Source organism: Streptomyces sp. Ru73, assembly GCF_002920575.1.
GTDB lineage: Bacteria > Actinomycetota > Actinomycetes > Streptomycetales > Streptomycetaceae > Streptomyces.
Window position 1 is genome coordinate 1 of sequence record NZ_PQSQ01000018.1, and the last position, 57,165, is coordinate 57,165.

Below are 57,165 nucleotides of genomic sequence, written 5' to 3' on the forward strand. Positions count from 1 at the left end.
GGTGAGCGCGAGGTGCGGCACCTCGTCGTCGCCCGTCCGCAGCCGTTGCGAGAGCCAGAACTTCTTGCGGGTCAGCCACAGGCCGGCGACGCCCAGCGCGAAGGACGACATGCCGAAGCCGATCATCCAGCGGAAGCCCCAGTAGGTGACCGGGATGTTGGGCCGGTAGTCGCCGGGCCCGAACTTCTGCTGCTCGGCCTTGTTCACGTCGTTGATGCCGGGTACGTACGAGGAGAAGTCGTCGTTGGAGAGGAACGAGAGCAGGCCGGGTATCTCCACCGCGACGGTGTTGTGCCCCTTCTCCACGTCCCCGTAGGCGAAGACGGAGAAGGGCGCGGGCGCCTCGCCGTCCCACAGCGCCTCGGCCGAGGCCATCTTCATGGGCTGCTGCCGGAACATGACCTTGCCCAGCAGGTCGCCGCTGACGGCGGTGAGCAGACCGGCCACGACCAGCGTCACCAGGCCCAGCCGGAGCGAGGTCCGCATGACCTTGACGTGCTTCTTGCGGAGCAGGTGGTACGCGGCGATGCCGACCATGAAGGCGGCGCCGGTGAGGAAGGCGGCCGTGAGGGTGTGGAAGACGACGACCAGGGTGGTGTCCTGGGTCAGCACCTTCCAGAAGTCGGTCAGCTCGGCGCGCCCGGTGGCCTTGTTCATCCGGTAGCCGACCGGGTGCTGCATCCAGGAGTTGGCCGCGAGGATGAAGTACGCGGACAGGATCGTGCCGATCGAGACCATCCACATGCAGAAGCAGTGGAGCTTCTTCGGCAGCTTGTCCCAGCCGAAGATCCACAGGCCGATGAAGGTGGACTCGAAGAAGAACGCGATGAGGGCTTCGAACGCGAGCGGGGCGCCGAAGACGTCACCGACGAAGCGCGAGTAGTCCGACCAGTTCATGCCGAACTGGAACTCCTGGACGATGCCGGTGACGACACCCATCGCGATGTTGATCAGGAAGAGCTTGCCCCAGAACTTGGTCGCCTTGAGGTAGCGCTCCTTGCCCGTGCGGACCCATGCCGTCTCCAGTCCTGCCACCAGGGCGGCGAGGGAGATCGTCAAGGGCACGAAGAGGAAGTGATAGACGGTCGTGATGCCGAATTGCCATCGCGCCAGGGTCTCTGGCGCCAACGCCAGTTCCACGTCGATGTCTCCTTACGGTCGCCGTTCTCGCCACGCTCTGCCCGTTTTGCCCCACTGAAAGCGGGGCATAAAGGGAGGCGCTTGTGAACGCGTTCACATTCACAAGCAATTATCTCCCATGACTTTCAGCCGATCGGCCCGGGGGGTGCGTGACCGTGGTCACGCGGTATTCCGTCGTCCGGAAAACCTCGGCAGCGCTTGCGGGAGGCGTTGCGGAGGCCCCGTTAGTGAACGTGTACACGCCGAAATCCGTCGGAACCTCTTCCCCTCTTCTTCAACATATTGTTGAATTCAGCGCCATGCAGATACGCATCTCATGGCCGGCGGGACACCTGACCGCCACCCTGGCGGACACGCCGACCACCGCCGCCCTGGAAGGCGCCCTCCCCCTCGCCTCCACCGCCCGCACCTGGGGCGAGGAGGTCTACTTCACCACCCCCGTCTCCCCCGCCAGGGAGGACGGCGCGCAGCAGGTCGTCGAGCCCGGCACGGTGGCGTTCTGGACCGACGGCGACGCGCTCGCGCTGCCGTACGGGCCGACCCCCATCTCCCGCGGGGACGAGTGCCGGCTGGCCTCCCCCTGCAACGTGCTCGGCACCGTCGACGGTGATCCGCGCCGGCTCGCCACGGTCCGCGACGGTGACCCGATCCGGGTCGAGCGCGTCTGACCCGCACCATCGCGTACGCGCCGGCATCCCGTCCCGGCGTACGCAAAAGCGGGTGGCCGCGGCCCCGAAGGACCGCGGCCACCCGCCGCACGCGCCGGCTACCGGCCGTTCACAGCTCCTTGCGGAACGCCTCCGCGGCCTTCAGGAAGATGTCGTTGGCCTCGGTCTCGCCGATCGAGACCCGTACGCCCTCGCCCGGGAACGGCCGGATCACGGCGCCCGCCTGCTCGCACGCGCGGGCGAAGTCCACCGTGCGCTCCCCCAGCCGCAGCCAGACGAAGTTCGCCTGCGACTCGGACACGGTCCAGCCCTGCTCGGCCAGCGCCGTGGCCACCCGGGTCCGCTCGGCCACCAGCGCGTCCACCCGCTCCATCAGCGCCTCTTCACTCCGCAGCGAGGCCACCGCCGCCTCCTGCGCGAGCTGGCTCACGCCGAACGGCACCGCGGTCTTGCGCAGCGCGGCCGCGACCGGCTCGTGCGCGATCGCGAAGCCGACGCGCAGCCCCGCGAGGCCGTACGCCTTGGAGAAGGTCCGCAGCACGCAGACGTTCGGGCGGTCGCGGTAGAGGTCGATGCCGTCCGGCACCTCGGCGTCACGGATGAACTCGCGGTACGCCTCGTCCAGCACGACCAGCACGTCGGAGGGGACGGCGTCGAGGAAACGCTCCAGCTCCGCGCGGCGCACCACGGTGCCGGTGGGGTTGTTCGGGTTGCACACGAAGATCAGCCGGGTCCGCTCGGTGACGGCGGCGAGCATCGCGTCCAGGTCGTGCACCTCGCCGTCGTCCAGCGGGACCTGCACGGACGTGGCGCCGGAGATCTGGGTGATGATCGGGTACGCCTCGAAGGAGCGCCAGGCGTAGATCACCTCGTCGCCCGGGCCTGCCGTCGACTGGATCAGCTGCTGGGCCACGCCCACCGAGCCGGTGCCGGTGGCCAGGTGCTCCGTGGGCACCCCGAAGCGCTCCGAGAGCTCCGCCATCAGTCCGGTGCAGGCCATGTCCGGGTACCGGTTGAAGGCGCCGGCCGCGGCCACCGCGCGCTCCAGGACGCCGGGCAGCGGCGGGTAGGGGTTCTCGTTGGAGGACAGCTTGTACGCCGCCGGGCCGCCCTCGGCGGCCGGCTTCCCGGGCTTGTAGGTGGGAACGCCGTCCAGCGCCGCACGCAGCTTCGGGGTCTTCTCGCTCACCGCAGGTCCTCCTCGACCGTCCCGCTCGTCACCAATACTGCACACCTTATGAGGATTGGGCCGTGCGGCGTAGGGCCTTCGGTCCTACGGGCCCGATGGGCATGCGCACGTCATATACCGATGCCATGACCCAGCTCAGGGCGCAGGGGCTTTACGGAGCGCCCTCCGCTCTGTCACGCGCCGGTGGCTCACGCCGTGGCGCGCATCACCCGTGAAGGTGACTTGAGACCTCTTCGATACCTGGCTCAATCTGCAGGTCAATGGCGTCGATCAGCGAGCACAATGATGCTCTGACCTCCAACGCCCTTAAAATCACAGGGCTTTGACGGCCTTTCGGCATGCAGAAACGTGCCTTTCAACAGCGCATAAGGGAGCCCCGCGATGGCCCCCTCCGAGCCCTACTATCGGCTCGCCATGACAGCAGCAGGGAAGCACCAGGTGAGCCGGTCGACCGGACGCCGGTTGGGGCGGGCAGGCATCCGGGACGTGGCCGCCGCAGCCGGTGTCTCCATCACGACTGTCTCCGACGCGCTCAACGGCAAGGGCCGGCTTCCGGACGCCACCCGTCGCCACGTCCGCGAGGTGGCCGACCGGTTGGGCTACCGCCCCTCCGCAGCCGCCCGCACGCTCCGTACCGGCAAGTCGGGCCTGATCGGCCTGACCGTCACCACGTACGGGGATGAACCTTTCACCTTCACCGAGTTCGCGTACTTCGCCGAGATGGCGCGCGCCGCCACCTCCGCCGCGCTGGCCCGCGGCTACGCCCTGGTCATCCTGCCCGCGACCTCCCGCCACGACGTGTGGTCCAACGTCGCCCTGGACGGCACGGTCGTCATCGACCCGGCCGACGGCGACCCGGTCGTCACCGAGCTCGTCCGGCACGGCATCCCCGTCGTGTCCGACGGCCGGCCCGGCGGCTCCCTCCCCGTCACCGGCTGGGTCGACAACGACCACGAGGCGGCCGTCCTCGGCCTCCTGGACCACCTCGCCGACGCCGGCGCCCGCCGCATCGGCCTCCTCACGGGCACCACCACCGACACCTACACACGCCTGTCCACCACCGCCTACCTGCAGTGGTGCGAGCGGGTCGGCCAGGACCCGGTGTACGAGTCCTATCCCGCCCACGACCCCTGTGCGGGCGCCGTCGCCGCCGACCGGCTGCTGGCCCGCCCCGACCGGCCGGACGCCGTCTACGGCCTCTTCGACCCGAACGGCACCGATCTGCTCGCCGCGGCCCGCCGCTACGGCCTCCGGGTCCCCGACGACCTCCTGCTGGTGTGCTGCAGCGAATCCACCGTGTACGCCACGACCGAGCCGCCCATCACGACCCTGTCGCTCAAACCCCGGCGCATCGGCACCGCCGTCGTCCAACTGCTCATCGACGCCATCGAAGGGCTCGACAGCGGGCGCCCCGTCGAGCAGGTGATACCGACCGACCTGATCGTGCGCACCTCGTCCCAACGGAGGTCCCCGCGTACGACGGTCAGCCCACCGCGTGGCCCGTCCGGCGACTGAGCGTTCTGCCGGACGGCCACGGCCGCGCGGGGAAAAACAGGGCGAAGCCGGGAGAAAACAGCAGTGAACGCCGGGCTCTGAATGATTGACCACCCCCTGGTGCGTCACAACCCGCGAGCGGCGTTCCTATGATGGGCGCACGACACCACGGACCGCCGTCGACCAGGCAAGGTCCGCGAGGTGCACGGCGGCGCGACGGTGGAGGGGTCGATGACTCAGGGGGCCGGTCTGGGACCCATGGTGCGAACCATGGCGGCACAACCTCCTGCACCCGTTCCTCCCGGCACGCCCGGGGCCCCTCCGAACGGCCAACAGCAGGACGGCTACGCCCCCCACGACGCGTACGCCCCGCAGGACGGCCATCTCCCGCAGGGCGGTTACGCCCCTCAGGAGGGCTACGCCGTTCCGCAGGGCGGGCACGTCCCGCACCCCCGCCAGGCCCCCGTCGAGGGGTACGTCCCCCAGCAGGCCCCGCAGGCACCCCAGGACGCGCAGGCGGCGCCCCAGGAGCGCCTGGACCCGGACGTCCGCGTCCGTACCAGGGCCCGGCCGTACGCCCGTCTCACCTACGGCACCGGCGCGCAGGCCGGGGCCCCGCCGGAGCAGCCGCCCGCCGACTACACCCCGACCGAGCGGGACCTGCCCGTGGTCGGCCCGGACGGCACCCCCGTCACGTACACCGACACCCTGGTCGACCACCCCGCCGTCGACCTCCAGCAGGTCGGCGAGGGCGAGGGCGGCGGCCCGCTGTACGTCGTCGGCGACGTGCACGGCTACTACGACGAGCTGCGCGCCGCGCTGTTCGCCGAGGGACTGATCGACGCCGAGGGCCACTGGGCGGCCGGCAACACCCGGCTGTGGTTCCTCGGCGACTTCACCGACCGCGGTCCGGACGGCATCGGCGTCATCGACCTCGTCATGCAGCTGTCCGCCGAGGCCGCAGCGGCCGGCGGCTACTGCAAGGCCCTGATGGGCAACCACGAGCTGCTGCTGCTCGGCGCCAAGCGGTTCGGCGACACCCCCGTGCAGTCCGGCGCCGGCACCGCGTCCTTCCAGGCCGCCTGGCTGCTCAACGGCGGCCAGAAGACCGACATGGACCGCCTCCAGGACCACCACCTGCAGTGGATGGCGCGGCTGGACGCGATCACGCACGAGGACGGCCACCTCCTGCTGCACTCGGACACCACCGCCTACCTCGACTACGGCGACTCGATCGAGGCGGTCAACGACGCCGTGCACGACGTCCTCACCCGCAGCGACGCCAACGAGGTCTGGGACCTCTTCCGCAAGCTCACCAAGCGGTTCGCGTTCCGCGACGAGTCCGGGCCGCAGGCCGTGCGCGAGCTGCTGGGCACGTACGGCGGCGAGCGCATCGTCCACGGTCACAGCCCCATCCCGTACCTCCTCGGCGAGGTCGGCACCGAGGACGGCGAGGGCGAGGGCATCGCCGTCGAGGGGCCGCACGTGTACGCCGACGGGCTCGCCGTCGCCATGGACGGCGGCGTCACGATGGCCGGAAAGCTGCTCGTCGTCCAACTCCCCCTGACTGCCTGACCCGTATCGGGGCATGGGTACCGCAGGCCGGGAACCGGCCGGGCGGGGCCGGAGCATGCCGTGAGCGGCGGTCGGGGGGTGGCCGGGGGACGGCTTGTCACGCGCGGAGCAATTTGCGAAATCCTCTGTCACGCCGTGCGGGACGCGCTCTACCATCGGTCTATCCGTAGCAGGCTCTCCTCCGTTTCCCGCCAACTGCCCGGTTCGCACCGGCCCGTACGGCCCTACGGAGCATCGGGGGATGCACATGAACAGCGCTCCGCACCTGCTGAACGAGGACCGCGAGGAATTCCGGCGGGCCCTCGACGAGGCTCTGCGCACCGCGGCCGACCGCCCGGATCTGGCCGCGACGGGCATGCGCCTCAACACCGAGCAGCTGCGCACCATGGCGCTCAGCGCCACGACAGCCATCGCCGCATGCGCGACGGCCGAATACCAGCACTACGTCGCGCTGCGCGCGGAGTTGCGCTCGCCCGCGCGTCCAGCCACCGACGGTACGGACACGGCGGAGGGCGGCGGTGACGGCACGGGCAGCGCCGGCGTCGGCATCGCCACGGTCGGCGAGGTCGCCGAGGCGACCGGCGCCGGCCTGGCCGCGATGGTCACGGTCCTCGCGCCCGTCCTGGCCGGCATCGCCGCCGTCCTCTTCCTCCTCATCGGTTACGTGCTGCACACCGTCAGCCCCGACGAGTCCCTGGCCCAGCCGCTGATCAGCGTCGGCTGGGCGTTCGCGGGTCTGACCGCGGCGACGATCCTGGTCGCGATGGGCGGACTGCTGATCACCGCCCTCCGGAACGGCTCCACGTCCCTGCGCGCCTCCCGCCCGAGCGAGCTCGCCCAGGAGGTCGAACGTGCCAAGGCCGCCTGGCTGCAGGCCCTTCAGGAACGCGGCCTCGGCCCCTTCCTCCTGGAGGCCCTGACGGCCCCCGGCGCGCCACCGGACCCGGCGGCGCCCGCCACCGGATCCGGCGCGGAGCCGCAGGGCCCGCCCGCCCCCGGCCCCTCGTCCGGTGCGCAGCGGGCGGCCGGGCCGGACGAGCCGCCCGGTCCCGGCACGGCGGCCGGCGGCAGTGCCCCCGACGCCGGTGACGAGAGCAGAAAGCCGCCGACGCCCTCGTCGCCCGCCGCACCGTCGCCGCCGCCGGCTCCCGAGGCCGCCGGCCGCTTCATGCTCCGGCGCACCGCCGAGGGCGGCCGGATGCCGGCCCTCGGCTACACCCATCCCCGTTTCTCCGGCCCGGAGGACGATCACCGCGCGGCGACCCGCCCCCGCTTCACCAGCCCGGACTTCACCAGCCCGGACTACGGCGGTCCCGACCACCAGCCGGAGTGAGCCCGCACGCCACCGTGCGACGTCCCGTGACGCCGTACGCCGAAGGGACCCCGGCACGCAGCCGGGGCCCCTTCCGCCGCCGCTGACCGCAGGCCGCGGCCGGGAGGCTCACTCCGCGATCGGCAGATACACCCTGTTGCCGGCGGCCGCGAACTCCTTGGGTGTGTCACTCCCCGGGCCGGATGCTGCGTCCCACCGCCCACGCCAACAGAAGACCCCCACCGCCCAGCGCGGCGGCGATGGCCAGGGGCGCGGTGTAACCGGCGCCCGCGGACAGGGCGGCGCCGGCGAGCAGGGGACCACCTGCGTTGCCGATATTGAAGGCCGAGATGTTGGCAGCCGAGGCCAGGTTGTCGGCGCCGCGTGCAGTGGCCATCACCCGCGCCTGGAGCGGTGGGATGACGGCGGCGCCCACGAGTCCGAACAACAGGAACCCCACGGCCGCTGCGGGCTTACTGTGCACGGCGGCCAACAACAGCGTGGAGGTGCCCGTCACTGCAGCGAGCGCCCCGTACAACGTGGGCGTCAGCGCCCGGTCCGCCAGTCGGCCGGCCAGTGGGGTTCCGATCACCATGCCGACGCCGACCAGTACCAGCACCAGCGGCACCGTACGCGCGCCGAAGCCGGTCACCTCGGTCAGCAGAGGCGCGATGTAGGTGAGAACGGTCAGGAAAGGGGCCCAGCCAAAGGCCGTTGCGGCCAGTGCGCACCAGACGCGGCCCTTCCGGAAGGCGGCCAGCTCACTGCGGAAACCGGCCTCCTGGACCGCACGCTCGTACGGTACGAACCTGGCGAGTGCGACCAGCAGGACGACACCGGTGGCGCTCACCCCCCAGAAGGCGGCCCGCCAGCCCAGCGCCTGGCCGAGCGCGGTGCCGCCGGGTACGCCGAGGACGTTGGCGAGACTGAGCCCCATGAAGACCGTCGCGATGGCTCGGGCCTTCCGCTCGGGCGGCACGAGGCCCGCTGCCACGACGGCTGCGATCCCCACATACGCGCCACCGGCCAGAGCGGACAGCACCCGTCCGGCCAGCAGTACGGCGAAGCCCTGCGCGAGGGCGCTGACCAGGCCGGCCACGATGAACAATCCGACCAGGCCGAGAAGCATCCGCTTGCGCGCCAGCCGGCCGCTGAGAACGGTCAGCAGCGGCGCACCGACGACCATGCCCAGCGCGTAACCCGACACCAGCAGACCGGCGGTCGGCAGCGGCACACCGATGTCGTCAGCGACTTCGGGCAGCAGACCGGCGATGACGACCTCGGTGGTGCCAACGGCGAACGCACCGAGTGCCAGCGCCAGGAGCGCAGCGGTGGCCGGACGCTCAGGAGACCGTGGACGGTCCGGTCGGACCGGCTCTCCACAACGACGGACGGGTGGCGCGCATTCGGGACCGGCATGGGAAGAAAGATCACTGGGCATGGCACCAGGCTGGCGCTCGGGAGCGCGGGGATCAGCCCAGGTCTACGCAACGATCGGTAAGCCGGGCTTACCGATTCCGACTGGTAGGCGCCATCTCCGACGGTTCTCGCACGCCTACCCCGCCCATTCCCGTGCTCGTTCCGCCGCAACGGCCGCAAAGGCCCGCAGCCGCGCGGTCTCCCCGGCCGCGCGCCACACCATCCCGTACTCCAGCGGACCGGCGTCCCGGAACGGCACGTAGGCAACGTTCCGTGGCATGACGTACGCAGCGACATCGGCACCTACGGGGGAGATGCCCTGACCGGCGCCGACCATGGCAAGGGTCTCCTGCAGCGTCGCTGCCGACCGACCACGCAGTACCGGACGGCCTTCGGGCGTGCGCGAGGGCGCGAGGTGCTCCTGCCAGTAGTCGGGGACATGGCCGGTGCAAGCGAACACACGGTCCCGGGCCATGTCCTCCACGGACACCGTCTCCTGCTTTGCAAGCACATGGTTGGCCGGCACCGCCAGCATGCGCGGCACCCGCAGCACCACTGGCCCCCGCACGAGATCCGGCTCATCCACCGGAAACTGGGTGACCAGCAAGTCCGCCTCGTCCTGCCGGAGCGGATCAAACATGGACTTGATCTGCGTCTCATGGATCCGCACAGCCACGCCCGCGTACCTGCGAGTGAAGTCGTCGATCACTTCCAGCACAAACTCCCCCGCCGCGGGGCCGAGGTAGCCCACCGTGAGGCTGCCCTCGATCCCCTTGGCAGCGGCCTGCACCGTGGCCAGACCGCGCAGGATGCGGCGGTAGCCGGGCTCGACCTCGTCGAGGAACTGCTGACCGAGCGGGGTAAGCCGCACCCGCCGGCTGGTGCGCTCGAAGAGCGGTGCGCCGACGCGGCGTTCCAGGCTCTGGATCGTCTGACTCACACGGGCCCTGGTGACTCGAAGCCGCTCGGCCGTACGGCCGAAGTGCAACTCCTCGGCCAGGATCACAAAGCTTTCGATCTCCAGTCTCTCCAGCACTCCGTCACGCTAGCCGCGCGACGTCCTGGCCGTCGAGACAGGCCCCGAACCGTCGCCGGTCCGGGGCCATGCGGCTGGATGAGCGTCACTCCGCGATCGGCAGATACACCCTGTTGCCGGCGGCTGCGAACTCCTTGGACTTCTCCGCCATGCCGGCCTCGGCGTCCGCTTCGGTCAGGCCGCCCAGATCGCCGCCGTGTTCGCGGCGGATGTCCTGGGAGATCTTCATGGAGCAGAACTTCGGGCCGCACATGGAGCAGAAGTGTGCGGTCTTGGCCGGTTCGGCGGGCAGCGTCTCGTCGTGGAAGGAGCGGGCCGTGTCCGGGTCGAGGGCCAGGTTGAACTGGTCCTCCCAGCGGAACTCGAAGCGCGCGTCGGAGAGGGCGTCGTCCCACTCCTGCGCGCCCGGGTGGCCCTTGGCCAGGTCGGCCGCGTGCGCCGCGATCTTGTACGTGATGACACCGGTCTTCACATCGTCGCGGTCGGGCAGGCCCAGGTGCTCCTTGGGCGTGACGTAGCAGAGCATCGCCGTGCCCCACCAGGCGATCATCGCGGCGCCGATGCCGGAGGTGATGTGGTCGTAGGCGGGCGCGATGTCGGTGGTCAGCGGGCCGAGCGTGTAGAACGGCGCCTCCTCGCAGATCTCCTGCTGGAGGTCGATGTTCTCCTTGATCTTGTGCATCGGGACGTGGCCCGGGCCCTCGATCATGGTCTGCACGCCGCGCGACTTGGCGATCGTGTTCAGCTCACCGAGCGTGCGCAGCTCGGCGAACTGCGCCTCGTCGTTGGCGTCCGCGATGGAGCCGGGGCGGAGACCGTCGCCGAGCGAGAACGTCACGTCGTACGAGGCGAGGATGTCGCAGAGCTCTTCGAAGTTCTCGTAGAGGAACGACTCCTTGTGGTGTGCCAGGCACCAGGCCGCCATGATCGAACCGCCGCGGGAGACGATGCCGGTCTTGCGGCGGGCGGTGAGCGGGACGTACCGCAGCAGCACGCCGGCGTGGACCGTCATGTAGTCGACGCCCTGCTCGGCCTGCTCGATGACGGTGTCCTTGTAGATCTCCCAGGTCAGCTCCTCGGCCTTGCCGTCGACCTTCTCCAGTGCCTGGTAGAGGGGGACGGTGCCGATCGGGACGGGGGAGTTGCGCAGCACCCACTCGCGCGTGGTGTGGATGTTGCGGCCCGTGGAGAGGTCCATGACCGTGTCGGCGCCCCAGCGGGTCGCCCAGGTCATCTTCTCCACCTCCTCCTCGATGGAGGAGGTCACCGCGGAGTTGCCGATGTTGGCGTTGACCTTCACCAGGAAGTTCTTGCCGATGATCATCGGCTCGATCTCCGGGTGGTTGACGTTGGCCGGCAACACGGCGCGGCCCGCGGCGATTTCGTCGCGTACGAACTCGGGCGTGCAGTTCTCGCGGAGCGCGACGTACTCCATCTCCGCGGTGATCTCACCCCGCTGTGCATACGCGAGCTGCGTAACGGCGCCGTCCCGGCCACGGCGCGGCTGCCGGGGCCGGCCCGGGAAGACCGCGTCGAGGTTCTTCAGGCCGCCACGCGGCGAGGTGTGCTTGAGGCCGTCGTCCTCCGGACGCATCGGCCGGCCCGCGTACTCCTCGGTGTCGCCGCGGGCGATGATCCAGTTCTCCCGCAGCGGCGCGAGGCCACGGCGGACGTCGGTTTCGATGTTGGGGTCGGTATATGGCCCTGACGTGTCATAGAGCGTCACGTGCGTGCCGTTGGTGAGGTGCACTCGCCGGACCGGGACGTTGATGTCGGGCCGCGATCCGGTGATGTAGCCCTTGTGCCAGCCGATCTGCTGCGGCTCGGCAGCGTCCTGGCCGCCCGCGGACTCCGTCCGCTCATTGGGCACAGAAGGCGTGCGTGCATCCTGCAGAGTCATGAAGACCCACTCCCTACGCCGGCATTACCCGGTAACAGGTTCGGCGGTCGACGCAGCGGTTTCCGTCTGCCGAAGTTTCACGTGAAACTTCGCTGGGACGGAGATCAGCGCCCTCTCAGCCCGGTGCTCCGAGCTCCCGCGATTGCAAAGGTGCCACCACGGTAGCGGCCGATGCCGCGTGGTGAACAGGGGGCCCGGTGAGTTGTTGGATGATCGGGCGGTGACCCGCAACGAGCCCGACCCCCAGTCGCACGACCATGTCCCGGCGTCCGGACCCGCGCACGGACACGGCCACAGCCATGGCCATGGCCACGGTCCGGCGGCCCCCGTGTCCCGGCACCTGCGCAAGGTCATCGCCGCGGTGCTGATCCCGTTCGCCCTCGCCGTGGGGGTGGGGCTGATCGCCCTGTGGCCCGGCGGCGCCCCCGCGCACAAGCCGTCGGGGGTGGGCTTCGACCAGGAGACCCAGACCGCGCGTGTCGTCCGGCTGGTGAAGGTGGACTGCGCCGACGTCAACGCGCAGCAGCAGCAACAGATGCAGCAGCAACAGCAGCCGACCGGACCCAGCGGCGCGCAGCAGGCGCAGAGCTGCGAGCAGGCGACCATCGAGGTCACCAGCGGCAAGGACACCGGACACCGGTTCAAGACCGTGGTGACGCCGGACGCCTCGCGCCGCTACACCGAGGGCCAGGACGTCGTCGTGGCGTACGCGCCCAAGGCGCCCCGGGACCTGCAGTACTCGGTCACGGACGTGGACCGCTCCTTCCCGATGTGGGTGCTGGCCGCGGTGTTCGCGCTGGCCGTGGTGGTCGTCGGCCGGCTGCGCGGGGTGCTGGCGCTGGTCGCGCTGGCGGCGAGCTTCGCGGTGCTCACGCTGTTCATCCTGCCGGCCATCCTGCAGGGGTCGAATCCGCTGCTGGTGGCGGTGGTCGGCGGCAGCGCGATCATGCTCATCGCGCTGTACCTGTGCCACGGCCTGACGGCACGTACGTCGGTGGCGGTGCTGGGCACGCTGGCGTCGCTGCTGCTGATCGGGGTGCTGGGCTCGCTCTTCATCGGCTGGGGACAGCTGACGGGCAACACGGACGACCAGACGGGGCTGGTGCACAGCCTCTACCCGAACATCGAGATCCGCGGACTGCTGCTGGCGGGGATCATCATCGGCTCGCTGGGTGTGCTGGACGACGTGACGGTCACCCAGACCGCGGCCGTGTGGGAACTGCGGGACGCCGATCCCACCGCGACCCGGCGGCGGATCTACGGCGCGGCGATGCGGATCGGGCGGGACCACATCGCGTCGGTGGTGAACACGCTGGTGCTGGCGTACGCGGGCGCCGCGCTGCCGTTGATGCTGCTCTTCTCCATCGCGCGCAGCAGTGTCGGTACGGTCGCCACCAGCGAGGTGGTGGCCGAGGAGATCGTCAGGACGCTGGTGGGCAGCATCGGCCTCGTCGCGTCCGTACCGCTGACGACGCTGCTCGCGGTGCTGGTGGTCTCGGCGGACCGCACCAGGACGGGCGGGCGCACCGCGGAGTCCGGCCGGGCGACCGGTCCGGGGCCCGGACAGCCGGGCAGCAGGCGCGGCGGCCGGGGCCGTCGCCGCAAGCGCTGACCGGGCCGGACCGGACGCTCAGCCCGCCCGTTGGGCGTTGGCGAAGATGCGGTCCAGCTCCGCGTCGAGCGTGCCGCAGATCTGTTCCTGGCCGAGCGGGACCAGCCGGTCCGTACGGTCCAGGAACGCGACCAGCGGTGCCGCGCCGACGCGGAAGAGCGCCTGCTCCGCGCCCACCTGGAGGCTGACGAAGACATCACTGAGGTGCGCCCCCGAGACGGGCGCCACGTGGATGTCCCCCTCGCCGGCCGGCCGGCTCAGGCCGTCCAGCAGAAGCTCCCGGCTGAACGCCCAGGTGACCGGCGCATCGCCGGGGAGATCGAAGGTGAAGCGCACGGCATAGGGATCGGCGCTGTCGAAATCCAGCTCCACCGGGATCCGGAAGGCGAGCTCCTCGGAGACGATGAAGCTCATCATCACTTCTGCCTGAACTGTCTGGCTCATCAACCACTGCCCCGCACTACTTGATCGAAGTGGCCGGTAATGACCCGCCGACCGCTATTGACGCCATCGTCGGCCAGTTGCCGACAGATCACAAGGAGTAATTTTTCAGATACTGATAGAGAAGGCCAGCGTCATAAGGGTCGACTCTGCCATCCTCTGTACCTTTTCGGTTACGGACGGCAGTCGATCCGCCTCACCTGCGGGGAGAGAAATCGCCACCGTGGCCGCAGCCGAACCGACGTGAATGGGAATTGCCGCGCACACCGTGCCGACGGCATATTCCTCCCGTTCGACAGCGAGTTGGTACTTACGCACCGTATCCAAACGGTGCAGGAGATCATCTTCACTCCGCACGGAATGCGGCGTGAGCGACTGGACTTGGTGCCGGGCCAGATGATCTTTCCGCGCCTCCTCGTCGAGTTGGGCCAGCAGGCACTGGCCTATCGCGTGGGCGTGAGCGGTCGTACGGAAGTCCGCCCACTCCTCCACCGGCGGCCGGGCGGGATCGTCGCTCACCGCCACCACCTCCACCTCGCCCTCGCGGTACACCGCGAAGTAGACCGCGGCGCCCACTTCCCGGCCCATCTCCGAGAGCGCCTCGGCGATCCGTGCGTGCCGGCGGCGGTGCGCCCCGGCCCTGGTGATCAGGTCGACGGCCGCGCCGAGCACGAACACCCCGTTCTCACGCTGGAGATAGCCCTCGTGGGTGAGCGTGCGCAGCAGGTGGTACGTGGTCGGAAGGGGGTAACCGGCCTCCCTGGCCAGCTGCTTGGCGGGCGCGCCGTGCGGATGCCCGGCCACCGCCTCCAGGAGGCGGAGCGCCCGCTGCACGGAGCCGATCAGCGTCGGGGGAGCGGTGGCTGTGTCGTTCGGCGTGGCCAAGACATACCCCCAGGACAGTTCGCCGGGGCCGGGACCCCGGGCCCGGGCCCCGCGCCCGTGCCGCGAGCGCTTCCCGGAAGCCCGTCCGTACCGTCCGGCCCGGCCGGCCATTCCGTACCGCCGGCATCCGGGAGGTGCCCCGCGTCCGCACTCTAACGTGAGCCTCCGGGCGGCAGGTCGATTAGCTTGCGAATTACCTCAGGCGGCGCATTTCCTGGCTGACCCGGAAGCCCGTTGGGCGCGAGCGCCCCAAACACCAGTTCGCAAATGGCAGCGAAAAGGCGTCCCGTTTCCCCGGAGGGAGAACGGGACGCCCGGTGATGCGGATACGGTGCCGGCGCTCAGCGTCCGCCGCGCGCGGAACTCACCACTCGCCACGTGACGACGAGGACGATCCGGTGAACTTGCGCACCAGGTAGACGACTCCGGCGATCAGCGCCGCGGCCAGCAGGATCTTGAAGAGCAGGCCGATGAGGAAGCCCACCACACTGCCGATCAGCCCGCCGAAGACGACGATCAGGATGACGGGCACCGCGACCCACTTCACCCACCACGGAAGTCCCGCGAATATCTCCTTCACGGCCATTGCTCTGCCCCGCTTTCTGCGTGTCCGCCCGGTCCGCCCGGTATCTGGCCGGTCCCGCCCTGCACCATCGATGCTAGGGCGGCGCCCGGTCCCGCGGGGGCCCCGCAGCCCCGGCCGTCCCCTGAACCGTCCCCTACGGGACACGGAACGTCCGCCTCGGCTTCCAGGGGGAGGACGCCCGCAGCGGGCTCAGCCCTCCGGCGGCGAGAAGATCACCATGACCCGCAGGTCCTCGGTGATGTGGTGGAACTTGTGCGGCACGCCGGCCGGTACGTACACCACGCTCCCCCGGGCGACCTGCGTCGTCTCCACCCCCACGGTGATCGACGCGCGCCCGCTCACCACGAGGTATATCTCGTCCTGGTGATGCGGCGCCTGCGGATCACTGCTGCCGGCGTCCAGCGCGTAGAGCCCGGCCGACATGTTGCGCTCCCGCAGGAACTGCAGGTACGCGCCGTCGTTCGCGGCCCGTTCCGCCTCCAGCTCCTCCAGTCTGAACGCCTTCATCACCCGCGTACCCCTCGTTCGATCCGTCGTGTCTGCGACGATCCCACCATGAAGAATTTCCTCGTCAAGACGATCGCCAACGCCGCGGCCCTCGCGGTGGCCATCTGGCTGCTCAGCGACATCACGCTGACCGGGTCCAGCACCGGCAACAAGGTGTGGACGCTGATCCTGGTCGCGCTGATCTTCGGCGTGGTCAACGTCGTGGTGAAGCCCGTGGTGAAGCTGCTGTCGTTCCCGCTCTTCATCCTCACGCTGGGACTGATCACCTTGGTGATCAACGCCCTGATGCTGCTGCTGACCTCCTGGCTCGCCGGCAAGCTCGACCTGGCCTTCCACGTCGACGGCTTCTGGACCGCGGTACTGGGCGGCCTGATCGTCTCGGTCGTCTCCTGGGCGCTGCACGTGATCCTGCCGGACGAGGACTGAGCCCGGCGCCCCCGCCCCGACCGACCCGTACCTCCGTCTCCCGGGACCGCCCTTGACCTCCGTCACGCCCTTCCGCGTCTGCTTCGTCTGTACCGGCAACATCTGCCGCTCCCCGATGGCCGAGGCCGTCTTCAGAGCGCGCGTCGAAGAGGCCGGCCTCGCCGAACGGGTCGTCGTCGACAGCGCCGGCACCGGCGGCTGGCACGAGGGCGACGACGCCGACCCGCGCACCCTGGCCGTCCTGCGGGAGGCGGGGTACGCGCTCACGCACACCGCACGGCAGTTCGATCCCGAGTGGTTCGCGCGGCTGGACCTGATCATCGCGCTGGACTCCGGGCACCTGCGTGACCTGCGTGCGATGGCGCCGACGGAGGCAGCGGCGGCCAAGGTCCGGCTGCTGCGCGCCTGCACCCTCCCGGAGCCGGTGACGCACGCCAGGCCCATCCCGGACCTGGACGTTCCCGACCCGTACTACGGCGGCATGGCAGGCTTCGAGGACTGCCTGGCCATGGTGGAAGCCGCGAGCGAGGACCTGCTCACGGTCGTGCGCGGCGAACTGGCCGGGCGGGACCCGGACCACGAGAAGGCGGAGAGCGCATGACAGGAGACAGCACCCGGGCCGTACGCGCCGGCCTCCCCGACCCGGCGGCGTACCGGCCGGCCCTCCCCGGACCGGTCTTCGCGGCCCACTACCACCTGCCGGGCGACGCGACCGGGCCCTACACCTACGGCCGCGACTCCAACCCGACGTGGACCCTCCTCGAAGAGGCGATCAGTGAGCTGGAGTCGCCCGGCGAGCCGGCCCACACCGCGGTCTTCGCCTCCGGCATGGCCGCGATCTCCGCCGTCCTCCTCGCCCGGGTACGCACCGGCGACGTCGTCGTGCTGCCGGACGACTGCTACCAGCTCATGCCCGCCGTACGGGAGCGGCTGGAGGGGTACGGCGTCGAGGTCCGCACCGCGCCCACCGCCGGTGACGCGCAGCTCGACGTGCTGGACGGCGCCACGCTGCTGTGGCTCGAGACGCCGTCCAACCCGGGGCTGGACGTCTGCGACATCCGCCGGCTCGCCGCGGCCGCGCACGCCCAGGGCACCCTCGTCGCCGTCGACAACACCCTCGCCACGCCGCTCGGCCAGCGCCCGCTCGACCTCGGCGCCGACTTCTCCGTCGCCAGCGGGACGAAGGCGCTGACCGGCCACGGCGACGTGCTGCTGGGCTACGTGACCACCCGCGACCCGGCGCTCGCCGACTCCGTGCGGCACTGGCGCAAGACCGTCGGCGCGATCCCCGGCCCGATGGAGAGCTGGCTCGCACACCGGTCGCTGGCCACGCTCGCGCTGCGCGTCGAGCGGCAGGCGGCGGGCGCGCTCGCGCTGGCCGAGGCGCTGCGCGACCGCCCCGAGATCACCGGGCTGCGCCACCCGGGACTGCCCACCGACCCCTCGTACAAGGGCGCGGTGGCCCAGATGCGGCCCGGCCGCTTCGGCTGCGTCGTCTCCTTCGTCCTGCCGGACAAGGCGCACGCGGAGCGGTTTCTGGCCGGGCTGACGCTGGTGGACGACGCGACGAGCTTCGGCGGCGTACGGTCCACGGCCGAGCGCCGCGGACGGTGGGGCGGCGACGCCGTGCCGGAGGGCTTCATCCGCTTCTCCGTCGGCGTCGAGGACCCCGACGACCTGGTCGCCGACGTGCTGCGGGCGCTGGACCGGGCCGCCGGGAACTGACCCTGGCGGCACAGGACTGAGCTGCGCAGCACTCGGGTACTCGGGCCGGGCCCCGGCAGCGCGCCGGGTCCCGGCGCCGAGCGGATCCGGCCGTACGCACAGCAGACGGTCCGAGCCTCCCCCCTCTTGGCTCGGACCGCCGTCGGTTCAATGCGCAACGAACCGCACAATCAAGGCTAGTTGACTCAGCGTCAGTGTCCAATCACGCTAGCGACACAGTCCTATCGACAAATTTATAGTTGGCACGCGAGCAGGCTTCCCAGGCGAAGGGAGTATGGATGGATCTGGCGCTCTTGCGCACCTTCGTCACCGTGCACCGGGCCGGCTCCTTCACGCGTGCCGCCGCTCTCCTCGGTCTCTCCCAGCCCGCGGTGACCAGTCAGATACGGACACTGGAGCGCCAACTCGGCCGCCCCCTGTTCCTCCGCCGGCCACGCGGGGTCACCCCCACCACCGTCGGCGACGAGCTCGCGCACAAGATCGCCCCGCACCTCGACGCGCTCACGGAGATCACCGAGGCCGGGCTGGACGAGGAATCCCTCACCCGCACCCTCCATCTGGCCGGGCCGCCGGAATTCACCGCCGAACGCGCGTTACCGGCCCTCGCCCCGCTCATCGACCGCGGCCTCGCCGTCCGCACCTCCTTCGGCTCCGCCGAGGAACTGCTCGCCGGGCTCGCCGCCGGCCACCACGATCTCGCCGTCACCACCGCCCGGCCGCGCGGCGGACTGCTCACCGCGACCCCCCTGTGCGACGAGGAACACGTCCTGGTCGCCTCGCCCCGATGGGCCTCCCGGCTCGGGGGCCCCGCCGTCATCCAGGACCGCGGCTTCAAGGCGCTCGACACCGCCCCCGTGGTCGAGGTCCACGAGAGCCTGCCCCTGGTCACCCGTTACTGGTCCGCCGTCTTCGACACCCGGCCGCCCTCGCCCGCCGCCGTGATAGCCGCCGACCTCCGTGCGGTGCTGGCCTGTGCGGCGGCCGGCGCCGGACTCGCCGTCGTACCGCGCTACCTCGCGGCGCCCGCGCTGGACCGCGGCGAGGTCGTCCCGCTGCTGGACCCGCCGGTGCCACCGCTGCGCACATACTTCCTGGTCGTCCGCACCGGGACGCTGGCACTGCCGCACATCGCGCGTGCGCACGAGTGGCTGCTGCAGGCGGCGACGTCGTGGTGAACGGCGCGGAGGGGCTCGTTCCGACGCTCACCGGCGCGGATTCCGCGCTGCTCCGGCCCGCTCGGGCCAGAAGTCATGCGTCCCTCAAGACTCGGGTTTCACCAGCCGTCGAAAGCGGCATCTGTCCCCTATGACCGTACGGCCAGTCGTCAAACGCACCGCCCGCGCGATCCTGCTCGACGGTGACGACCTCATCCTGATCAAGCGCACCAAGCCGGGACGGGCCCCGTACTGGATCACGCCGGGCGGCGGTGTGGAGCCGGAGGACGCCACCGTCATCGACGCCCTCCACCGGGAGGTGGACGAGGAGCTGGGCGCCAAGGTCAAGGACGTCGTGCCGGCCTTCGTCGACACGGTCGAGCACCTCACGGACGGCGGCGTGGACGGCGTGAAGGTGCAGCACTTCTTCGTCTGCCGGCTGGACTCCATGGACCTGAGCCGGCGGCACGGCCCCGAGGTGGAGGATCCGTGCGGCGAGTACGAGATCGTGCGGGTGCCGTTCACCCGCGTCGGCATCGCCTCCGTCGAGGTCGTCCCGCTCTCGCTGCGCCATTACCTGGACGGCAACATCGAGGGCATCCGGGCGCTGCACGCGCCGGACCTGGGCTGACCGGCCGGCCGACCGGTCGGCCGTTTCACGTGAAACATGTCCCGTTTCTCGCGTTTCCCGATGTTTCACGTGAAACAACGGGGTGCTGACTACTCGACTCAGCCGAACCAGCCGCGGAAGTCTCCCGAGTCGGCCGCCGCCCGCTGCTGTACGAGCGCCAGGACCCGCTCGGCCTCCTCCTGGAAGGACGAGGGCTGAGCGGCGCGGGTGTGCACGGGTTCCTCGGCGGGCTCGTCCGCTGGTACCGGCGCGGGCGGGGCCGGACGCCGCGGAACGGGCTGGTCCTCGCGCCGCCGGTACGGCGCCCGGTCGGCAGCCTCGGCCGCAGCGCCGAAGAAGTCGCCGCCCTTGCGCTTGGCGTCGTCCGTCCCCCAGGCACGCTCGCCGGGCTCCTGGCGCGGCACCTTCTGCAGGTGGGGGATGTGCTTGGCGCAGTGGATGTACGCCTCCTCGACCTCGACCGCCACCCACAGCTGGGCGCGCCGGCCGGGTATCGGGTCGACCGGCAGGTCGGGGTGGCGGACCCGCATCTCCTCGTCCGGGACGACCCACGCCCGCCCGTTGACGTGCAGGCCGATCCGGTCGCGGAGGAAGTCGATGAAGAGGATGCCCAGCCGCGGGTTCTCGGAGAGGTTGCCGAGGGAGGCCATGACGCCGTTGCCGCGGTACTCGGGGTAGGCCAGGGTGCGCTCGTCCAGCACCCGCACGAACCCGGGCGGGCCGGCGCGGAAGGACGAGTCGCACTCGCCGTGCCGGTCGGCGGTGGCCAGGAAGAACATCTCCTGACGGCCGACGAACTCCCGCATGCGGGAGTTGAGGTGGTCCAGCACCTGGTCGCGGTAGAAGCGGTCGGCCCGGTCGGTCGTGCCCAGCTGCCGCTGCACGCCGTGCTCGCCGTCGCTGCCGGGCCGCTCGGCCGGCTCCTCCTCGGCCCAGCTGGGCACCCGCGCGACGGGCTGCTCGTAGCCGTACTGCCCCGGGCCCGGCTGCGCGTTCCCGTACCGGTCGCGGCCGGGCTGCTCGTACCCGTACCGGTCCGGGCCCGGCTGCTCGAACGCGTACGCGTCCTGAGCGGGCCGCCCGTCGTAGGAGTACTCGTCCTGGGTCCGGCCGCGGACGGTGATCTGGTCCGGGTAACCGTCCCGGTACTCGCCTCCGTGGCCGTCCACGTACGGACCTGCGGGGTCCTCCCCGTACCGGTCCGCGTGGCCGCCCCGGAACTCGTCCGGCCTGCGGGCCGGCCGCCCGGCGGGGCTGCCGCCCGCGTACTCGCCCCGGTCCGTCCAGCGGCCGCTGTCGTCGTTGCTCAAGAACTACTCCCCCGCCGCGGCGAGCTCTTCAACGGCGTCGTGCCGGATGCGGTCGGAGGGGACGCCGACGCCGACCAGCGCGTCCACACCGCTGCGGATCATGCCGGGCGGGCCCGACACGTACGCGTCGTACTCGCCCCACGGCCCGTACTCCCGAACCGCGTCCGGCAGCCGCCCGCTGATGCTGTTGGGCACGCCGCCCGCCGGCCCGCCGGAGACCACCGGGCGCACGGACAGCCACGGATGGGCGTGCTCCAGCCGCAGCATGGTGTCGATGTCGTACAGATCATGATCACTGCGAGCACCGTAGAACACCTCCACCGGGCGCCGCCGCCCGTGCTCGGCGACGTCCTCGATCAGCGCCTTGATGGGCGCTATGCCGGTGCCGCCGCCCAGACACAAAAGGCCGTTGTCGGTGGTGTGGTCGACGGTCATCGAGCCTGCCGGGGGACCGAGCCGGATCACGTCGCCGGGCCGCGCCCGGTGCACCAGCGCGCCGGAGACCCAGCCCGCCGGCACCGCCTTGACGTGGAAGGAGAGCAGCCCGTCCGAGCGGGGCGCCGCCGCGAAGGAGTAGTGCCGCCAGACCCGCGGCCACCAGGGCGTCTCCACCCCGGTGTACTGCCCCGCGAGGAACGGGTACGGCTGGTCGGGCCGCACGGTCACGATCGCGACGTCGGAGGTGCGCATCTCGTGCGCGACCACCTCGGCGTCCCACCAGGCGGGCGAGGTGGCCTCGGCCTCGGCGGCGGCGTCGATCATGATCTGCGAGATCCGGGTGTACGCGCGGATCCAGGCGCCTTCGGCCTGGTCGTCCCAGCTGACCGTGGCGTACCGGACGAGCGCGCCGAGCAGGCACTCGCCGACCGCCGGATAGTGCTCGGGCCGCGTGCCGTACTTGCGGTGGCCGCGGCCCAGGTGCGCCAGGAAGTCGGTGAGCGACCCCTCGTCGTCGACCCGCTGGACCGCGGTCAGCAGCGCCCTGAACAGCCGGTCGCGCTGCTCGCCCATCGAGACCGGGAAGAGCTGCCGCAGCTCGGGGTAGCGCACGAAGAGCAGGGCGTAGAAGTACGAGGTGACTTCGTCCGCGACCGGTTCGATCTCCGCCATCGTGCGCCGGATCAGCAGCGCGTCGGCGGACGCCTCGGGGGCCACGGGACGTGGCGCGCGCAGCGACGCCTCCAGCGCGGATTCCGGGGCGGGCACGGCCTCCGCCGGGACCGCCCGGCGGGGCGGCAGCGTGGTGGTGCCGTGGGCGCCGGGCGCCTGGGCGGGCGCGGGGCCGTCGGCAGCGGCGGCTGCCGGTGTCTCCGTGCCCGGAGGCTGCTCCTCCGGGGCCTCTGTGCGCCTCTCCGGTGACTTGGCGGGAGAGGGGGTGAACCAACCCCAGGCGCCACTGTCACCGTCGGCGCCGTTACCGGCCGACTCGGTGGTCGGAGCGTCCATGGTCTGCCTCGCCTCGAACGGTCGGGAAACGTCTTCGCATTCTTGATCGGTAACCGCTGGCCGGGCAACACCCATGAAAACGGGGCAGCTCCGGCCGGTCTGACATCCCACGCAGTTCCGTCTCCGCACGCCTCCGCAGCATGTCAGGCCGCACCCGCACGGACCGGTGGACAGCCCGAAGTCCCGGTGGTGCAAGGGTCGTTGCCGTAGGCTGGCGGGCTCCGGACGTGCGTCGGGGGACCCCTCACGACGCGTGCGCCCACTGAACCGGATCCGACCATACCGGCACCGGTCGAATACACAAGCCCCGCTTCCCGGCGCCGCACCGACACCCCGGTGAACCCCCGGTGAGCTCCGGGTGACGCGGCCGCCGGCCCGCCCTACGCCGTGCCCCCGAGCGTCAGCGCGTACGCCTCACGGAGGTCCCGCCCGCCGTACGCGAACGTCGCGAGGCTGCTCACGTGGTGGTCGGCGTTCACGGCGACAGACGCCGGAACGGCCGCGAACAGGTCCACGTCGGAGCGGGAGTCCCCGTACGCCACACAGTCGGCCCGGCTCAGCCCGAACGACGCGCAGAGCTCGTCGGCGATCCGCACCTTCGCGCCGGCGGACAGGATGCCGGCCGGGTCCACCCGGTCCCGGAACGGCAGCTCCGGCCAGCGCGAGCCGTACGTGGCGTCCGCGCCCCAGTCCAGCAGCCGCTCCACGAAGAACGACGGCGACAGGGAGATCACAGCGCAGCGTTCCCCGCGCTCGCGGATGTCCGCCCACACCTCCCGGATGCCGGCCAGCCAGGGCGCCGCCTCGAACGCGGCCTCGACATCGGCGTGGGTCAGCTCGGTCCACAGGTCGCAGGCCAGCTGGGCGAAGCGCGGCGGCGTCAGCTCGCCGGCCGCGAAGGCACGCTCCAGCTCGCGGGTCTCCCGTTCCAGCCCGAGCTGCCGGGCGATCTCCACCGCGGCGGCTGAGCGGTGGAGCAGCGTCCCGTCCAGGTCGAACAGATGCAGCTTGGCCATGAGGGCGAGGGTAGGCCGCCGGGCTCAGGACGGCCGGGCCGGGTGGGCGAGAGGCCGGGCCGCGGGCGTACCGGGGAGGGGAGCGGGCGCGCCGTACGCCTGGCCGTGGGCGGGCCGGGCGGGGCCGGGTACGCCGTACTCGTCCGCGCGTACGGGCGGATACTCCCGCCGTCAGACGCGCGGCGGGGCGGCGGGCGGGACGGTGGTGGCATGCGGCAGCTCAGCCGGCCCGTACGCCGGGCCTTCCTCGTCGTCCACGTCGTCGTCTCCGTCGGCTGGCTCGGGCTCACGCTCGGGCTCCTGGCCCTCGGTATCGCGGCGGCGACCGCTGCCGACGGGCCCGGTGCCGCCGGTGGCGCCGTGGACCTCGCCGGGGCCGCCTACCGCGCGATGAAGGTCTTCATCGACTGGCTGATCGTCCCGCTCGCGCTGCTCACCCTGGTGTCCGGCCTCGTGCTGTCGCTCGGCACGCCCTGGGGCCTGGCCCGGCACCGCTGGGTGGTCACCAAGTTCTGGCTGACCCTGGGCGCGGTGGCCGCCACCGTCTTCGCGCTGCGTACGCAGATCAACACCGCGTCGGCCGCGGTGACAGCGGGCCGCGCGGTGCCGCCCGAGACCGACCTCGTCGCGGCGCCGGCCGTCGCGCTCTCCCTCTACGTCTTCCTGACCGCCATCTCGGTGCTCAAGCCCTGGGGCCCGACGGCACGCGGCCGCCGCCTGCGTCAGCTGCGCGGGCGGCCGCCGGGAAGGACGGGCCGGACGGCCGTGGGGCGGTGAAGAGCGCCGTGAGACAGGCGTCAGGCCCTGGGAACGGGAGCCACGCTCGGCATATGGTCGCGCGCATGAGCGAATTCAAGATCCGCCGCGCGACCGAGGCGGACATCCCCGCCATCGTGGCACTGCTGGCCGACGACGCCCTGGGCGCCACCCGTGAGTCCCCCGGCGACCTGGCCCCGTACCGCACGGCGTTCAAACGGCTGGCCGACGACCCGAACCAGCACCTCGTGGTCGCCGAGCGCGGCGGCCGCGTCGTGGGCACCCTCCAGCTCACCGTCATTCCCGGGCTCTCCCGGCGCGGCGCCACCCGGTCCGTCGTCGAAGGGGTGCGCATCCACTCCGAGGAACGGGGGAGCGGGCTGGGCACGCGGCTCATGGACTGGGCGGTGGAGGAGTCCCGCGCGCTCGGCGTCCAGCTGATCCAGCTGACCTCCGACGCGACCCGCGTGGACGCGCACCGCTTCTACGAGCGCATCGGCTTCGAGGCCTCCCACCTGGGCTTCAAGCGCCAGCTGTGACCTCCCCGGGGGCCTGTGTACCGAGGCTGACGGCCGGCTCCACGGCCGCATCCACGGCCGGGAGGCCCTCAGCGCCGTCGTCGTCACCCGAACGCGCCCTGGACCTGGTCCGGTGCGCCTTCTGCCGGCAGGCCCCACCGCAATAGCGGGCGGGCCGGCCGGTGTGCGCTGTTTGCACTGGTACGCCGCATTCTTCGCACAGGGTTTCGTTACTTCCGGCCGCTTCGAACGGCAGTTTCGTTACGTCCCGGCCCGCGCGCAGCGCATCGCACATCAGCGCCGTCATACGGCCCGCCGGGCCGTCCACCGGCTCCGTACCAGCGGCGGATTCCTGCCCGCCGCCCGATTCCCCCGCGAATTCGGGGCCCTCACCCGACCGGCGTACTTCCATGGCCATACAGCCGGTCAACAGCACGCGTACGTCGGCGAGTACGACGTCCTTGCGCACCGCCCCGGCCCGCTGCGCCCGGTGCAGCAATACCTCCAGCGCCGACCAGAATTCCCGCTCCAGCCCCGGCGCGACCGGCCGCGCACGGGTCATCGCCGCACCGTCCAGCGCGGCGCACATCGCCTTGTTCTGCGCGGCGATCCTGACCACGGAAGCAATGAAGCGGAAAAAGACCTCACCGGGGTCCGGCACATCGGCCAAGTCCCGTGCCGTGTCGGTGAACAGCCGCAACCGGTCCGCGACCGTCGCCTTGAACAGCGCGTCCTTCGACGGGAAATGACGGTAAACGGTGCCGGCCCCGACCCCCGCGCGCCGAGCGATCTCGCCAAGCGGAACGTCCAACCCGCGTTCCTCAAAGGCAGTTCGGGCCGCCTGCAGCACCAGCGCCTTATTGCGCCGCGCATCGGCACGCAACGCCGAGGTGCCTTTCTCCGGCATTCTCCGGCCTCCTCGAAAACGGCTGCACCACTGTCTCGGAAACCGTGCTGATAAACGGGCCGGACGTTCCGATTCTAAGGTGCCCAAAACCACGAACAGCGGCCTTGCTCCCGGCGCGCCGCCGCCGACTCCGCGAAACGCGCCGGAAGGAGACCGGCAGTACCCGCCCGCCGGGCCGATCACATAAGCGGGTTGATGCTTCCGTTTACGAAACGGCGTTTGGACTGCCCCCGGGCGTCCGCCGCGGCCGGCGACGGAAGGGGACGCGGACTGCCCCCCCGCTGGAGTACGAGCTGGGCGCCGCTCTCACGGAGCCGCCTGCGCCGGAGCCCGGAGCGCCCGACCCGTTGCCGGAACGCCCGGCCCGTTACCGCACCCCTGCATCAGAGGGCTCCAACTACCCCTAAAAATAGGGGCGTTGAGGGCTGATCGTTCCGCTTTCAGATGAATCAATGCCGAACATTTCCGCGCTGGTGCCCGCCGCACACGCGACTCACACCCCCTCAGCCCTCCCTCAGCCCCTCCTCAGGCGTGACGGCATGACGGCACGACCCCATGACGGCATGACAAAGGGGCCGTGTTTCACGTGAAACACGGCCCCACTCGGCTCTTCCCGCACCCCTGGGTCCGAAAGTAACCCGACTGGCCTAATCAGGCACCTGACGTGCGGTGCACCGGCTGAACAAGCCCGGGGATCGGGTACGGATCGGGGGCAGGTGCGGCTCAGCCCCCGATCGTCGCGTCCCAGGCGTCCCCGGCCGCCTTCAGGGCCGCACCGGCGTCGGCTGCGGCATCCGCACCCACCGCACGCAGCCCCTCGGCCAACGCGGCCAGCGAGGCGAGCACGACACCACGGTCGGCGGCCCGGCCGTAGTGGTTCAGCCGGATCATCTCCTCGGCCAGCGCACCGGCCGCGGCCTGCAGCGGCACTCCGGCGTCCACCGCCAGCGCGGCGGCCACGATCTCGCGGGCGTCCAGGTCTTCCGGTGCCCGCAGCGTCGTCGCGGCCGGCGCGGCGTCCTCGTCACGCAGGACGTACGGCGTCAGCCCGCCCAGGGCACGTACGCCCGCACGCGTCGCCGCTGCCGCCGCACGGTGGCGGGCGATGACGACGGCCGGCCCCTCCGCGGTCACCCGGTCCACGGCCTGCTCCAGCGCCAGCATCTCCAGCTGGGCCGGCGCGTGCGGCAGGGCCTTACGGCCGCCGTCGATCCAGCGGTCCTTCCAGTCCAGCAGCGACAGGTAGGAGCGGCGCGGCGCCTGCTCGTTGGCGGCGATCCGCTCCCAGGCGCGGGCGCTCACGGACGCCACCGAGACGCCCGCCGGACCGGCCAGCGCCTTCTGTCCGCCGATGACGCACAGGTCGACGCCCCACTCGTCGGTGTGCAGCGGCTCCGCGCCCACCGACGCGACCGCGTCCAGCATGAGCAGCGCGCCGTGCTCCCGCACCACGGCACCGATCTCGGCGACGGGGTTGGTGTTGCCGGTGGCGGCCTCGGCATGCACCAGGCTCACGAAGTCGATGGCGGGGTTCTCCCGCAGTGCGTCCGCCACCTGCTGCGGGGAGACCGCGCCGGTGAAGGGTGCGCTGATGGTGATGACCTCGGCGCCGCAGGACCGCAGCCAGCCGCCGAACGTCTCGCCGTACGGGCCGGTGATGATGTTGAGCGCGGTGCTCCCGGGCCGTACGGCCGAGCGGATGCACGCCTCCAGCGGCAGCAGCGCCTCGCCCTGCATCGTCACGACGTCCGCCTCGGTCCCCATCATCGCGGCGACCTTGTCCTCGATCCGCGCGAAGTGCGCCGCGCTGAGCGGCGGCAGGTCGAGCAGCGCCGGTACTTCGGAGTTCGCGTTCGCGGTCGCATCGTTCACGGCAGTCACAGTGGCCTTCCAGCGGTAGCGGGCCCGCACGACGGCGGCTCCCGGGCACTCCTGATATCTGGCTCGACTGTACGTCCGTCCCGCCGTGCTGCTTCCGGCGCCCGCGCCCCGCCGGAAGCCCCGCGTTGACGCCTCCCCCGGCGCCTCAGCCGTCCGTGCGCCAGCCGCCCGCGTCGACGCCGCCCGGCACCGGAGCCGCCGGCTCGTACGGGGCACGGGTGAACACGAACGTCCCCAGGTCCAGGTGGCTGACCGAGCCGTCGGCGGCCCGCACAGCGCGCAGCGTCTCCCCCGCGTAGTAGCCGTCCAGGCCGGTCCAGGTGCCGTCCTCCGCGGGCCGGAAGCGCGAGCTGCGGCCGCCGCCGGACACCGGGCTCAGCTCCAGCTGCCGGTCGGCGCGCAGCCGCAGGACGAACGGGGCGGCGCCCCAGTACCAGGGGCCGGTCAGCGCCAGCAGCTCCTCGTCCAGCGGCCCGGTCAGCGGCCGCCATGGGGCGGGGATGCGCGGCTCCCGCTCGGCCACGATCCGTACGAGGTCGGCGGCGATACCGCTGATCGCGGGGCCGGACGTGCAGTTGGCCAGCGCGAGGCCCGCGACGCCCTCGTCGGTACCGGCGTCCGTGCCGATCCACAGGGACGCCAGGAAGCCCGGCATGGAGCCGGTGTGCCCGGCCAGCACCCGGCCCTCGGCCGTCCGCAGCAGCTGCAGGCCCAGTCCGTAGCCGGTGGTCCAGTCGCCCTCCGCCGGCACCGCCGGCGTCCGCATCTCCTCGACGCTCGCCGCGCTCAGCACCCGGTCGTCGCCGCGGGCCAGGAACGCCGCCCACCGGCACAGGTCCGACGCCGTGGACCACAGCTGGCCCGCCGGGCCCATGAGACCGGTGTCCTCGGCCGGCTCCGGCAGCAGCACGTCCGCCCACGGGTGCACGGCCCAGCCCGCCGCGTGCGGCGCTTCCGGGCCGAGCGTCGTACGCGTCATCCCCAGCGGTTCCAGCACCTCGCGGCGCAGCACCTCGCCCCAGTGGGCCCCGTCGCGCAGCTGCTCGACGAGCGCGCCCAGCAGCGCGTACCCGGGGTTGGAGTAGTGGTGCCGCCGGCCCGCCGGGTGGCGGCGCGGCCGCTCACCGAAGAGGTCCGCAGGGCCCGGCCGCAGCCTGCCCGGTGTCCGCTCCCACCACGGCCCGCGTGCCTCGGCCGCCAGGCCGGAGCTGTGCGAAAGCAGTTGCGCGACCGTCGCGTCCGGCACCGGGGTGTCCTTGAGGTGCTTGCCCACCGGGTCGGCCAGCCCGAGCAGCCCCTCGTCCCGCAGCCGCATGACGAGCACCGCCACGAACGTCTTGGTGAGCGAGCCGATCCGGTACTGCACGTCGTGGCTCGGCGCGCCGCCGTCCACCGTGCCGCGCAGCCCCAGCCAGGCCGGCCTGCCGTCCCGCACGACCGCGCCCACCATCGACGGCGCCCGGCCCTCCGACTGCCCCACGGCCAGCCGCCGCCACAGCTTCCGCCGGGTCCCCGGCAACAGCTCAGCGCCCTCGCGGCCCTCGTCCGACGACACCACCACGCCATCCCACTCCGTCATGCCCCACATGCTCCCAGAGGCCCGCACAACTACCGCCTCCCGCCCGGCCATTCCGCCGAACCGGGCAAGGGAACAGCGCGAGGCCGCGTCGGGCGGCCGGTGCAGTGGGGAGACGGCCGACTGCATGATCTCGCGACTGCTGCGGAACGGGCGCCGCTCGTCCCGCAGCCATGCGCGTCAGCCCCACCCTCGTGGGACTCTCCGGCTCAGAGCGTCTTGACGGTGCCACCGTCGATGACGTAGTCGGCGCCGGTGATGTTGCCTGCGACGCTGGAGAGAAGGAACGTGATCAGGGCCGCCACTTCTTCAGGTTCGGTAATGCGGCCAGTGGTGATGTCGAAGGCTTCGGGTATCTGCTGAAGGAACGCCGCGTGCTCTGCCCCGGCTCCGGCCGCTACCTTGCCGCCGAACCCTTCGGGGTCCTCCCATATGGCAGTGCGGACCACGCCGGGAGAGACGGTATTCACGCGCACTCCCTGGGGGCCGAACTCCTCGGCCAGGGACTTGCCGAGCGCGGCGAGGGCCGCCTTGGCGGCGCTGTAGGCGACCGGGCCGGCGGCGGGCAGACGGGAGTTGATGGACGCGACGTTGACGATCGCCCCGCGGCGCTCGATCAGGCTCGGCAGAGCCGCGCGGGCGGCACGGACGGCACTGAGCAGGTTGAGGTCGAGGACGCGGGTCCACCGGGAGTCGTCGGTGTCGAGGAAGCCGACGGGCTCCACGTCGTCCCCGGCTCCGACGTTATTCACCAGCAGGTCGATGCCGCCCAGTTCAGTGAGGGCGCTGTCCATAAGGCTCGTGACGCCGTCGGCGGTGCTCAGGTCGGCCGACACCGTGTACGCGCCGGTTTCCTTCAACTCGGGCGTAATGGTGCGGGCAGCGCCGACGACGCGGACGCCTTCGGCCGTGAGAGTCCGGACGGTGGCGAGCCCGATGCCCCGGCTGGCACCGGTGACGACGGCCGTCTTCGCGGTGAGATTGAGGTTCACGACACTCCAGTTCTTGAACTTCAAGTACAAAATGTGGGCAGCACTCACTTCGGATGGAGCGAGTGTCGCGGTTCGGGTCGGTCAGAGAGAGTCGACCGTCGCGTCGATCACGCGGACAAGCCGATCAGGACTTTCGGTAACACGCGCCATGAGCCGCAGGCCCACGACCGCATTCAGCAGCAGGCTCCCCCAGGCCGCGGGATCACGTTCCGGTGCGATCTCGCCAGAACGTTGCCCTTCTTCGACCAGTGCGCGGAAGGCATCCTCGGTGCGGGCGAACATACGCTGGACGAGTTCGGTCGCCGCCTGGTCCGTGCCGGCGAGTTCCGCCGCCGCGTTCACGGCCATGCAGCCCCGACGGTCCGGGTCGGCGAGGTCCATCTCGGCAAGGAACTTCAGCGCCTTGCGCAGACGCTCCTTGACCGGGCCGAACTCCTCCAACATCTCGATGAGGGCAACGGCCTGGCTGTCGCGGTAGCGGCGAAGCGCCCTCTCGAACAGGGCATGTTTACTGCCGAAGGCGTTGTAGAGGCTGCCCTTGCCGATACCGATCGCGTCGACGAGGTCCTGCGGCGTGGTCGCGGCATACCCCTTCCGCCAGAACACGTTCATGGCGCACTCGACGGCGGCGTCCGGATCGAACTGCTTGGGCCTTCCCATGACAGAAGACTAACACCGTTCTTGACCTCGAAGTCCAGAACGAAAGTTCCGTACGTCTGGCTCAGGTCTGGGCCATGTCCACGAAGCGGGAGTAGTGGCCCTGGAAGGCGACGGTGATGGTGGCGGTGGGGCCGTTACGGTGCTTGCCGACGATGATGTCCGCCTCGCCGGCCCTGGGGGACTCCTTCTCGTAGGCGTCCTCGCGGTGCAGCAGGATGACCATGTCGGCGTCCTGCTCGATCGAACCCGACTCACGCAGGTCCGAGACCTGCGGCTTCTTGTCCGTACGCTGCTCGGGGCCACGGTTCAGCTGGGAGAGCGCGATGACGGGCAGCTCCAGCTCCTTGGCCAGCAGCTTGAGGTTACGGGACATGTCCGAGACCTCCTGCTGGCGGCTCTCGACGCGCTTGGAGCCGCCGGACTGCATCAGCTGGAGGTAGTCGATGACCACGAGCTTGAGGTCCTGCCGCTGCTTGAGGCGGCGGCACTTGGCCCGGATCTCCATCATCGAGAGGTTCGGCGAGTCGTCGATGTAGAGCGGCGCGGCCGACACATCGGGCATCCGGCGGGCCAGCCGGGTCCAGTCCTCGTCCGTCATCGCGCCGGAGCGCATGTGGTGCAGCGCCACGCGGGCCTCTGCGGACAGCAGACGCATCGCGATCTCGTTGCGCCCCATTTCGAGCGAGAAGATGACGCTCGGCATGTTGTGTTTGATCGAACACGCTCGCGCGAAGTCCAGCGCGAGCGTCGACTTACCCATCGCCGGGCGGGCCGCGACCACGATCATCTGGCCGGGGTGCAGGCCGTTCGTCAGCGAGTCCAGGTCGGAGAAGCCCGTGGGGACGCCGGTCATCTGGCCCTGGCGGGAGCCGATCGCCTCGATCTCGTCGAGCGCACCCTCCATGATGTCGCCGAGCGGGAGGTAGTCCTCGCTGGTGCGCTGCTCGGTGACGGCGTAGATCTCCGCCTGGGCGCTGTTGACGATCTCGTCGACGTCGCCGTCGGCGGCGTATCCCATCTGCGTGATCTTCGTGCCGGCCTCGACCAGCCGTCTCAGTACCGCACGCTCGTGGACGATCTCGGCGTAGTACTCGGCGTTCGCCGCGGTCGGCACGGACTGCACGAGGGTGTGCAGGTACGAGGCGCCGCCCACCCGGCCGATCTCGCCGCGCTTGGTCAACTCGGCGGCGACGGTGATCGGGTCGGCCGGCTCGCCCTTGGCGTACAGATCGAGGATGGCCTGGTAGACCAGCTCGTGCGCCGGGCGGTAGAAGTCGTGGCCCTTGAGGACCTCCACCACGTCGGCGATGGCGTCCTTGGAGAGCAGCATGCCGCCCAGGACGGACTGCTCGGCGTCCAGGTCCTGCGGCGGGACCCGCTCGAAGCCGCCGCCGGACCACGCACCGCCGTTGTCGTCGCGGTCGAAGCGGTCCTCGCGTCCGCGTCCCTTGCCGTCGTTCCGGCGGGAGCGGGCGGGCAGCCGGTCACCGGGGCCGGAGTCGGCCCAGGGGTCCTCTGCGGGCTCGGGCATACTCACCACGCCACCTCCTCCCGTCCGCGACGCGGACCTTGCTGTGCCCTTCTTTCTTACGGCACGGCTCCGACAAACGAGTCACCCGACTCCGCTTACGGCTCGACGAGTTCGGATGAATCCAGGGACCGGTACGGGGAGGGGGCGCCGGACAACGGTAGGCCGGTGGGCACCGTCCGCCAATCTGGTTATCCACAGGCCATGTGGATGATCGCCCCCAACCTGTGGAGAACCCCCCGGATCCTGTGCACGGGGCGGGGGAAATCGGTGTGGACAAACACACAATCACCCCTTCCCAACGCCTCTGACCTGCGGCTTTCCCATCCATAGGCTGTGGGGGAGAAAAACTTCGGCAACCTGTTCAAGATCGCGGCCACTCCCGTGGACAACCCCGCTCCGCACAGCGGAAAGTAAGGAGCAGTATGCAATTGTGTCTCTTACCTGTGGAAGATTAGATTGGGTGCATGACACAGGCTCCCGCGAAGCCCCGGCGCACCGGGCGACGGCACGACCGCGAGATCATCGCACTCGCCCTTCCCGCGTTCGGCGCGCTCGTCGCGGAACCGCTCTTCGTCATGGTCGACAGCGCCGTCATCGGCCATCTCGGCACCCCGCAGCTGGCCGGCCTCGGCGTCGCGGCCGCCCTCCTCACGACCGCCGTGTCGGTCTTCGTCTTCCTCGCCTACGCCACCACCGCGGCCGTCGCCCGCCGGGTCGGCGCCGGTGATCTCTCCGCGGCCATCCGCCAGGGCATGGACGGCATCTGGCTCGCCCTCCTGCTCGGCGCCGCCGTGATCGCCGTCGTACTGCCGACCGCCCCCTGGCTGATCGACGTGTTCGGCGCATCCCATACCGCCGCGCCCTACGCCACCACCTACCTGCGCATCAGCGCCCTCGGCATCCCGGCGATGCTCGTCGTCCTCGCCGCCACCGGTGTACTCCGCGGCCTGCAGGACACCAGAACCCCGCTGTACGTCGCCATCGGCGGCTTCTCGCTCAACGCGGCGCTCAACGTCGGTCTCGTCTACGGCGCAGGGCTGGGCATCGCCGGTTCGGCGTGGGGCACCGTCATCGCCCAGTGCGGCATGGCGGCCGTCTACCTCTCCGTCGTCGTACGCGGGGCCCGTCGGCACGGCGCCTCACTGCGGCCCGACGCCGCCGGCATTCGCGCCTCCGCACAGGCAGGCGTGCCGCTGCTGGTGCGTACGCTCTCGCTGCGCGCCGTCCTGATGATCGCGACAGCGGTGGCCGCACGGCTCGGCGATGCCGACGTGGCCGCCCACCAGATCATCCTGACGCTGTGGTCGCTGCTGGCCTTCGCGCTGGACGCGATCGCCATCGCAGGCCAGGCCATCATCGGGCGCTATCTCGGTGCGGGCGATGTGGACGGCGCGAAGGCCGCCTGCCGGCGGATGGTCGAGTGGGGGATCGCAGCGGGCGTGGTGCTGGGCATCCTCGTCGCGCTGGCCCGGCCCCTGTTCATCCCGCTGTTCACCGCGGACCCGGCCGTGAAGGACGTCCTGCTGCCGGCCCTGCTGGTGGTCGCGGTGACCCAGCCCGTCTCCGGCATCGTCTTCGTCCTGGACGGCGTGCTGATGGGCGCGGGGGACGGGCCGTACCTGGCCGGGGCGATGCTCGTCACGCTGGCGGTCTTCGCACCGGTCGCACTGGCCGTCCCGGCACTGGGCGGCGGGCTGACCGCGCTGTGGTGGTCGATGGCGCTCATGATGGCCGTCCGCATGGTGACCCTGTGGATGCGCGCCCGCTCGGGCCGCTGGATCGTGACGGGCGCCGCGCGCTGAGGCCGGATGCCGGGCCGGAAAACCACCCGGCCCCGGACAGCCGCAGGGGCCGCACCCTCGGAGGGATGCGGCCCCTGCGTGTGACTCGCTCACCGTGCTGCGGTCAGCGGGCGGCTGCCCGCAGCCGGTGCTCAGGCCGTGCGATCGGGCTGCACTCAGGCAGCGACGACCTCGACGCCGAGGTTGGCGACAACCTCGGGGTGCAGACGCACGGAGACCTGGTGCGCGCCCAGGGTCTTGATCGGCGAACCGACCTCCACGCGGCGCTTGTCCACGTCCGGGCCACCGGCCGACTTGATCGCCGAGGCGATGTCGGCCTGGGTGACGGAGCCGAACAGGCGGCCGGCGTCGCCGGCACGGACGGCCAGCTTCACCTTGACGCCCTCGAGCTGGCCCTTGATCTCGTTGGCCTGCTCGACCGACGCGATCTCGCGGATCTTGCGACCGCGGCGGATCTGCTCGACGTCCTTCTCGCCACCCTTGGTCCAGCGGATCGCGAAACCGCGCGGGACCAGGTAGTTACGGGCGTAACCGTCACGGACGTCAACGACGTCGCCGGCGGTGCCGAGGCCAGAGACCTCGTGGGTGAGGATGATCTTCATGTTTCGGTCACCCTTCCCTTATCGCGCGGTGGAGGTGTAGGGCAGCAGCGCCATCTCACGGCTGTTCTTCACGGCCGTGGCGACGTCACGCTGGTGCTGGGTGCAGTTGCCGGTGACCCGGCGGGCACGGATCTTGCCGCGGTCGGAAATGAACTTCCGCAGCAGGTTCGTGTCCTTGTAGTCGACGTAGGAGATCTTCTCCTTGCAGAACACGCAAACCTTCTTCTTCGGCTTGCGAGCAGGCGGCTTCGCCATTGTCTCTCTCCAGTGAGTTTCAAGAAGTTTGTGCTGGCGCCCTCAGGCCGCCGGGCCGTCGTTTCACGTGAAACGTGGTTTCACGTGAAACAGCCCCGCATGTACGTGCCAGACGTACGTGCCTAGAAGGGCGGCTCGTCCGAGTAGCCGCCGCCGGAGCCACCGCCCCAGCCGCCACCGCCGCCACCCTGCTGGCCACCGCCCGCAGGAGCACCGGTCGCCCAGGGGTCGTCGGCGGGAGCCCCGCCGCCCTGCTGGCCGCCGGGGCCGCCGCCCCAGCCGCCGCCACCCTGGCCGCCGCCCTGCGGGCCGCCACCGAAGCCGCCGCCCTGGGCACCCCGGCCGCTGGTCTTGGTGACCTTGGCCGTGGCATTGCGCAGGCTCGCGCCGACCTCGTCGACGTCGAGCTCGTAGACCGTGCGCTTCACGCCCTCGCGGTCCTCGTACGACCGCTGCTTGAGGCGGCCCTGCACGATCACGCGGGTGCCCCGCGTGAGGGACTCGGCGACGTTCTCCGCCGCCTGACGCCACACCGAGCAGGTCAGGAACAGGCTCTCGCCGTCCTTCCACTCATTGGTCTGACGGTCGAAGGTGCGGGGGGTGGACGCGACGCGGAACTTCGCGACCGCCGCACCCGACGGGGTGAAGCGCAGCTCGGGGTCATCGACAAGATTGCCGACGACCGTGATGACGGTCTCGCCTGCCATTAGGGGAACCTCTCGGCGGGTGTGCTGCTGGCTGCTGTGTTGCTACTCGAACCCGATGTCCGCTGAGCGCTTACGCGGTCAGTGGGTCTCGGGACGGAGGACCTTGGTCCGGAGGACCGACTCGTTCAGGTTCATCTGACGGTCGAGCTCCTTGACGACGGCCGGCTCGGCCTGGAGGTCGATGACCGAGTAGATGCCCTCGGGCTTCTTGTTGATCTCGTACGAGAGACGACGACGGCCCCAGGTGTCGACCTTCTCGACCTTGCCGTTGCCCTCACGGACGACGGAAAGGAAGTTCTCGATCAGGGGGGAGACAGCGCGCTCCTCCAGATCGGGGTCGAGGATGACCATCACCTCGTAGTGACGCATGTGGAACCCACCTCCTTTGGACTCAGCGGCCACGGTCGTTCCGTGGCAGGAGGGTCGTGATGCGTTCCGCGCCCGGTCCGTACAGCGGATGCGGACAGACATGGGCGCAGACTGTACAGAGTACCCGGCGGAGGGCTTGCGGTTGAAATCAGGCCGCTGATCCCCCCAATCTGGAACACAACGGGTGTGAGCGGCGTTACAGTGCGCCGCCCTGTCTACGGAGGTGCCGCATGGCACATGCAGTACAGCCCCAGAAGCCCCAGCAGCGCGGTGTGCTGTCCGTGCTGAACAGCGACGGCAAGGCGCATCCCGTCGAGAACACCCTCGCAGCGGTGACCATCGTGCTCGGCCTCATCGCCGTGATCTCCGCCGCTTTCACCCATCTGCATCTGCTCACTTCCTGGACGGGCCTGGCCGGCATCGTGACGGGTGCCTGGGGCCAGTTCATCTCGGTGACCACCGGTGAGCGCTTCCTGCTGATCATCGGGCTCGGCGCTGCGGCGCTCGGGTTCTTCCTCGGCATGGCGCACGGCGGCCTCTTCGGCGGCGTACTCGGCTGACCGCACGGATGACGTACGGGCATCTGCGCCCGTAGGCCCAGACGGGGCGCTCCCTTGGCGCAGTAGGCTTCGGCGCGAGAGCCGGAGCCCCGACCACGGGGACAAACCTGCCGAGGAGCGCCCCGCATGAGCCTGACCCTGAGGACCATCAGTCGAGAGCAGCATCTGGCATACATCCAGAGTCTGCCCGCGGCGAGTCACATGCAGGTTCCGGCCTGGGCCGACGTGAAGTCCGAGTGGCGCTCGGAGAACCTGGGCTGGTTCGACTCCACCGGGCAGCTCGTCGGCGCCGGGCTGGTCCTCTACCGCCAGCTGCCCAAGATCAAGCGGTACCTCGCGTACCTGCCCGAAGGCCCCGTCATCAACTGGTTCTCCCCGAACCTGGAGGACTGGCTGCGGCCGATGCTCGCGCATCTGAAGCAGCAGGGCGCCTTCTCCGTGAAGATGGGCCCGCCGGTCGTCATCCGCCGCTGGGACGCCGCCGCGATCAAGGCCGGCATCCAGGACCCGGACGTCAAACGGCTGCGGGACGTGGAGGCCACCCACATCGAGCCCCGCGCCTTCGAGGTCGCCGACCGCCTGCGCCGCATGGGCTGGCAGCAGGGCGAGGACGGCGGGGCCGGCTTCGGTGACGTGCAGCCCCGCTACGTCTTCCAGGTGCCGCTGGAGAACCGTTCCCTGGAGGACGTCCACAAGGGCTTCAACCAGCTGTGGCGCCGCAACATCAAGAAGGCCGACAAGGCCGGCGTCGAGGTCGTCCAGGGCGGCTACGAGGACCTCCCCGAGTGGCAGCGGCTGTACGAGATCACCGCGGTGCGCGACCAGTTCCGGCCGCGCCCGCTGAGCTACTTCCAGCGCATGTGGACGGCCCTCAACAGCGAGGACCCCAACCGCATGCGGCTGTACTTCGCCCGCCACAACGGCGTGAACCTCTCCGCGGCGACGATGCTGGTCGTCGGGGGACACGTCTGGTACTCCTACGGCGCGTCCGACAACATCGGCCGTGAGGTCCGTCCCTCCAACGCCATGCAGTGGCGGATGCTGCGGGACGCCTACGCGCTCGGCGCGACCGTCTACGACCTGCGCGGCATCAGCGACTCCCTGGACGAGAAGGACCATCTCTTCGGTCTGATCCAGTTCAAGGTCGGCACCGGCGGGCAGGCGGCCGAGTACCTGGGCGAGTGGGACTTCCCCCTGAACAAGCTCCTGCACAAGGCGCTGGACATCTACATGTCGCGGCGCTGACCGCTCGCCCGCGACATTCCCCACAGATCCACGACCACCGTCACGAGAAAGGTTCACGGGCCGGCCATGGCGCTCACCCTCTACGTCGACACCGCGCGCTGGCGGGCGCACCAGCAGCAGGTGCTGCAGCAGTTCCCAGGACTCGTCCCGGTCTGCAAAGGCAACGGCTACGGCTTCGGCCACGAGCGCCTCGCCGACGAGGCGACCCGCCTCGGTTCCGACCTGCTGGCGGTCGGCACCACCTACGAAGCGGCCCGCATAAAGGACTTCTTCAGCGGTGACCTGCTCGTCCTGACGCCGTTCCGGCACGGCGAGGAGCCGGTGCCGCTGCCGGACCGGGCCATCCGCTCGGTCTCCTCGGTCCAGGGGCTCGGCGGGCTGGCCGGGGCCCGGGTCGTGGTCGAGGTCATGAGCAGCATGAAGCGGCACGGCGTCCTGCCGGAGGAGCTGCCGATGCTGGCCTCGGCGATCGAGAACGTACGGCTGGAGGGCTTCGCCATCCACCTGCCGCTGGACCGCACCGACGGCACCGACGCGGTCGACGAGGTCATCGGCTGGATGGACCGGCTGCGGAACGCGCGGCTGCCGCTGCACACCATGTTCGTCAGCCACCTCAAGGCCGACGAGCTGCACCGGCTGCAGGCCCAGTTCCCGCAGACCCGCTTCCGTGCCCGCATCGGCACCCGCCTCTGGCTCGGCGACCACGACGCCACCGAGTACCGCGGCTCCGTCCTGGACGTCACCCGCGTGGCCAAGGGCGACCGGTTCGGGTACCGGCAGCAGAAGGCGGCTTCGGACGGGTATCTCGTCGTCGTGGCCGGCGGCACCTCGCACGGTGTCGGCCTGGAGTCGCCCAAGGCCCTGCACGGCGTGATGCCGCGCGCCAAGGGCGTGGCGCGGGCGGGCCTGGCGACGGTCAACCGCAACCTCTCGCCGTACGTGTGGGGCGGAAAGCAGCGCTGGTTCGCCGAGCCGCCGCACATGCAGGTCTCCATCCTGTTCGTGCCGAGCGACGCGCCCGAGCCGAAGGTCGGCGAGGAGCTGGTGGCCCACCTGCGGCACACCACGACCCAGTTCGACCGCCTCGTGGACCGCTGACCAGCGGGTTACGGCACCGACGAATACGGGCCCGGGTGTACGGCACGCAATGCCGTACACCCGGGCCCGCCGCGTTTCTCCGGCCTGCGGCGCCGGGGGCCGGGCCCCGGAGCCTCAGTCCCGCGCCGGGCCCCACTCGACCCGGGCCATGCCCTCGTGCGGGACGGCGTGCGGCGGGGCGTGGAGCTGCCGCCCCAGCACGAAGACGTCCGGCGCCTGGTCCAGGACACCGCCCGAGGGATCGTCGGTGCCGTCCCTGCGCACCCCGTCACGATCGGGCAGGAGGACATCCCTGACCACCAGGGCACACAGGTACAGGACGCCCAACAGATGCAGCAGTATGGCCAGTTGGTAGCCCTCCGTCGGCAGGCCCTGGTGCTTGTCCCCGCTGCCGGTGTAGGCGAGGTACAGCCAGATGCCGAGGAAGTACATGACCTCGCAGGCCTGCCAGACCAGGAAGTCCCGCCAGCGCGGCCGGGCCAGCGCGGCCAGCGGGATCAGCCAGAGCACGTACTGCGGTGAGTAGACCTTGTTGGTCAGGATGAAGAGCGCGACGACCAGGAACGCCAGCTGGGCCAGGCGCGGGCGGCGCGGTGCGTAGAGGGCGAGCAGTGCGATGGCCCCGCATCCCACGATCATCAGCAGCGTCGCGTACGTGTTGGCGTGCTCCAGCGGATTGCCGGTGCGCTGGGAGATCAGCAGCCAGACGGAGCCGAAGTCGATCGGGCGCTGCTGGCTGAAGGTGTAGAACTTCTGCCAGCCGTCCCAGGCCGGCAGCATCACTGGCAGATTCACCGCCAGCCAGGAGAAGACCGCGCCGCCCGCCACCGCGCCGAACGCGCGCCATTTGCCGGCCCGCCAGCACAGGACGAACACCGGGCCCAGCAGCAGGACCGGGTAGAGCTTGGCGGCGGTCGCCAGCCCGATGAAGACACCCGCGGCGAGCGGACGGCTGCGGGACCACAGCAGCAGCGCCACGGCGGTCAGGGCGACGGCGAGCAGGTCCCAGTTGATGGTGGCGGTGAGCGCGAAGGCGGGGGCCAGGGCGACGAGCAAAGCGTCCCAGGGCCGGTTGCGGTGGGTCCGGGCCACACAGACCGCGAGGACGGCGGCGCAGACCATGAGCATCCCGGCATTGACCAGCCAGTAGATCTGCTCCCGGTGCTGCACCGTGCCGCCGCTCGGGGTCATCCAGGAGGCGACCTCCATGAAGACGCCCGTGAGCACCGGGTACTCGAGGTACTGCATGTCGCCGGGGATGCGGTCGAAGTACGGAACCAGGTTCTCGGCGAAGCCGCGGCCGACGTAGAGGTGCGGGATGTCGGAATAGCAGGCGTGGATGTACTGACTGGTGGCGCCGAAGAACCAGCCGCCGTTGTAGCAGGGCAGCTTCTGCACCATCCCCAGCGCGAACATCCCGAGTGCCACCAGGGCGATGACGCGTACCGGCGTCCACCAGCTCGCACCGAGCAGTACGCGGCGTCCGAGCGGGCCGCCGATCAGCTCGCTTCCGGCCGCCGCCACCTCGTCCCGTTGCGTCGGCGGTACGGGCTCGTCCTCTCGCACGCTCGTCATGGGGGTCATCCTGCCGCACGACCCTGTGCCACAGACGGCGAAGCCCCCGCCCGGCATGCCGGGCGGGGGCTTCTGGTTCGGCTTCCGCCGTTTCACGTGAAACCAGTCGAGCGTTTCACGTGAAACAGCGTGCGGTCAGTTGTTGAAGCCGTCAGGGCCTCCGAAGAACCCGCCGCCGTCATCGGTGCCGGGAGTCTCGGTCGCCGGCGGCGAGGGCTCGTCACCGGAGCCGCCGGGATCGCCGGTGGCGCCACCGTCCTGGCCACCGCTGTCCTTGCAGCCGAGGTCCCACGGCGAACAGGTCTCGGTCGGCGTTTCCGTGGGGGAGGGCTCGTCGCTCGGAGTCTCCGACGGCTTCTCCGACGGCTTGTCCGAGGGCTCCTCGGTTTTGGTCGGCGTCGGCGTCGGGCTGGCGCTCTCGCCGTAGACGACCTTGCCGATCGGCTGCGGCTGCGGGAACGGCAGCATCGGCTCGCCCTGCATGGCCTGCATCATGTAGTCGCGCCAGATCTCCGAGGGGAACGACGCTCCGTGGATCTTCTCCTCGCCACCGACGCCGTACATCTTCAGGAACTTCTGCGACTTCGCCTGGTCATTGACGCGCCACATGCCGATCGTGGTGGCGAGCTGCTTGGTGTAGCCCGCGAACCACGCCGACTTGTTGTCGTCGGTGGTACCGGTCTTACCGGCCGCCTCGCGGCCGTCCGGCAGCTGCGCCGCCGTACCGGTGCCCTTCTTGACCACGGTCTTGAGCACGTCCGTGACGTTGTTGGCCACGTTCGGGTCGAAGGCCTGCTTGGTCTTCTCCTCGTGCTTGTAGACCTCGGCGCCGTCCTTGGAAACCGACTCCACGGAGTACGGGTCGGCCTGCTCACCGCTGGCCGCGAAGGTGGCGTACGCACCGGCGAGGCGGATCGCACTGGGCGCCGAGGTGCCCAGCGAGAAGGTCGGCGTCGTCCGCGCCATGCTGTTGTCGTCCCGAAGGCCGGCGGCGATCGCCTCCTGCTTCACGACCTCCGGGCCGACGTCCATGCCCAGCTGGATGTAGGGCGTGTTCACCGAGAACTGCATGGCGGTCCGCAGGCTGATCCGGCCCTTGTCCTCATTGCCGTCGTTGGCCTGGTGCCATTCCTTGCCGTCCCGGTCGTGCCACACGGTCCGGTCGTAGTTCAGCAGCCGCAGCTTGTTGTCGCCGTTGTACATGCTGTTCGGCGACACAGGGGTACGGACGGCCCCGTTGTGCGGGTCCCGGACACCCTTGTCCATCGCCGCTGCCAGGACGAACGGCTTGAACGTGGAGCCGACCTGGACGCCGGTGTAATCGGCGTTGTTGGTGTAGTGCTCCGTGGCGTCCTTGCCGCCGTAGATCGCCTTGATCTTGCCGGTCTTCGGTTCGACCGAGGCCCCGCCGAACTGGACGTACTTGTCGACCGCCCGCTGCTCGGGCTTGAGCGCCTTCTTGGAGACGTTCTCGACCGCCTTGGTGAGCTGGCTCATCTTCTTGCGGTCGAAGGTGGTGTGGATCGCGTAGCCGCCCTGCTTCAGCTCGGCTTCCGAGATGTTGGTGTTGGCGGTGATGTAGTTGTTGGCCAGGTCGACGAGGTAGCCCTTCTGGCCGCGCAGGTCCATCGCCTTCTTCGGCGGCCGCGGCTTCGGGAATCCCTGCCGCGCGATCTCGGCCCGCTTGGCCTTGGACAGGTGCCCCGTCTCGACCTCCCGGTCCAGCGTCCACGACCAGCGTGCCTGGGCCCGCTTGAGGTTCGCGTTCTTGGACTCCGTCGTGACGTACGGGTCGTACAGGTTCGGGCCGTTGAGCAGCGAGGAGAGGAAGGCGCTCTCACCCGTGGTGAGGTCCGTGCAGTCCTTGTTGTAGTAGGCCCGCGACGCGGCCTGGATGCCGTAGGCGCCACGCCCGTAGTACGCCGTGTTGAGGTAGCCGCTCAGAATGTCCCGCTTGTCGACCGAGCCGCCCACCTTTATCGAGATGAACAGCTCGGTGATCTTGCGCTTGAGGGTCTGCTCCTGGTTCAGGTACGTGTTCTTCACGTACTGCTGGGTGATCGTCGAACCACTCTGGGTCTCGCCGCCCATGGCCATCTTGACCACCGCGCGGGCGATGCCCATCGGGTCGACGCCCGAGTCGGTCCAGAACGAGGCGTTCTCCGCGGAGACCACGGCGTTCTGCATCGACTTGGGGATGTCGCTGTACGGCACGATCTGGCGGTTCAGCTCACCACCACCGGCGACGACCATCTGCTTGCCGTCGCCCCAGTAGTAGACGTTCTTCTGCACCTGCGACAGCTTCTGGGGGTTCGGCACGTCGACGTACGCCAGCGCGATGCCCGAGAGGCCGAGCACCAGGGCGATGAAGCCCAGGCAGCTGCCCAGCACCAGGCGCCAGGACGGCACCCAGCGGCGTGCACCGTCCTTGCCCGCACGGGGGTAGTCGATGAACCGCTTCTTGGGCGGCCGGCCGTCGCCGCCACCGGCGCGGCGGCCGCGACCTCCTGCGGCCGTCGCTTCGGCCGCCCGCCTGCGCCCGCCGCGTTGGGCAGCCCGGCGTGCCGCCGCCCGCCCCTGGTAGGGAGGTTCCTCCCCAGGCGCGCCGGACGGGGAGGCGGCGGAGGCTGAACCCCTGGCCGCGCCGCGCGACGGCGCGGCACGGCGGCCACTTGATTGCTGTTGTGCGGCGCGTCGGGCCGCGGCACGTCCGCCACCTTGCGGCTGCGGCGGTTTGCGACGGTGCTCGCTCATGGAACGGTTACTCCTCGGGCAGGCGCGCTATCTCATCGCCTGAAGGCGGCAATTCACTTCAGGTCCCCCCGACAACACGGCCCGCAATGGTCGCAGTACGGGCCGCACTACACCGGGGACGGAGACGTCACTTCTCGCCACCTGGTTCCCGGCAGTCTGCATGCCGCACAGACTACGCACGGCCAAAACCTGCCCAGGCTCGGAATTCACTCCAAATCAGTCACGTTGACCAAGGTGAATCGGCGATGTGATCCCGTTCACCGCCCCTCCCCTTGTCCCGCCGGAGGTGCCGTTCTATCGTCTGGATGTATCGAGTCGATACATCAGCTCGGCATAAGGAACGCGTAACAGCTGGGGAGGCGGAGGATGAGCAGACGGTCCGGCATCCTCGAGTTCGCCGTGCTCGGCCTGCTGCGCGAGTCCCCTATGCACGGGTACGAGCTGCGGAAGCGACTCAACACTTCGCTGGGTGTTTTCCGGGCGTTCAGCTACGGCACCCTCTACCCCTGCCTGAAGTCCTTGGTCGCGAACGGCTGGCTGACCGAGGAGACCGGGGGAGGACCGGCTCAAGGGGCTCCCGCGGCATCACTCGCGGGGCGCCGGGCCAAGATCGTCTACCGGTTGACGGCCGCGGGGAAGGAGCACTTCGAGGAGCTGCTCGCCCACTCCGGGCCCGACGCCTGGGAGGACGAGCACTTCGGTGTCCGCTTCGCCTTCTTCGGCCAGACCTCGCGCGACGTACGGATGCGCGTACTGGAGGGCCGGCGCAGCCGCCTGGAGGAGCGCCTCGAAAGGATGCGCTCCTCGCTGGCCCGCCGTGAGCGACTCGACCAGTACACCCTCGAGCTGCAGCGACACGGCGTGGAGTCCGTGGAGCGCGAGGTGCGCTGGCTGAACGAGCTGATCGAGAGCGAGCGGACCGGGCGCGACCAGCGTGCCCCGGGTTCCGCAGCGCCGGACCGGAACGCGTCAGGAGAGACGGGTGGCCTGCCCCGGCACCGGGGTGGCTCACGGCCGGATCCGTCCGATGACACCGATACATGAGGCTCCGCGTCCGCGGAGCCGCGTCGAGAACAAACAGGGAGCAACCGGAATGGGTTCGGTTCGCGTAGCCGTCGTCGGTGTGGGCAACTGCGCCGCGTCGTTGGTACAGGGCGTCGAGTACTACAAGGACGCCGACCCGGACAGCCGTGTGCCCGGTCTGATGCACGTGCAGTTCGGTGACTACCACGTGCGTGACATCGAGTTCGTGGCTGCGTTCGACGTCGACGCCAAGAAGGTCGGCCTCGACCTGGCCGACGCCATCGGCGCCAGCGAGAACAACACGATCAAGATCTGTGACGTGCTGCGCACCGGCGTGACCGTCCAGCGCGGTCACACCCTCGACGGTCTCGGCAAGTACTACCGCCAGACCATCGAGGAGTCCGACGAGGCCCCCGTCGACGTCGTCCAGGTCCTCAAGGACCAGCAGGTCGACGTCCTGGTGTGCTACCTCCCCGTCGGCTCCGAGGACGCGGCGAAGTACTACGCCCAGTGCGCCATCGACGCCAAGGTGGCCTTCGTCAACGCCCTCCCGGTCTTCATCGCCGGCACCAAGGAGTGGGCGGACAAGTTCACCGAGGCGGGCGTCCCGATCGTCGGTGACGACATCAAGTCCCAGGTGGGCGCCACCATCACGCACCGCGTGATGGCCAAGCTCTTCGAGGACCGGGGCGTCATCCTGGACCGCACGATGCAGCTGAACGTCGGCGGCAACATGGACTTCAAGAACATGCTCGAGCGCGAGCGCCTGGAGTCCAAGAAGATCTCCAAGACGCAGGCCGTCACCTCCCAGATCACCGACCGCGAACTGGGCGAGGACAACGTCCACATCGGCCCGTCGGACTTCGTGGCCTGGCTGGACGACCGCAAGTGGGCCTACGTCCGCCTGGAGGGCCGCGCCTTCGGTGACGTCCCGCTGAACCTGGAGTACAAGCTCGAGGTGTGGGACTCCCCGAACTCCGCGGGCGTCATCATCGACGCGCTGCGCGCCGCGAAGATCGCCAAGGACCGCGGCATCGGCGGCCCGATCCTCTCCGCCTCCTCGTACTTCATGAAGTCCCCGCCGGTGCAGTACTTCGACAACGAGGCCCGGGACAACGTCGAGAAGTTCATCAAGGGCGAGGTCGAGCGCTGACGCAGCGACCGCACCGTCCTGACCGCGGGCCCCTGGGAGTCTCCCCAGGGGCCCGCGGCCTGTGTGAGGCTGTGGCCCATGCCCGCCGTGCGTGACCTCCGCGTACTCCTCCGCCGCCGCGACTTCCGCCGGTTACTGTCCGTCCGGCTGCTCTCCCAGGCAGCCGACGGCGTGTACCAGGTCGCCCTCGCCTCCTACGTCGTCTTCTCGCCCGAGAAGCAGACCTCCCCCGCGGCCATCGCCTCCGCCATGGCGGTGCTGCTGCTCCCCTACTCCGTGCTCGGCCCGTTCGCCGGCGTGCTCCTGGACCGCTGGCGCCGCCGCCAGGTCCTGCTCCACGGCAACCTGCTGCGCACGGTCCTGGCCGCCGTGACTGCGCTGCTGCTCCTCGCCGGCGCCCCCGACTGGCTCTTCTACGCCTCCGCGCTCAGCGTCACCGCGGTCAACCGCTTCGTCCTGGCCGGGCTCTCGGCAGCCCTGCCCCGGGTCGTCGACAACGCCGAAGCGCTGGTGGTGGCCAACTCCCTGTCCCCCACGGCCGGCACGCTCGCCGCGACCGCCGGCGGCGGTCTCGCCTTCGCGGTACGGCTCGCCGGCCTGGAGTCCGACATGGCCGCCGTGCTCCTCGGCGCCGTCCTCTACCTCTGCGCGGCGGGCGTCGCGCTGCGCATTCCCCCGGGCCTCCTCGGCCCGGAGCCGCGCCGGGTGTCGCCGCGCCTCACCGACGCCCTGCTGGACACCGCGCGCGGCCTCAGCGCCGGACTGTCCCATCTCGCGAAGCGCCGGTCCGCCGCCCGCGTGCTGGCGGCCATGGCCTTCATGCGTTTCTGCTACGGCGCGCTGACCATCACCGTGCTGATGCTGTGCCGCGCCTACTGGCCGGCGAACGGGCCGGACGGCATGGCGACGCTTGGGCTCGCGGTCGCCGTGTCGGGCGCCGGGTTCTTCGCCGCCGCGGTGGTGACGCCCTGGGCAGTGGCGAGGCTGACCGCCACCGGCTGGATCGCGGTGTGTGCGGGGACCGCCGCCGTGCTGGTGCCCGCGCTCGGCCTGTCCTTCGCGCTCGTACCGGTGCTCATCGCCGCCTTCGTCCTCGGTCTCGCCACGCAGGGCACCAAGATCGCCACGGATACCGAGGTACAGCGCGTCGTCGACGATGCGTTCCGCGGCCGCGTCTTCGCCCTCTACGACGTGCTCTTCCACACCGCCTTCGTCGGAGCGGCCGGCGTGGCAGCCCTCGTCCTGCCGCCCGACGGTCGCTCCCCCGCTCTGATCATCGGCGTGGCGGTGGTCCATCTGACCGTGGCCGTCGCCATGGCGCGGTCGCGTGTTTCACGTGAAACATCGCCCCGGCCGAGAGACGACCGGGGCGATGCGCGTGACGTTTCACGTGAAACATGAGCGGCCGGGATGCCCGGCCGCCGCGGGTCAGCTCTGCGCGGACCACCATTCCCTGAGGGCCTCGACCGCCGCCTCCCGGCCCATCGGGCCGTTCTCCAGCCGCAGCTCCAGCAGGTACTTGTAGGCCTTGCCCACCTGTGGGCCGGGCGCGATGTCCAGCACCTGCATGATGTCGTTGCCGTCCAGATCGGGCCGGATCGCGTCCAGCTCCTCCTGCTCCTGCAGCCGCGCGATGCGCTCCTCGAGCCCGTCGTACGCCCGCGAGAGGGCATTGGCCTTCCGCTTGTTCCGCGTGGTGCAGTCCGAGCGCGTCAGCTTGTGCAGCCGCGTGAGCAGCGGGCCCGCGTCGCGTACGTACCGGCGGACCGCCGAGTCCGTCCACTCGCCCGTGCCGTAGCCGTGGAAGCGCAGGTGCAGCTCCACCAGGCGCGAGACGTCCTTGACCATCTCGTTGGAGTACTTCAGCGCGGTCATGCGCTTCTTGGTCATCTTCGCGCCGACCACCTCGTGGTGGTGGAAGGAGACCCGGCCGTCCTTCTCGAACCGCCGCGTCCGCGGCTTGCCGATGTCGTGCAGCAGCGCCGCCAGCCGCAGCACCAGGTCCGGACCGTCTTCCTCCAGGTCGATGGCCTGCTCCAGGACGGTCAGCGAGTGCTCGTAGACGTCCTTGTGACGGTGATGCTCGTCACGTTCCAGCCGCAGTGCCGGCAGCTCCGGCAGCACCCGGTCGGCGATGCCGCTCTCGACCAGGAGCGTCAGCCCCTTGCGGGGGTGCGCGCCCAGGAGCAGCTTGTTGAGCTCGTCACGCACCCGCTCGGCGGAGACGATGTCGATCCGGTCCGCCATCTCCTTCATCGCGGCCACCACCTCGGGCGCCACCGTGAAGTCCAGCTGTGCGGCGAAGCGCGCGGCGCGCATCATCCGCAGCGGGTCGTCGGAGAAGGACTCCTGCGGGGTGCCCGGCGTGCGCAGCACCCGCGCCGCCAGGTCCTCCAGGCCGTTGTGCGGGTCGATGAACTCCTTCTGCGGGAGCGCCACCGCCATGGCGTTCACCGTGAAGTCCCGGCGCACCAGGTCGTCCTCGATCGAGTCGCCGTAGGACACCTCGGGCTTGCGGGAGGTGCGGTCGTACGCCTCCGACCGGTACGTCGTGATCTCGATGTCGAAGGAGCTCTTCTTGCAGCCGACGGTCCCGAACGCGATGCCGACCTCCCACAGCGCGTCCGCCCACGGCCGCACGATCTTCAGTACGTCCTCGGGGCGGGCGTCCGTGGTGAAGTCCAGGTCGTTGCCGAGCCGGCCGAGCAGGGCGTCCCGTACCGAACCGCCGACCAGGGCGAGGGTGAACCCGGCCTCCTGAAAACGGCGGGCCAGGTCGTCCGCGACGGGGGACACGCGCAGCAGCTCACTGACGGCGCGGCGCTGCACCTGGTTCAGCGCCTGCGTCGACTCTGCGCTGCGCTCGGTCTGCGGGGCGTGGGTGTCATTGTTGGCGTTCGGCACAACAGGACAGGGTACGTGCCCGCGCGCCCGGAGACGGACGCGCGCGAAGCGGAGCCGTATAAAGGGGACAAGCCACCGGAGACCGGCGCCCTCTGATCAGGTGGAGCAGTCCGCGGCACTTCGGCACAGCAGTCATCGTTACCATGCGTGGACGCAGACAGCGACGACCACTGACGACGACGAGGGACGGGCGAGCGCGTGGCCGAGGCGGCAGGGTTTCCGGTGACCGAACGGCCGCGTGGACGATGGCTGCGACGCGCCGCCGCGCTCGTCGCCGGTGCGCCGCTGCTGGCCGGGCTGCTGCAGGTACCCGCCGCGCAGGAGGCGCACGCCGCCCCCTCCGGCTCCCGCACCGTCGACGTCGACATCGACTCGCTCTCCCCGCCGGCCGCCGGCAAGGACGACGACGCGGTCACCGTCACCGGCAGCATCACCAACGAGGGCCGCACGACGATCACCGATGGCCACATCGGACTGCGCCGCGGACCGGTACTGAACAACCGCAGCTCCATCGACGACGTCGCCCGGCGCACCGGCTACTCCGCGAGCCTGGACGGCCAGGAGGTCGGCGGGAAGACCGAGAAGATCAAGAAGCTGGCTCCCGGCGTCTCACAGTCCTTCTCCCTCCGCGTCCCGGTCAAGAAGCTGCACCTGAGCAAGGACGGCGTCTACCAGCTCGGCGTCTCCTTCTCGGGCCGCTCCCAGGGCGCCCCGTACCAGCAGGTGCTCGGCATCGAGCGCACCTTCCTGCCCTGGCAGGAGGCCGAGGCGTCGAAGAAGACCAAGCTCACGTACATGTGGCCGCTGATCTCCAAGACGCACCTCACCGCGGAGACCGAGGGCGACGAGCAGCAGACGCCGATCTTCCGCGACGACAAGCTGGCGGCCGAGATCGCCCCCGGCGGCCGGCTCCAGCAGCTCGTCGCGCTCGGCAAGGACCTGCCGGTCACCTTCGTCGTCGATCCCGACCTGCTCGCCACCGTCGACGCCATGACCGGCCGCTACAAGGTCGAGGGGCCGCACGGCACGACCCGGCCGGGCCGGAACCAGGAAGTCGCCAAGCAGTGGCTGAGCGACCTGGAGCAGGCCATCCAGGCGCACGAGGTGGTCGCGCTGCCGTTCGGCGACCCCGACATCGCCTCTCTGGCTCATAAGGGCCGGATCGTGCCCAGCGCGCTGAGCCACCTCGGCCCGGCCACCGACCTCGCGTCGAAGACCGTGGAGACCGTCCTGCCGGGCGTGAAGGCGCGTACCGACTTCGCCTGGCCGGTCGACGGCGCCGTGGACTCCTCCGTCGTGGACGTGGCCACCTCCGCCGGTGCGCACCACGTCATCGCCCGCAGCGACAGCATGCGGGAGCGGCTGTCCTACACCCCCACCTCCGCCCGGCCCATCGGCGGCGGCAACACCGCCGTGGTGGCGGACGCCGGCCTGTCCACCGCCTTCACCGGTGACCTGTCGAAGGCCGGAGCCGCGAACCTGGCGGTGCAGAACTTCCTCGCCCAGTCGCTGATGGTCAATCTCCAGGACCCCTCGCGGCAGCGCAGCATCGTCGTGGCGCCGCAGCGGATGCCCACCGCGAGCCAGGCCCAGGCCATGGCGAAGGCCGTGCGCGCCCTGGACGACAGCGGCTGGGCCGAGGCGCAGGACCTCAGCGACGCGGCCAAGGCCAAGCCGGACCCCAACGCCACCCGCCAGGTGCCCGGCGTCGCGTCGTACCCGTCGTCGCTGCGCAAGCAGGAGCTTCCGGCGGCCGCCTTCCGGCAGGCGCAGGAGACCCGTACGGCGCTGGACGACTTCAAGGTCATCCTGGCCGAGCCGTGGCGCGTGGAGACGCCCTTCGGCAACGCGATCATGCGGATGATCTCGACGGAGTGGCGCGGCGACGCGAAGGGCGCCACGGCATTCCGCAAGTCCGTCCGCAGCTATCTGGACGGTCTGACGACCAAGGTCCACCTGATCCAGAAGTCGGACGCCACGCTTTCCGGCCGCAGCGCCACGATTCCGGTCACGGTGCAGAACAACCTCGTACGCGGCGTCAAGGGCATGACGCTGCGGCTCACCTCGTCCCAGCCAAACCGGCTGGACGTGGGCGAACCCCAGACGATCGACGTCGAGGGCGGCCACAGCCAGTCCTTCAAGTTCGACACCACCGCGAATGCGAACGGACCGGTGCAGGTCACCGCACAGCTCTTCACCGCCGACGGCAAGCGGTACGGCCGGGCGATGACCTTCGAGGTGAACGTCACCGAGATCACCGCTACGGTCATGCTCGTCATCGCGGGCGGCGTGCTGCTCCTCGTCCTCGCCGGCGTACGGATCTACCTCCAGCGCAAGCGCGCCGCGGCCCGTGAGGACGACGGCGGTGCGGACGGCGGGACCGGTACGGACGACGGCGGCGCCGGCTCGGACGACGGGGACGGCACCCCGGACCGCGACGGCACGGGCCACGACGGCACCGGCCAGGACGGCCGGCCCGCGGGGGACGGCGGATCCGGGCAGCCGGGTGACCCGGGGCCGGACACCGGTTCGGAAAACACGGACGCGTCCGGCTCAGGTGAGAAAGTGGACCGTTGATACATGGCGGGGCCGGATGGCCGGCGACGGATGAGGTGGGGCAGCTATGAACGCGCCGTACGACGGTGACCGCGGCCGGGCTGCGGGCGACGACGCCGCAGACCGGACCCCACAGCAGCCGCAGGGTCCGGACCCGTACGTGCAGGACGCCTACTCCCGGGCGCCCTTCCCCGCGCAGGACCCGACGGCCCACGACCCGGTGGCCGACGCGCTGCACGACCGTGCGGCCCATCCGCCGCAGGCCGGGCCGCCCCAGCCGCCGTACCAGCAGCCGCCGGCCCCCCGGCACACGCCCGATCCGCAGGGCTGGCCCGCCCCGGCGTCCGATCCGCAGGCCTGGCCGGCGCCCGCGCCCGAGCAGCACGGCACCGGCCGGCACCTGTCGTACGGCGACGTGACGGCGACCACCCAGTTCGTCGGCGTGGACGACCTGATCACGCAGGCCGCCGACCGGCCGCCGGAGCCCGACGCCTTCGCGCACCTCTACCGCGACCAGCGGGCGCCGGAGCCGCAACGGCCCCCGGCCCAGAACAGCGGCCCCGGCCCCTACCAGGGCCAGCCGTCCGGTGAGCCGTACCGGCCCGCCGGCGAGCAGTACGGGCCCGGGAACGGACAGTACGAGCCGACGGGCGGACCGCAGGCCGTGCCCCCGGCCGAGCCCGAGCCGGTCCCCGCCGCGGAGACGCCGGAGCCCGCCGAGCGGTCGGGCGGCAAGGCGGGCAGCCTGCTGAAGTCCAGCGCCGTGATGGCCGCGGGCACCATGGTGTCCCGGCTCACCGGTTTCGTGCGGTCCGCGCTGATCGCCTCCGCGCTCGGCGCTGCCGTCCTCGGTGACTCCTGGCAGGTCGCCTACACCCTGCCCACGATGATCTTCATCCTGACCATCGGCGGCGGCCTGAACTCCGTGTTCGTGCCGCAGCTGGTGCGGTCGATGAAGGAGGACGAGGACGGCGGCGAGGCGTACGCCAACCGCCTGCTGACCCTGGTGATGGTGATCCTCGGCGTCCTCACCGTCGTGGCGGTGTTCGCGGCGCCGTGGCTGGTGCGGGCCATGTCCGGGTTCGCACCCGACTCGGCCAGCTTCGAGGTCGCCGTCGCCTTCACCCGGTACTGCGTGCCCACGATCTTCTTCATGGGCATCCACGTGGTCATGGGCCAGGTGCTCAACGCCCGCGGCCGCTTCGGCGCGATGATGTGGACCCCGGTCCTCAACAACGTCGTCATGATCAGCACCTTCGGGCTGTTCATCTGGGTCTACGGCACCGCCAGCTCCTCGCACATCGGCGTGACGACCATCCCCGAAGCCGGCATCCGGCTGCTGGGCATCGGCACCCTGCTGGGCCTGGTGGTCCAGGCGCTGGCGATGATCCCGTACCTGCGCGACGCCGGCTTCAAGCTGCGGCTGCGGTTCGACTGGCGGGGCCATGGCCTCGGCAAGGCCGCCAAGCTCGCCAAGTGGACCCTGCTGTTCGTGCTCGCCAACCAGGCCGGTGCCCTCGTCGTCTCCAAGCTCTCCACGCTGGCCGGTGAGAAGGCCGCCGGACAGGGCGCCCCCGGCACCGGTTACATGGCGTACTCCAACGCCCAGCTGATCTGGAACATGCCGCAGGCGATCATCACCGTCTCCGTGATGGCCGCCCTGCTGCCGCGCCTGTCGCGCTCCGCGCACGACGGCGACGTGGGAGCCGTCCGCGACGACATCTCGCAGGGCCTGCGCACCTCGGCCGTGGCCATCGTGCCGATCGCCTTCGGTTTCCTCTCCCTCGGCATCCCGATGTGCACGCTGATCTTCGCCGGGTCCGGCGCCGGCGTCTCCATGGGCTACATGCTCATGGCCTTCGGCCTCGGCCTGATCCCCTTCTCCGTGCAGTACGTCGTGCTCCGCGCCTTCTACGCGTACGAGGACACCCGCACGCCCTTCTACAACACCCTGATCGTCGCCGCGGTCAACGCCGCCGCCTCCGCGCTGTGCTACCTCGTTCTGCCCGTCCGGTGGGCCGTGGTGGGCATGGCTGCCTCGTACGGCCTGGCGTACATCGTCGGCGTGGGCGTGGCGTGGCGCCGGCTGCGCCGGCGGATGGGCGGCGACCTGGACGGGGCGCACGTGGTGCGTACGTACGCCCGGCTGGCCGGCGCGAGCGTCCCTGCCACCCTCTTCTCCGGCGCCGCGGTCTACGGGATCATCCAGGGGCTGGGCACCGGCGTCCTGGGGTCACTCGTCGCGCTGGTCGGCGGCGGTGCCGTCCTTTTGGTGGTGTTCTACGCCGCCGCGAAGAAGATGCGCATCGAAGAACTGAACGCGCTGGTCGGCATGGTGCGCGGCAAGCTGGGGCGCTGAGCGAGCACAACCTTCGACCGCCACCGTGTGTCGTGCATAGCGGCGGTCTGTGGGCACAATTGACTTGGCTCTTTTGAGCATGCAACGGATGGGGAGGCAGGAACGACGGTGGCGGAACGGAGCACGGCTGCCGTCGACGTGGCCGACACGAGCGGTGGAGAACCGCTCGCCGCCAAGGCGGACGAGACCACGACCGACGGCACGAAGGCCGAGAAGGTGGCCGACGCGGTGCAGAGCACCGCGGACAGCGGCGCGAAGGGCGCCACAGCATCCGAGGCTGAGCCGACCGAACTGCACAGCGGTCACAAGCTTGCCAGGCGCTACCGCCTGGAGGAGTGCGTCACCCGACTGGACGGCTTCAGCAGCTGGCGTGCCGTCGACGAGAAACTGCGCCGCGCCGTCGGGGTTCACATCCTGCCCGCCGACCACCCGCGCGCCCGCCCCGTCCTGTCCGCCGCACGGTCCGCAGCGCTGCTCGGCGACCCGCGCTTCGTCCAGGTCCTCGACGCCGTCGAGGAGAACGACCTGGTCTACGTCGTCCACGAATGGCTGCCGGACGCCACCGAGCTGACCGCCGTCCTCGCCTCCGGACCGCTCGAACCGCACGATGCCTACCAGCTCGTGACCCAGGTCTCCCAGGCCATGGCCGCCGCCCACCGCGAGGGGCTGGCTCACCTGCGGCTCACCCCCGGCTCCGTCCTGCGCACCTCCTCCGGCCAGTACCGCATCCGGGGCCTGGCCATCATGGCCGCGCTCCGCGGCCTCACCAGCGAGCACCCGCAGCGCACCGACACCGAAGCGATCGGCGCGCTGCTGTACGCCGCGCTCACCCAGCGCTGGCCGTACGAGAACGACGCGTACGGCCTCTCCGGGCTGCCCAAGGGCGTCGGCCTGATCGCGCCCGACCAGGTGCGGGCCGGGGTGCACCGCGGCCTGTCCGAGCTGGCCATGCGCGCCCTGGTCAACGACGGGGCCACCGCCTCCCGCCAGGAGCAGCCCTGCACCACGCCGGAGGAGCTGGCCAAGGCCGTCGGCGCGATGCCGCGCATCCGTCCGCCGGAGCCCGCCTTCACCACCCCGCCGCCCTACCAGCGCACCGGTTACCAGCAGGGTTCGTACGGTCAGCCGGCCGCCGGACGGACCGGGACCACGGCCACCCGCCCGGTGCCGCCCCCGCCCGCCCCGCTGCAGAGCCGTACCGGCAGGGCGGCCAAGTGGTGCGTCTCCGCCCTGCTGATCGCCGCCCTGGGCCTGGGCAGCTGGCAGCTGGCCGACACGCTGCTCAAGGACCGGAACCAGGACGACCCGCCCAGCTCGCAGACCACCGGTGAACACGGCAAGGCCGAGTCGGGCAAGCCCGTGAAGGTCTCGAAGGTCCTGGATTTCGACCCACCGCCGGGCGGTGACGGCACCGAGAACCCGCAGGAACTCCGCAACGCCCTCGACGGCAATCCGGACACCTACTGGCCGACCCGCAACTACTACGGGCGCTCCGACCTCGGCGGCCTCAAGCCCGGCGTGGGGCTGGTTCTGGACCTCAAAAAGGTCCAGCAGGTCGGCAGCGTCAAGGTCGAGCTGATCGGCAACACCTCGCTGGACTTCCGCGCTGCGCCCGAGGACAGCGGCGATGCGCCGTCGACCCTGGCCGGTTTCAAGAAGATCGCCAGCGGTACGGGGGAGTCGGTCACGCTGCGCGCCAAGGAGCCGATCAAGACACGATACGTATTGGTCTGGCTCACCGACCTTCCGTTGAAGGACGATGGCAACTACCGGGGCCAGGTCAAGGAGATCCAGGTCCTCAGCTAGGGGTGGGCAGCAGGGGGGCGCCAGGATGTCGATGCGGGCAGCGGCCGGCATGCACAGGGGCTCCCCGGGCCTCCGCCGGCGTCGGCGGCCGCCCGCTGCGGACGCCGTTCTGCAGCCTGGTACCGCCGAGCACCGGTATGTAAGCTCCCATCGACAGCTTGACGCCAGGGGTTCGGTTATGCGTGATGGCGCAGTGACGCCCACCGTCGTTGAAGGGTCCGGCCCGGCCGGTGATCCGACCGGGCCGGCCGCGGCCCGTGCCCGGGCAGCGCCCGGCAGCCGGCGCCACGCGATACCTTCCGCGCCATCGGACCTCTCCGGCCCGCGCCGGGCCGGCTGCTGCGGGGCGCGCCATGGCAGATGACCTCCGCCCGTCCGATCAGGCGCTCCTCGCCCGTCATGTCGAAGGGGACCCCGACGCCTTCGGGGAGATCGTCAGGCGTCACCGCGACCGGCTGTGGGCGGTGGCGCTGCGCACCCTCGGCGACCGCGAGGAGGCGGCCGACGCCGTACAGGACGCTCTGGTGTCCGCCTACCGCGCCGCCCACACCTTCCGCGGCCAGTCGGCCGTGACCACCTGGCTGCACCGCATCACGGTCAACGCCTGCCTGGACCGTGCCCGCAAGGCCGCTTCCCGGCGCACGTCGCCGGTGGCGGAGACCGAGCGGCTGGAACAGCTCATCGAGCCGCATGAATCCGCCGCTGTGCCCGCCGAGCGGCAGGATCTGCACCGCGAACTGCTCAGCGCGCTCCGCACGCTCCCCGCCGAGCAGCGCGCGGCCCTCGTCCTGGTCGACATGCAGGGCTACCCCGTCGCGGAGGCCGCCGAAGTACTTGGCGTCCCCACCGGCACGGTGAAGAGCCGGTGCGCACGGGGCCGGGCCAGGCTTCTCCCGATGCTCACCCATCTGCGCGCCGAAGACGGGGATAACGGCACCTCAGGCGGGGGAAGGAACCGGGCGCAGGGGACATCCGTCCCACAGACGGCAGGACCGAACGACTCAGGGGCCGTGAAGGGCGGAGGTGGGCGAGCGTGACATCCACGACCGACACCGGCGGGCATCCGGAGGTCGCGGAGATCTCGGCGCTTGCGGATGGGCTGCTGTCGCCCGCCCGCGCGGCGGATCTTCGCGCCCATCTCGACGGCTGCCCACTGTGTGAGGACGTCCACAGCTCGCTGGAGGAGATCCGCTCACTGCTCGGCACGTTGCCAGGACCGGGACGGATGCCCGACGACGTCGTCGGACGCATCGACGCCGCCCTGGCGGCCGAGGCGCTGCTCGACGCCACGGCGCCCGCCGGCGACCCCGCCCTGGTGCCTACCGCCTCCGGCGATGGCGGACGTGTGGTCGCCCAGAAGTCGGCGTTCCCCGACGGGAGCGATGTTTCACGTGAAACACGCGAGAAGAAGCGTGGCGCCGTTTCACGTGAAACAGCGCCGGGCCGCTCATCCGGCAGCTCCGCCGATCGTCCCGTCGGCTATCCGCGCTCCGCTACGGGTCCGGGCCGCAAGGCTCCGGGCAGCCGCACGGCGCGGGCGCGTCGCTGGCCCAAGGTTCTCCTGGGCACGGCCGCCGCGGCGGCCTTCCTCGGCATCGGGGGCGTCCTTCTGCAGAATGGTTCCGCGAATCCCGGACCGAAGCCCGGTCCCGGTGTGAACGCCACCGAGACGGACGCCGGAGCCACGGACCTCAGCTCAGCGACGCTGGGCAACCACGTCCGCGATCTGCTGGACACCCCGCGACGCAGCAAGACCCCCGATGTGGGGACGCAGAGCACTCCCCAGACGCCGCTGAGCGGTGCGGACGACACGCTCCCCTCCTGCGTACGGGAGGGCCTGCCCCGGCCCGAGAAGCCGCTGGCCTCGACGCGCGACACCTACCGCGGCAAGGTGGCGTACCTCGTGGTACTGCCCCACCCGTCCGACGCCTCCCAGGTCTCCGCCTACGTCATCTCCGCGGCGTGCGTCTCCTCGTCGCCGCCCGCTCCTGGCAAGGTCCTGCTCAGCGGGACCTACCCCCGCGACTGAGCGCCCTGGGCCCGGGGCACGGGGCCGGGAGGGGAGCGCTGGGACACTGCGGGAATGCTCGCCCCGTAGGATCCG

49 protein-coding genes and 1 riboswitch are annotated in these 57,165 nt (G+C 70.7%); of the genes, 24 read left to right on the forward strand and 25 right to left on the reverse strand.

Annotation, left to right across the window (positions count from 1 at the left end; translation table 11 throughout):
* The coding region (locus C3486_RS11085) for a cytochrome ubiquinol oxidase subunit I (protein WP_103832459.1) at positions 1-1,140 on the reverse strand (1,140 nt) is incomplete at its 3' end.
* 299 nt (positions 1,141-1,439) lie between these two features.
* Here C3486_RS11085 and C3486_RS11090 point away from each other — a divergent pair.
* The gene (locus C3486_RS11090; protein WP_103832460.1) at positions 1,440-1,808 is read left to right on the forward strand and encodes a cyclophilin-like fold protein; all 369 of its coding nucleotides are present in this window, start codon (positions 1,440-1,442) and stop codon (positions 1,806-1,808) included.
* A 109-nt stretch (positions 1,809-1,917) separates the two neighbouring features.
* Here the strand turns inward: C3486_RS11090 and hisC are convergent, their stop codons facing one another.
* Positions 1,918-2,997 carry a histidinol-phosphate transaminase gene (hisC, locus tag C3486_RS11095; protein WP_103832461.1) on the reverse strand — a complete coding sequence of 360 codons (1,080 nt, stop codon included), beginning with the start codon at positions 2,995-2,997 and terminating at the stop codon, positions 1,918-1,920.
* Between the two features lie 414 nt (positions 2,998-3,411).
* Between hisC and C3486_RS11100 the strand changes: the two genes are divergently transcribed.
* The 3 genes from C3486_RS11100 to C3486_RS11110 all read left to right on the forward strand — a co-directional run bounded on the left by C3486_RS11100 (position 3,412) and on the right by C3486_RS11110 (position 7,399).
* Positions 3,412-4,512, forward strand: a complete 1,101-nt coding sequence (locus tag C3486_RS11100) for a LacI family DNA-binding transcriptional regulator (protein WP_030615383.1) — start codon at positions 3,412-3,414, stop codon at positions 4,510-4,512.
* 249 nt (positions 4,513-4,761) lie between these two features.
* Positions 4,762-6,066 carry a metallophosphoesterase gene (locus C3486_RS11105; RefSeq protein WP_258052706.1) on the forward strand — a complete coding sequence of 435 codons (1,305 nt, stop codon included), beginning with the start codon at positions 4,762-4,764 and terminating at the stop codon, positions 6,064-6,066.
* Positions 6,067-6,313: 247 nt separating this feature from the next.
* Positions 6,314-7,399 (forward strand): hypothetical protein, encoded by a 1,086-nt coding sequence (locus tag C3486_RS11110; protein ID WP_181138513.1) that lies wholly within the window; start codon positions 6,314-6,316, stop codon positions 7,397-7,399.
* Positions 7,400-7,565: 166 nt separating this feature from the next.
* On the opposite strand, the gene C3486_RS11115 is transcribed toward C3486_RS11110, so the two are convergent.
* The 3 genes from C3486_RS11115 to thiC form a co-directional block, all read right to left on the reverse strand.
* Positions 7,566-8,819 (reverse strand): MFS transporter, encoded by a 1,254-nt coding sequence (locus C3486_RS11115; protein ID WP_103832462.1) that lies wholly within the window; start codon positions 8,817-8,819, stop codon positions 7,566-7,568.
* Positions 8,820-8,933: 114 nt separating this feature from the next.
* On the reverse strand, positions 8,934-9,833 hold the full coding sequence (locus C3486_RS11120; protein ID WP_219822210.1) for a LysR family transcriptional regulator: 900 nt from the start codon (positions 9,831-9,833) through the stop codon (positions 8,934-8,936).
* 85 nt (positions 9,834-9,918) lie between these two features.
* Positions 9,919-11,733 (reverse strand): phosphomethylpyrimidine synthase ThiC, encoded by a 1,815-nt coding sequence (gene thiC, locus C3486_RS11125; RefSeq protein ID WP_103832463.1) that lies wholly within the window; start codon positions 11,731-11,733, stop codon positions 9,919-9,921.
* Positions 11,727-11,883: riboswitch (TPP riboswitch) on the reverse strand. It overlaps the preceding gene by 7 nt.
* A 70-nt stretch (positions 11,884-11,953) precedes the next feature.
* Between thiC and C3486_RS11130 the strand changes: the two genes are divergently transcribed.
* Positions 11,954-13,345, forward strand: coding sequence for a YibE/F family protein (locus tag C3486_RS11130; protein WP_103832464.1), 1,392 nt, complete (start codon positions 11,954-11,956; stop codon positions 13,343-13,345).
* Positions 13,346-13,363: 18 nt separating this feature from the next.
* Here the strand turns inward: C3486_RS11130 and C3486_RS11135 are convergent, their stop codons facing one another.
* From C3486_RS11135 to C3486_RS11150, 4 genes are all read right to left on the reverse strand, one after another.
* Entirely contained in the window at positions 13,364-13,789 is a 426-nt protein-coding gene (locus C3486_RS11135; RefSeq protein WP_103832465.1) for an SsgA family sporulation/cell division regulator, read from the reverse strand.
* Positions 13,790-13,894: 105 nt separating this feature from the next.
* The gene (locus C3486_RS11140; protein ID WP_258052707.1) at positions 13,895-14,671 is read right to left on the reverse strand and encodes an IclR family transcriptional regulator; all 777 of its coding nucleotides are present in this window, start codon (positions 14,669-14,671) and stop codon (positions 13,895-13,897) included.
* Between the two features lie 364 nt (positions 14,672-15,035).
* The gene (locus C3486_RS11145; protein ID WP_103832467.1) at positions 15,036-15,257 is read right to left on the reverse strand and encodes a DUF5326 family protein; all 222 of its coding nucleotides are present in this window, start codon (positions 15,255-15,257) and stop codon (positions 15,036-15,038) included.
* Positions 15,258-15,446: 189 nt separating this feature from the next.
* Positions 15,447-15,764, reverse strand: coding sequence for a cupin domain-containing protein (locus C3486_RS11150; protein WP_103832468.1), 318 nt, complete (start codon positions 15,762-15,764; stop codon positions 15,447-15,449).
* 48 nt (positions 15,765-15,812) lie between these two features.
* Here C3486_RS11150 and C3486_RS11155 point away from each other — a divergent pair, with 48 nt between their 5' ends.
* The 5 genes from C3486_RS11155 to C3486_RS11175 all read left to right on the forward strand — a co-directional run bounded on the left by C3486_RS11155 (position 15,813) and on the right by C3486_RS11175 (position 19,700).
* A complete protein-coding gene (locus tag C3486_RS11155) occupies positions 15,813-16,190 on the forward strand; it encodes a phage holin family protein (protein WP_103832469.1) in 378 nt (125 codons plus the stop codon).
* 115 nt (positions 16,191-16,305) lie between these two features.
* Positions 16,306-16,791: a low molecular weight protein-tyrosine-phosphatase gene (locus tag C3486_RS11160; protein ID WP_103832532.1), complete on the forward strand. Its 486-nt coding sequence runs from the start codon at positions 16,306-16,308 to the stop codon at positions 16,789-16,791.
* On the forward strand, positions 16,788-17,915 hold the full coding sequence (locus C3486_RS11165; protein WP_103832470.1) for a cystathionine gamma-lyase: 1,128 nt from the start codon (positions 16,788-16,790) through the stop codon (positions 17,913-17,915). Before C3486_RS11160 ends, C3486_RS11165 begins: the two co-directional genes overlap by 4 nt.
* Before the next feature lie 278 nt (positions 17,916-18,193).
* Complete coding sequence (locus C3486_RS11170; RefSeq protein ID WP_103832471.1) at positions 18,194-19,090, forward strand: LysR family transcriptional regulator; 897 nt, start codon at positions 18,194-18,196, stop codon at positions 19,088-19,090.
* Between the two features lie 130 nt (positions 19,091-19,220).
* Complete coding sequence (locus C3486_RS11175; protein ID WP_103832472.1) at positions 19,221-19,700, forward strand: NUDIX domain-containing protein; 480 nt, start codon at positions 19,221-19,223, stop codon at positions 19,698-19,700.
* A gap of 98 nt (positions 19,701-19,798) precedes the next feature.
* Here C3486_RS11175 and C3486_RS38755 read toward each other — a convergent pair whose 3' ends face one another.
* The 3 genes from C3486_RS38755 to C3486_RS11190 all read right to left on the reverse strand — a co-directional run bounded on the left by C3486_RS38755 (position 19,799) and on the right by C3486_RS11190 (position 23,472).
* Positions 19,799-21,010: a pyridoxamine 5'-phosphate oxidase family protein gene (locus tag C3486_RS38755; RefSeq protein WP_374936851.1), complete on the reverse strand. Its 1,212-nt coding sequence runs from the start codon at positions 21,008-21,010 to the stop codon at positions 19,799-19,801.
* 3 nt (positions 21,011-21,013) lie between these two features.
* Complete coding sequence (locus tag C3486_RS11185) at positions 21,014-22,456, reverse strand: globin domain-containing protein (RefSeq protein ID WP_103832473.1); 1,443 nt, start codon at positions 22,454-22,456, stop codon at positions 21,014-21,016.
* A 380-nt stretch (positions 22,457-22,836) separates the two neighbouring features.
* Complete coding sequence (locus tag C3486_RS11190) at positions 22,837-23,472, reverse strand: HAD family phosphatase (protein ID WP_103832474.1); 636 nt, start codon at positions 23,470-23,472, stop codon at positions 22,837-22,839.
* Between the two features lie 210 nt (positions 23,473-23,682).
* On the opposite strand from C3486_RS11190, the gene C3486_RS11195 reads away from it, so the two are divergent.
* The gene (locus C3486_RS11195) at positions 23,683-24,249 is read left to right on the forward strand and encodes a DUF2269 domain-containing protein (protein WP_103832475.1); all 567 of its coding nucleotides are present in this window, start codon (positions 23,683-23,685) and stop codon (positions 24,247-24,249) included.
* A 65-nt stretch (positions 24,250-24,314) separates the two neighbouring features.
* Positions 24,315-24,767, forward strand: a complete 453-nt coding sequence (locus C3486_RS11200; RefSeq protein ID WP_103832534.1) for a GNAT family N-acetyltransferase — start codon at positions 24,315-24,317, stop codon at positions 24,765-24,767.
* Here the strand turns inward: C3486_RS11200 and C3486_RS11205 are convergent.
* The 6 genes from C3486_RS11205 to dnaB all read right to left on the reverse strand — a co-directional run bounded on the left by C3486_RS11205 (position 24,751) and on the right by dnaB (position 32,293).
* Positions 24,751-25,653, reverse strand: coding sequence for a TetR/AcrR family transcriptional regulator (locus tag C3486_RS11205; protein WP_103832476.1), 903 nt, complete (start codon positions 25,651-25,653; stop codon positions 24,751-24,753). The genes C3486_RS11200 and C3486_RS11205 overlap by 17 nt on opposite strands.
* Before the next feature lie 723 nt (positions 25,654-26,376).
* Positions 26,377-27,525 carry an alanine--glyoxylate aminotransferase family protein gene (locus tag C3486_RS11210; protein ID WP_103832535.1) on the reverse strand — a complete coding sequence of 383 codons (1,149 nt, stop codon included), beginning with the start codon at positions 27,523-27,525 and terminating at the stop codon, positions 26,377-26,379.
* Between the two features lie 154 nt (positions 27,526-27,679).
* Entirely contained in the window at positions 27,680-29,113 is a 1,434-nt protein-coding gene (locus C3486_RS11215; protein ID WP_103832536.1) for a serine hydrolase, read from the reverse strand.
* A gap of 206 nt (positions 29,114-29,319) precedes the next feature.
* Complete coding sequence (locus C3486_RS11220) at positions 29,320-30,102, reverse strand: oxidoreductase (RefSeq protein WP_103832537.1); 783 nt, start codon at positions 30,100-30,102, stop codon at positions 29,320-29,322.
* A gap of 81 nt (positions 30,103-30,183) precedes the next feature.
* On the reverse strand, positions 30,184-30,762 hold the full coding sequence (locus C3486_RS11225; protein ID WP_103832477.1) for a TetR/AcrR family transcriptional regulator: 579 nt from the start codon (positions 30,760-30,762) through the stop codon (positions 30,184-30,186).
* Between the two features lie 61 nt (positions 30,763-30,823).
* Positions 30,824-32,293: a replicative DNA helicase gene (gene dnaB, locus C3486_RS11230; RefSeq protein WP_103832478.1), complete on the reverse strand. Its 1,470-nt coding sequence runs from the start codon at positions 32,291-32,293 to the stop codon at positions 30,824-30,826.
* A 464-nt stretch (positions 32,294-32,757) separates the two neighbouring features.
* Here dnaB and C3486_RS11235 point away from each other — a divergent pair, with 464 nt between their 5' ends.
* Entirely contained in the window at positions 32,758-34,095 is a 1,338-nt protein-coding gene (locus C3486_RS11235) for an MATE family efflux transporter (RefSeq protein WP_103832479.1), read from the forward strand.
* 155 nt (positions 34,096-34,250) lie between these two features.
* On the opposite strand, the gene rplI is transcribed toward C3486_RS11235, so the two are convergent.
* The 4 genes from rplI to rpsF all read right to left on the reverse strand — a co-directional run bounded on the left by rplI (position 34,251) and on the right by rpsF (position 36,028).
* The gene (rplI, locus tag C3486_RS11240; protein ID WP_103832480.1) at positions 34,251-34,697 is read right to left on the reverse strand and encodes a 50S ribosomal protein L9; all 447 of its coding nucleotides are present in this window, start codon (positions 34,695-34,697) and stop codon (positions 34,251-34,253) included.
* 18 nt (positions 34,698-34,715) lie between these two features.
* Entirely contained in the window at positions 34,716-34,952 is a 237-nt protein-coding gene (rpsR, locus tag C3486_RS11245) for a 30S ribosomal protein S18 (RefSeq protein ID WP_003978893.1), read from the reverse strand.
* A gap of 122 nt (positions 34,953-35,074) precedes the next feature.
* Positions 35,075-35,659 carry a single-stranded DNA-binding protein gene (locus tag C3486_RS11250; RefSeq protein ID WP_103832481.1) on the reverse strand — a complete coding sequence of 195 codons (585 nt, stop codon included), beginning with the start codon at positions 35,657-35,659 and terminating at the stop codon, positions 35,075-35,077.
* Positions 35,660-35,737: 78 nt separating this feature from the next.
* Positions 35,738-36,028 (reverse strand): 30S ribosomal protein S6, encoded by a 291-nt coding sequence (rpsF, locus tag C3486_RS11255; protein WP_003978891.1) that lies wholly within the window; start codon positions 36,026-36,028, stop codon positions 35,738-35,740.
* 230 nt (positions 36,029-36,258) lie between these two features.
* On the opposite strand from rpsF, the gene C3486_RS11260 reads away from it, so the two are divergent.
* From C3486_RS11260 to C3486_RS11270, 3 genes are all read left to right on the forward strand, one after another.
* Complete coding sequence (locus tag C3486_RS11260; RefSeq protein ID WP_103832482.1) at positions 36,259-36,588, forward strand: hypothetical protein; 330 nt, start codon at positions 36,259-36,261, stop codon at positions 36,586-36,588.
* A 126-nt stretch (positions 36,589-36,714) separates the two neighbouring features.
* Positions 36,715-37,833 (forward strand): peptidoglycan bridge formation glycyltransferase FemA/FemB family protein, encoded by a 1,119-nt coding sequence (locus C3486_RS11265; protein WP_103832483.1) that lies wholly within the window; start codon positions 36,715-36,717, stop codon positions 37,831-37,833.
* Positions 37,834-37,899: 66 nt separating this feature from the next.
* The gene (locus tag C3486_RS11270) at positions 37,900-38,931 is read left to right on the forward strand and encodes an alanine racemase (RefSeq protein WP_103832484.1); all 1,032 of its coding nucleotides are present in this window, start codon (positions 37,900-37,902) and stop codon (positions 38,929-38,931) included.
* Between the two features lie 114 nt (positions 38,932-39,045).
* Here C3486_RS11270 and C3486_RS11275 read toward each other — a convergent pair whose 3' ends face one another.
* Positions 39,046-40,506: a glycosyltransferase family 87 protein gene (locus tag C3486_RS11275; RefSeq protein WP_103832485.1), complete on the reverse strand. Its 1,461-nt coding sequence runs from the start codon at positions 40,504-40,506 to the stop codon at positions 39,046-39,048.
* Positions 40,507-40,641: 135 nt separating this feature from the next.
* Positions 40,642-43,260: a transglycosylase domain-containing protein gene (locus C3486_RS11280; protein ID WP_103832486.1), complete on the reverse strand. Its 2,619-nt coding sequence runs from the start codon at positions 43,258-43,260 to the stop codon at positions 40,642-40,644.
* Between the two features lie 366 nt (positions 43,261-43,626).
* On the opposite strand from C3486_RS11280, the gene C3486_RS11285 reads away from it, so the two are divergent.
* The 3 genes from C3486_RS11285 (at position 43,627) to C3486_RS11295 (ending at position 46,837) form a co-directional block, all read left to right on the forward strand.
* Positions 43,627-44,304, forward strand: coding sequence for a PadR family transcriptional regulator (locus tag C3486_RS11285; RefSeq protein WP_103832487.1), 678 nt, complete (start codon positions 43,627-43,629; stop codon positions 44,302-44,304).
* Positions 44,305-44,353: 49 nt separating this feature from the next.
* Positions 44,354-45,436, forward strand: a complete 1,083-nt coding sequence (locus C3486_RS11290) for an inositol-3-phosphate synthase (RefSeq protein ID WP_103832488.1) — start codon at positions 44,354-44,356, stop codon at positions 45,434-45,436.
* Between the two features lie 78 nt (positions 45,437-45,514).
* On the forward strand, positions 45,515-46,837 hold the full coding sequence (locus C3486_RS11295; protein WP_103832489.1) for an MFS transporter: 1,323 nt from the start codon (positions 45,515-45,517) through the stop codon (positions 46,835-46,837).
* Between the two features lie 27 nt (positions 46,838-46,864).
* On the opposite strand, the gene C3486_RS11300 is transcribed toward C3486_RS11295, so the two are convergent.
* Positions 46,865-48,340, reverse strand: a complete 1,476-nt coding sequence (locus C3486_RS11300; RefSeq protein WP_103832490.1) for a CCA tRNA nucleotidyltransferase — start codon at positions 48,338-48,340, stop codon at positions 46,865-46,867.
* A gap of 222 nt (positions 48,341-48,562) precedes the next feature.
* Between C3486_RS11300 and C3486_RS11305 the strand changes: the two genes are divergently transcribed.
* The 5 genes from C3486_RS11305 to C3486_RS11325 all read left to right on the forward strand — a co-directional run bounded on the left by C3486_RS11305 (position 48,563) and on the right by C3486_RS11325 (position 57,090).
* Positions 48,563-50,917 (forward strand): DUF6049 family protein, encoded by a 2,355-nt coding sequence (locus C3486_RS11305; protein WP_258052709.1) that lies wholly within the window; start codon positions 48,563-48,565, stop codon positions 50,915-50,917.
* A 46-nt stretch (positions 50,918-50,963) separates the two neighbouring features.
* Complete coding sequence (gene murJ, locus C3486_RS11310) at positions 50,964-53,255, forward strand: murein biosynthesis integral membrane protein MurJ (protein ID WP_103832491.1); 2,292 nt, start codon at positions 50,964-50,966, stop codon at positions 53,253-53,255.
* 108 nt (positions 53,256-53,363) lie between these two features.
* Positions 53,364-55,061, forward strand: a complete 1,698-nt coding sequence (locus C3486_RS11315) for a protein kinase family protein (RefSeq protein ID WP_103832492.1) — start codon at positions 53,364-53,366, stop codon at positions 55,059-55,061.
* Between the two features lie 353 nt (positions 55,062-55,414).
* Positions 55,415-56,098: an RNA polymerase sigma factor SigM gene (gene sigM, locus C3486_RS11320; RefSeq protein WP_103832493.1), complete on the forward strand. Its 684-nt coding sequence runs from the start codon at positions 55,415-55,417 to the stop codon at positions 56,096-56,098.
* Positions 56,095-57,090: an anti-sigma factor gene (locus C3486_RS11325; RefSeq protein ID WP_103832494.1), complete on the forward strand. Its 996-nt coding sequence runs from the start codon at positions 56,095-56,097 to the stop codon at positions 57,088-57,090. The genes sigM and C3486_RS11325 overlap by 4 nt, the downstream gene beginning before the upstream one ends.
* Positions 57,091-57,165 lie beyond the last annotated feature (75 nt).

Bases quoted from the DNA above. Each gene is read 5' to 3' on its own strand.
- C3486_RS11090 (WP_103832460.1), top strand. From the start codon at position 1,440: ATGCAGATACGCATCTCATGGCCGGCGGGACACCTGACCGCCACCCTG.
- C3486_RS11100 (WP_030615383.1), top strand. From the start codon at position 3,412: ATGACAGCAGCAGGGAAGCACCAGGTGAGCCGGTCGACCGGACGCCGG.
- C3486_RS11105 (WP_258052706.1), top strand. From the start codon at position 4,762: ATGGCGGCACAACCTCCTGCACCCGTTCCTCCCGGCACGCCCGGGGCC.
- C3486_RS11110 (WP_181138513.1), top strand. From the start codon at position 6,314: ATGAACAGCGCTCCGCACCTGCTGAACGAGGACCGCGAGGAATTCCGG.
- C3486_RS11115 (WP_103832462.1), bottom strand. From the start codon at position 8,819: ATGCCCAGTGATCTTTCTTCCCATGCCGGTCCCGAATGCGCGCCACCC.
- thiC (WP_103832463.1), bottom strand. From the start codon at position 11,733: ATGACTCTGCAGGATGCACGCACGCCTTCTGTGCCCAATGAGCGGACG.
- C3486_RS11135 (WP_103832465.1), bottom strand. From the start codon at position 13,789: ATGAGCCAGACAGTTCAGGCAGAAGTGATGATGAGCTTCATCGTCTCC.
- C3486_RS11145 (WP_103832467.1), bottom strand. From the start codon at position 15,257: ATGGCCGTGAAGGAGATATTCGCGGGACTTCCGTGGTGGGTGAAGTGG.
- C3486_RS11150 (WP_103832468.1), bottom strand. From the start codon at position 15,764: ATGAAGGCGTTCAGACTGGAGGAGCTGGAGGCGGAACGGGCCGCGAAC.
- C3486_RS11155 (WP_103832469.1), top strand. From the start codon at position 15,813: ATGAAGAATTTCCTCGTCAAGACGATCGCCAACGCCGCGGCCCTCGCG.
- C3486_RS11160 (WP_103832532.1), top strand. From the start codon at position 16,306: ATGGCCGAGGCCGTCTTCAGAGCGCGCGTCGAAGAGGCCGGCCTCGCC.
- C3486_RS11165 (WP_103832470.1), top strand. From the start codon at position 16,788: ATGACAGGAGACAGCACCCGGGCCGTACGCGCCGGCCTCCCCGACCCG.
- C3486_RS11170 (WP_103832471.1), top strand. From the start codon at position 18,194: ATGGATCTGGCGCTCTTGCGCACCTTCGTCACCGTGCACCGGGCCGGC.
- C3486_RS11175 (WP_103832472.1), top strand. From the start codon at position 19,221: ATGACCGTACGGCCAGTCGTCAAACGCACCGCCCGCGCGATCCTGCTC.
- C3486_RS11185 (WP_103832473.1), bottom strand. From the start codon at position 22,456: ATGGACGCTCCGACCACCGAGTCGGCCGGTAACGGCGCCGACGGTGAC.
- C3486_RS11190 (WP_103832474.1), bottom strand. From the start codon at position 23,472: ATGGCCAAGCTGCATCTGTTCGACCTGGACGGGACGCTGCTCCACCGC.
- C3486_RS11195 (WP_103832475.1), top strand. From the start codon at position 23,683: ATGCGGCAGCTCAGCCGGCCCGTACGCCGGGCCTTCCTCGTCGTCCAC.
- C3486_RS11200 (WP_103832534.1), top strand. From the start codon at position 24,315: ATGAGCGAATTCAAGATCCGCCGCGCGACCGAGGCGGACATCCCCGCC.
- C3486_RS11205 (WP_103832476.1), bottom strand. From the start codon at position 25,653: ATGCCGGAGAAAGGCACCTCGGCGTTGCGTGCCGATGCGCGGCGCAAT.
- C3486_RS11215 (WP_103832536.1), bottom strand. From the start codon at position 29,113: ATGACGGAGTGGGATGGCGTGGTGGTGTCGTCGGACGAGGGCCGCGAG.
- C3486_RS11225 (WP_103832477.1), bottom strand. From the start codon at position 30,762: ATGGGAAGGCCCAAGCAGTTCGATCCGGACGCCGCCGTCGAGTGCGCC.
- dnaB (WP_103832478.1), bottom strand. From the start codon at position 32,293: ATGCCCGAGCCCGCAGAGGACCCCTGGGCCGACTCCGGCCCCGGTGAC.
- C3486_RS11235 (WP_103832479.1), top strand. From the start codon at position 32,758: ATGACACAGGCTCCCGCGAAGCCCCGGCGCACCGGGCGACGGCACGAC.
- rplI (WP_103832480.1), bottom strand. From the start codon at position 34,697: ATGAAGATCATCCTCACCCACGAGGTCTCTGGCCTCGGCACCGCCGGC.
- rpsR (WP_003978893.1), bottom strand. From the start codon at position 34,952: ATGGCGAAGCCGCCTGCTCGCAAGCCGAAGAAGAAGGTTTGCGTGTTC.
- C3486_RS11250 (WP_103832481.1), bottom strand. From the start codon at position 35,659: ATGGCAGGCGAGACCGTCATCACGGTCGTCGGCAATCTTGTCGATGAC.
- rpsF (WP_003978891.1), bottom strand. From the start codon at position 36,028: ATGCGTCACTACGAGGTGATGGTCATCCTCGACCCCGATCTGGAGGAG.
- C3486_RS11260 (WP_103832482.1), top strand. From the start codon at position 36,259: ATGGCACATGCAGTACAGCCCCAGAAGCCCCAGCAGCGCGGTGTGCTG.
- C3486_RS11265 (WP_103832483.1), top strand. From the start codon at position 36,715: ATGAGCCTGACCCTGAGGACCATCAGTCGAGAGCAGCATCTGGCATAC.
- C3486_RS11270 (WP_103832484.1), top strand. From the start codon at position 37,900: ATGGCGCTCACCCTCTACGTCGACACCGCGCGCTGGCGGGCGCACCAG.
- C3486_RS11275 (WP_103832485.1), bottom strand. From the start codon at position 40,506: ATGACGAGCGTGCGAGAGGACGAGCCCGTACCGCCGACGCAACGGGAC.
- C3486_RS11280 (WP_103832486.1), bottom strand. From the start codon at position 43,260: ATGAGCGAGCACCGTCGCAAACCGCCGCAGCCGCAAGGTGGCGGACGT.
- C3486_RS11285 (WP_103832487.1), top strand. From the start codon at position 43,627: ATGAGCAGACGGTCCGGCATCCTCGAGTTCGCCGTGCTCGGCCTGCTG.
- C3486_RS11290 (WP_103832488.1), top strand. From the start codon at position 44,354: ATGGGTTCGGTTCGCGTAGCCGTCGTCGGTGTGGGCAACTGCGCCGCG.
- C3486_RS11295 (WP_103832489.1), top strand. From the start codon at position 45,515: ATGCCCGCCGTGCGTGACCTCCGCGTACTCCTCCGCCGCCGCGACTTC.
- murJ (WP_103832491.1), top strand. From the start codon at position 50,964: ATGAACGCGCCGTACGACGGTGACCGCGGCCGGGCTGCGGGCGACGAC.
- sigM (WP_103832493.1), top strand. From the start codon at position 55,415: ATGGCAGATGACCTCCGCCCGTCCGATCAGGCGCTCCTCGCCCGTCAT.